This window comes from Thermococcus gammatolerans EJ3 (genome assembly GCF_000022365.1).
Taxonomy (GTDB): Archaea; Methanobacteriota_B; Thermococci; order Thermococcales; family Thermococcaceae; genus Thermococcus; species Thermococcus gammatolerans.
This window is the reverse complement of record NC_012804.1, coordinates 332227-388542: the sequence shown is the minus strand read 5'-3', so window position 1 is coordinate 388542 and position 56316 is coordinate 332227. Positions and strand designations below refer to the sequence as shown.

The following is a 56316-nucleotide window of genomic DNA, read 5'->3' as shown; positions in this document are numbered from 1 at the left end:
ACTGGAATGTGCGGTTCGTGCAGGGTCCTCTACGACAGTGAGGTGAAGTTCGCCTGCAGGGACGGGCCGGTCTTCGATGCCCACAAGATCGACTGGGAGGACGCGATAAGGAGGAACGCGGAGCGCTTTGCCGAGCAGGAGAGGCTCGCCAAGGAGCGGTACCTCGAGTACCTCCGCGCCAAGGGGGTGATCTGAATGCCGAAGCTCATCAAGGAGAGGGTCCCTACCCCAGAGAGGCCCGTTGAGGAGAGGGTTAAGGATTTTGGTGAGGTCAACCTCGGTTATACCTTCGAGCTTGCCGTTAAGGAGGCCGAGCGCTGTCTCCAGTGTCCCGAGAACTACGCGCCCTGTATAAAGGGCTGCCCCGTCCACATCAACATTCCGGCCTTTATAGCCAAGATCAAGGAGGGCGACATCAAAGGCGCCCTGAGAATAATCTGGAACGACAACACCCTACCTGCGATAACCGGCCGCGTCTGCCCGCAGGAGGACCAGTGTGAGGGTGCCTGTGTCGTTGGAAAAGTCGGGGATGCGGTAAACATCGGCAAGCTGGAGAGGTTTGTAGCCGACTACGCGAGGAAGCACGGCATCGAGGAGGAGCTCCTCTGTGAGTTCGAGGAGAAGTGTACAGGAGAGCGTGGAAAGGTTGCAGTCGTCGGTGCGGGGCCAGCTGGACTGACGTGTGCCGGCGAGCTGGCAAAGATGGGCTACAAGGTGACGATATTCGAGGCCCTCCACAAGCCCGGTGGAGTTCTCATCTACGGAATCCCAGAGTTCAGACTTCCGAAGGAGATACTCGACCACGAGCTGGCCAAGCTCAAACGTCTTGGGGTCGAGATAAAGACCGACCACGTTGTCGGCAGAACGGTGACCATTGAGGAACTGCTCAAAGAGTACGATGCGGTCTTCATAGGCACCGGGGCCGGAACGCCGAAGCTCCTCAACATACCCGGGATCCTGCTCGACAGGATATACTCGGCCAACGAGTTCCTCACGAGGATCAACCTGATGAAGGCCTACGAGTTCCCCGAATACGACACGCCGATAGCGGTTGGAAAGAAGGTGATCGTCATCGGGGCTGGGAATACTGCCATGGACGCGGCCCGTTCCGCCCTAAGGTTGGGCTGCGACGTGACGATAGCCTACAGGCGCGGCGAGGAAGACGTGACGGCAAGGATTGAGGAAGTCGAGCACGCGAAGGAGGAGGGCGTGAAGTTCCTCTATTTCGTCCAGCCGGTCGAGTTCATAGGAGACGAGAACGGCAAGGTCAAAGCAGTTAAGTTCGAGAAGATGGAACCGCTGGAGGAGCGCGACAGGCGCGGAAAGAGGAAGATAAGGCCCACTGGGGAGTACATCACAGTCGAAGCAGACACGGTGATAATAGCTATTGGACTGGAGCCCAACAGAATAATCAGCGAGGAGTCCGGGCTGAAAACCAACCCCAACGGAACGCTCGTCGTGGACGAGAACCTCATGACGAGCATCCCGGGTGTCTTCGCTGGAGGTGACGCGATAAGGGGCGAGGCTACGGTAATTTTAGCGATGGGCGACGGTAAGAGGGCGGCGAAGGCGATAGACGAATACGTCAGGGCAAAGAAAGCCAGCGCATGAGTTTCCTTCACCATTCCCTTTTTCTTGAGCCGAAGAACAGTCCGTGTTTGAGGAAGTCCATGAACTCACTGTTGATAAAGGTCTTGGTGAACTCCATAGTCTCCTCGGGTGAGAGCCATTCAACATCTTCGGGAACGCCCTCGACCCAGAGGTAAACGAGCTCATCCCCCTTCCTCGCTATGAGGAGGGTGAAGATTTTAACGCCGAGCTCCTGTGCGAGCTTGACTTCCCTGCCGACAAGAGAGGTGAACTTCCCGAGGGGGGCGACGGCAACGAAGTATTCAGCATCCCTAATCCTGTCGCTCGTGTCCCTTAGGCCGTATTTCGAGGGCACGAGGATGTTGTTGGAGTTAAGTTTTTCTTCGATAATCTTGAGGATTGCCTTCTCGGTTCTGGTGTGGTATAAAAAAGTGGGCTCGCTCAGATAAACGAAGGGCCCGTAGGTTTTCTTCCTCCTCAAAAATCCGAGCATAAGACCACCTCAGGTGGGGATAATGTCATCATCTCGACATCAGGAGGGATGACACTCCTCATCGGTTCGCAAGTCAAATCTTTTCGCTCAAGGATACTCAAAAAAGGGAGGTTAAAAGGTTTTACCCCAAAAGTGAAAGAAACGTCAGCTGAAGTTCTTCCTCTTCTCGTTGACCGGAGCGATTACCTCCTCGTAGAACCTCCTGAGCTTCCTCGTGTGCTCCTCCACCCATTCCCCGCTCACTTTCTTCCTCGCAACGCCGTCCTTTACGGCCTGTTCCGCAACGGCCCTCGCCTCCTTCGGATAGACGTCGGGATGGAAGGGCGTGGGGATTATGTAATCCTCGCTGAGCTCCTCATCGCTCACACAGCTGGCTATAGCTTTTGCCGCCGCGATGTTCATGTCGAGCGTTATGTCCCTCGCCCTCACGTCAAGCGCCCCCCTGAAAATCCCCGGAAAGCCGAGAACGTTGTTTATCTGGTTCGGGAAGTCGCTTCTTCCCGTTGCCACTATCCTCGCTCCGGCCTCCTTGGCCTCGTCGGGCATTATCTCCGGAACTGGATTCGCGAGGGCAAAGACTATGGCATCGTCCGCCATCTTCCGAACCATGTCCTTGCTCACTATTCCCCCGACGCTGACCCCGATGAAAACGTCGGCACCCTCCATGGCCTTCGCGAGGTCGCCCTGAACGTTGTGGATGTTGAACTTCGCGACCTCCTCCTTGTACGGGTTCATGTTCTCCTTCCTTCCCTCGTATATTATTCCGGCCCTGTCAACGACGAGTATCTCCCTAACGCCGACGTGGTGGAGCACCTTAGCTATCGCTATTCCAGCGGCCCCGGCCCCGCTTATGACGACCTTTATATCCTCAAACCTCTTTCCGACGATTTTCAGGGCGTTTATCAGTCCGGCCAATGTTACGACGGCTGTTCCGTGCTGGTCGTCGTGAAATACCGGAATGTCGAGTTCCCTCTTCAGGCGCTCCTCGATTTCAAAGCACCTCGGGGCGCTTATGTCCTCGAGGTTTATCCCGCCGAACCCTTTGGAGATTAGTCTAACAGTCCTCACTATCTCGTCAACGTCCTTGGTGTTGATGAGAACCGGAAACGCGTCAACGCCTGCGAGGGCCTTGAAGAGGACGCACTTGCCCTCCATGACGGGCATTCCAGCTAAGACGCCTATGTCGCCGAGGCCGAGAATCGCCGAGCCGTCCGTAACCACGGCGACCGTGTTTGGTATCACAGTGTAATCGTCGACGCTCTCCCCCCTGAGTATCGCCCTGCAGACTTCGGCAACTCCAGGGGTGTAGGCGAGGCTGAGGTCGTAGAAGTCTTTGAGCCTCACCTTGGGAATGACCTCAATCTTTCCGTTCCCGGGGAAGTTGTTCCTATGATAGAGAAGGGCGTCCTCCTTCATCCTCTTAACCTGCTCCTCCGTGAGCTTAGTCCCCATCGCCACCGCCTCCGAAAAGCCTGAGGAGCTCCATGTAGGCCTTCAAAACGCTTTCGATTTCCCCGACCGTCGTGTACTCGTCGATTGCATGGGCCTGGCCCCTTACGCCCGGCCCGTAGGCTATCCCCTCAACGCCAAAGCGCCTGTAGTAAACGAGGTCGTACCTGCCGGCGTTCAGCATGAGCGTTGGCTCTATCCCGAGGGCGTTTTTGACGGCCTTTTGGGCGAGCTTGACTATGGGCGAATCAAGGGGCGTCGCGGAGGCCTCTATGAGGCTCTTAACGTCGACCTCCACGCCAACCCCTGCTTTGGATGCCGATTCCCTCAGGAACCTTTCGAGCTCCTCCACAACTTCCGTAGCGTTCTCCTCGGGGATTATCCTCCTATCAAAGCTGAAGTAGAACTCTCCTGGGATTATGTTGTCCTTTTTCGTTGGGCTCTCTGCGTAGCCCCCGAGGGCTATTGAGGGATGCGCCGAGTTCTCGTCCTCAACAGGGAACTCAGTTTTCCTGCCCCTCAGAACCTCCCAGTACCTCGGCAGGAAGTCAACGACGAGCTCACAGGCCTTCTCAAAGGCGTTTACGGCCTTCCAGGGTCTGCTCGCGTGCCCCTGCTTCCCGATGACCTTAACGACGCCCCTCGCAAAGCCCTTGTGCCCTATCCCTATCAGCCTGTGGCTGGTCGGCTCGGGTATTACAACGTAGTCGGGCCTTATTCCGACTTCCTCCATCAGGTATCTCGTTCCCATTCCGCCGCTTTCCTCGTCCGGAACGAAGGCGACCTCCACCCTGTAGTTTATCATATCGTGCTCGACCGCATACTTGAGGGCGGCGAGGGCGGTTGCTATGCCCCCCTTCATGTCCGTCGTTCCCCTGCCGTAAATCCTGTCCCCTTCAACCGTTGGGGTGAAGGGGTCGTGCCTCCATCCGTCTCCCGGCGGAACAACGTCGTAGTGACCGTTGAAGTGAAGGGTTTTTCCCTTTCCGAGGCTCCCGTAGACTATGAACCTCGGCTTCCCCCTGTGCCTCGGTGAGTAGGGATAAGTCCTGTCGAGGTAATCCTCAGGGACTTCTATCAGCTCGACCTCAAAGCCCATCTCCTCAAGCTTATCCTTGAGGAGCTTCGCGGCCCTCTCGTAGTTCTCGCCCGGCGGGTTAACCGTTGGAATCCGCACGAGCTCAAAAAGCATCTCCAGGGCGTAGTTAAGGTACTCCTCCATTTTCATCACCCGCTAAAGCTGTTAAAAAGAGAGAAAAACTCAGAGGCCCAGGGCCGAGAGGGCCCCAGGAGCCCAGAGCTTTAGGAAGAGCAGACCCACGTAGTAGCCAACGTAGTTCGCTATCGCGTAACCTATCGAGGCCATTATGACGCCCAGAGGGACGAGCTCCTCGACGCCGTAGGCCGTTGCACAGAGCGGGGCTGTGACACCTCCCCCGATGTTGGCGACGCTCGCTATGGCCGTTGTTGCCCAGTCGACCTTTATGAGCTTCGCGCCCAGGAGGATGACGATGAAGTGTATTGCCAGCATTATGAAGAACACTGCCATTAGTATCAGCACCACGTGGGCGGCACCTGCGAGCTTCGCGAAGTCCGTCTTCTGGGCGATGTAGACGAATATCGTCAGGTAGAGGAAGTACATGCCTATTGGCCTCAGCAGGGGCAGGTTCCTGACCTTCGTGTAGGCCCCGACTATCAGCGCTATCGTCGTCGCCACTATAACCGTCGGGAGGAGCGAGCCCACCTTAAGCCCAAATACCCTGTAGGAACCGAACCAGGACTCGAAGGCAAACGCCAGCATCACTATAATCAGTGCCGACATGCCGATTATGAAGAGGTCCCTCTCCCTAAGCTTCGGCGGAAGCTTCTTTTCGCCGACTTCTGCACGGTACTGCTCTGCTATTACCTTGGCGTTGTAAGTGGGCTTAATAAAGCGATTTATCCTGTTTACAAACTCCTCGCTACCGCCGATGCTGAACATTATGGTTATGTAGAGGGCGTAGGGTATGACTCCGGCCAAGGTGTAGTAGGAGTAGAAGTCGCCGCTCATCTTCAGTGCCGAGACACCCACTGCCGCTGAGTTCTCGCTTCCTCCTATCCATGCCGCTATCTTGGCCGCTATGGCCTTTAATGCTTCAGCCTTGGTCGTTGGGTCGTGGAATATTACCGCGACGAGAATTGCCCCAATGAAACCCGCTATTACTGTTCCAAGGCTGCCTATGAAGAATATTGCGAATGGCCTTCCGCCTATGGACTTCTTGATTGCTTTCAGGTCAATCTCGAGCAGGAGAAAAGTTATCGACAGCGGAATGCCTATCTCAACGAGTATCTTCTGCAGTGAGAGTGCTTTCTTCGTTACTGCGACGTACTTTATTCCCGCCTTTGTAAGATTAGCTACGATTGGCTTTGCAAGTCCGGCGCTCGAAGCCTTCGTGACGAAGTCCAAGTATATCGTCCTTGGGATTATGTAGCAGTTCGTTGATAGTATTGCAAGGATCAGCGCCCAGGTGAAGGGGCCTGCCTTCTTCATCCACTTTACCCTCGGTGTGAGCCATAGTACTAGGGCAAGCTCGAGGTTTATTAGGGCGAAGTAACCAACTATCAGAAACACCTTCTGAGTTTTGCCAAGACTGCCCCTTAAGGAAGCTTTTCCGAGCCACTCCAGCAGTGTAACCCCTGTAACGCTGTGGACAACGAGTCCCGCAACGTGCAGGACCGCTAACACAAGAAAGGCGTACGTTATCAGCTTCTTCTCATCTGTTCTTTCATTGACCAAAGCCAACACCCCCAAGGGTACGTCATCTGTTGTTAAGATCTTGAAATATATAAGAATTTTCATTCGGAAATTTGGAACAAATTTTTCGTATATCTTTAAAGAATTAACAAGAGACTTCCATGAGAGAGTTCAAGCTCTCTAAGGGGTTTAATCGTGATAATATTGTCCACAAGCCTATAAGAAATGTTCAAAATTCGCAAGAAAGTTAACAAAATTAGCCGAATATTTTAAATAGTTTTAAATCGAGAAAGGATGGGGTGATATCATGGCCAGGAAACCCCTTGTACTGGCCCTCGTTTTTTTGGTAGTGATGTCCCTAGTGGCGATGCCCTCAGCAACATTCGCAAAGGTTGAGCAGAAAAAGATTGACCAGAATGTTGTCTCAGGGGTCTGGATGTGGCCGAGCACGTACAAGGCTTACTACCAAGAGGCCCTTGAGGAGCTCGGCTACAGCAACCCCTTCGATGAGAAGGTCTATCCCACCATACCAGAAGACGTGAAGGAGAAGGCCCTGAAAACGGCCGCCGAAAGGCTCGTAAGCGAACTCAAAGAGGCGGGGATAACAGACGTGTTCATTGAGGTGAAACTCACCTTAGGTTACGTAATCTATCCGAGCAAGGTATATCCTGAGAGAACATACCCGGCCTATCCGTACAACACAACCAACATCTTGAAGCCGCTCCTCGAGGAGGCACACAGAAACGGCATCAGGGTTCACGCCTGGATGATAGTCCACTATGACAAGTACTTCTTTGGAAAGACCGACCCGATCTGGCACGTTGGAAAGGCCTCAAAGAACTGGGAGGCATATCCTGTCCCGGGGAGGGTCAGGCTGAGTAATAAAGAGTACCTCAAGGTTCTGGAGAACATCGCCAAGGAGTTAATCTCAATGGGCTTCGACGGAATTCACCTCGACTACATAAGGTACCCCCACATGGTTTACAGCTTCTCTCCAAAGGACCTTGAGAGGGCCGAGGAGGCCGGGATAAACGTCACGAAGGTAACCCTGGCTGTGGAGCACACCTTCTACAACGACGTCCCGATTCCGGGAACCAACAAGACGATGGGGCCGAAGGATCCGTACTACATCTTCAAACTCTACGTAAAGGGTGACAAGGACATCGTTAAGTGGTTCGAGCTTAGGAGGAAGGACGTTGACTCGTACGTCGGCAACATCACCCAGGTTGTGCACTCCCTCAAGACCTGGAACGGAGAGAAGCCGATAGTGTCTGCCGCCCTGATGCCCGACTGGACGAGGGACAACATTCTCTACCCCGAGGAGTTCCAGATAATGCACTACGCTCAGGTCTGGAGCGACTTCGTCAAGCTAGGTGTTGACTGGCTCATTCCAATGGCCTACTTCAAGGACTACGGCGAACCGATCAGCTGGGTCGGCGTCGTGAAGGGTCACCTCGTCGGGATTACAGGAACCAAGAGCGTTCCGCTCGTCGGCGTTCAGAGCTATGGGATACCGATGGAAAAAGTCCTGGAGGAGAAGGACTTCGCACTCTCCGAGTTCCCGGAGAAGGCAATCTACCTCGTCGCCCTGCCGGCGGACAAACCCAGGAACGACCGGACGGCGAACAAGGTGATAGACCTCCTTGCGTTCATAAACAAGGAACTCTACGCCGGCGACTTCACAGGATATATGATTACAGAAGACCTAGAAGTCAAGGGAATAACCGCCCCGAAGGGCTCACTCATCCTCATAGGAGAGCGTTACGAACTGGAGAACCTCAAGAAAACTGCAGCGAGAGCAGGAATAAATGTTGTTCCTCTTGAGAGGCTTCCAAGTGTGAGGGCCATACCGTTGATGCCCCCGAAGATAGCACTATTGGATGTTGGCTACAATTACACGATAAACGATGTCCTCAAGGAGCTCGGCTTTAAGTACGACATCGTGAGCAACGGCAGCATAAAGCAGGGAATACTGAACAAGTACGACCTCCTGATACTCCCGCCGGGAAGCGGCACTTGGGAAGCCAAGCTCCTCGGTGAGGAGGGCGCCGAAAAGCTCGCCGAGTTCCTGGCTGGGGGTGGAGGTCTAATAGGCGTGTGCGCCGGGGGCTATGCAGTGATCAAGGGCTACAACGAACCAACGAGCAAAGTCCAGCTCGTGGATGCAGAGCTCAAGAACTGGCCCAAGTGGTGGCTTGGAGTTGGCATAGTTCACGTCAAAGTTACCAACGAGAACAACCCGGTCGTTTTTGGGTTCAGGGACGGTTTCGACGCAATCTACTGGAACGGGCCGGTGTTCAAGCCCTTTGACCTCAAGAACGACACACCGCTGGGAATAGACGTCGAGCCCTACGTCGAGCTCGTGAAGTACGTTTCACCGGCCGAGGAAGGAGCCTTCAGCTACGGCTGGGGCGACTTCAACAGGACGTTCGTTGAGAGCGTTATGAGGGATTCCTCTGCAGTGATATACTCAAAATACGGGCACGGAAATGTAGTCCTGTTCGGATTCCACCCAGAGCTTACGAGCGGTGACTTAGAATATGCGCCAAAGAGCATCCTCAGCTCAAAGTACAACTACAGGCTCTGGTTCAACGCGATATACTTCGTCTCGAGGAAGGGAAGGGAGATAAGCCTCGAACCCGCGAAGGGAGTCGTGTACTTCAGATGGTGGAATGTGAAGCTGAGGCTTGACAGCCCAGATGTTACATTGAGCATCAGCGGCGTCAGGAACCTCCATTTCTTCGGGAGGACCAAGGTCAGGCTAATACTCTTGAAGGTCAAAAACTACGGAAATACCGACGCAGTCGGAGTCACCGTTACTGTAAACGTGAGGGTAAAAGGGGTGAGAGGACGCAAGGGAACTTTAACGTTCCACCTGAGAACCCTCAAAAAGAAACAGAGCGTGCTTATTCCCGTCCTGGTACTCAGCACTGGAAAAACGGAAGTCACAATAGACGCCAAGGTTTCGGCTAAGAACGAGCCCAAGCTCAACTGGGCGAACAACGAACTTCACAAGACTTTCGAGTTTCTATCCTAGCCGGGCTCATAATTTTCCCTCTTTTATTTCTTGACGAGCTCAACGAGCGTCTCAAGGATTCTATCGTATTCATCGGGATGAACGAGTGAAACCGCCATCTCATACGTGCTATCCCCTGTTTCTCCGTAGGGGACGTACCCCCAGTAGCCGTTGGAGTAGCCGACGAGCATCGTGTAACGGTAAGTTGATGCCTCCTTAACGGCTATCTGATACTCCACGAAGAGCTCCGCCGGAACGAAGAGAGCAACTAGGTCCCTTCCGATGCTCATCTTCGCTATTCTGAAGTCTATGCTCTCAATGCTCTCGAGCAGGGAAAGCCTGCGCTTCAGGATTTTAACGCCGAGGTAGTTGCTCTCGAGCATCCTGCGCACGGGGAGCGGGGCGTTTACGGACTCTTTCCACCGCCTGAGTGCATCTCTCTCCAGCTTTTCAACAGTCTCAACGGGCGGGAACTCCCTGAGCTTCAGCTTCAGGTTCCTCCACTCGACGTTAATTGCACCACTAACTCTATGTGCCCTTCCGAACGAGGGCGCAACCTGCTCGTAGAAGAGTCTCGCAAGCCTGAGAACCTCGTCGGGCGTTTGAGCCCTCCGCGTGAACCTCGTGCTCACGTTTCCAGCCGCCCCGTTGAGGAACATTGCCGTTCTGAACTTTGACTCGAATAAGCGGGCTATCGCTCCTGCCAAATCGCCGGAGAACTTCCTGTTTTCAGCGGGAAGAACGGTCGGATGACAGGCGAAGTTCAGGGCTATGGCTTCCCTTTCCGAGAACAGAAAAACGCACTCCCTGTCAAGGGGGCCGTCCTCGCTTACCCTATTTGATGAGACTCCCCTAACCTCGGCACTTCCAGCGTAAAGTTCACCCGATTTCGGCTGGAGGCTCTCAACTAAGGCCCCTATCCTCTCCACGAGGAAGTTTCTATACTCCTCGACGAGTTTTACTTCATTCTCATCGAGCCCAACGCTGTTCCAGAACGAGGTAGAAACTTCCGGGCCGGAGTGGGTGTGTGTGGCCGAGACGAGGACGCTTTCCTTTGGCAGGTCGAGGATTTCGCTGACTTTCCTCGCTATCTCCCGATAAAGCTCGTTATCCACCCTGACAAGGTCGAGGGAAATTATAACAGCGGGTCTTTCCTCCTCGAGGTAGAGGGCCTTGGCATAGAGAGGGTCGAGTGTTCCCACGCTCCTTCCCTTTCTCAGGGCGTAACCGGCCATTGGCATCGGCTTTTCTGGCGTTATCTCGACCTTTCCCGAGGCTACGAGCATGGCGACCACCCGTTATAAAATTTCAGCTTGCTTTACAGTAATTTGCATATAAACCTTTATAAGATTTAAAATTTAAATCAACACTGTAAAAACATCACGGGTGAGAGCCATGGTAAACCCGCTTTTCAGACTCATTCCCTACGAGGAGGTCTCGCGAGCGGTAGAAACCTCGGGCTGGGAGTACGAAGTCGTCGGAAAGAGTGCCTCCGGAAGGAACCTCTACCACGTGAAGATGGGAAAGGGGAAGGTGAGGCTCCTCATAGTTGCGGGAATACATGGCACCGAACCAGCGCCGGTGAACGCCTCGGTTGTGCTCTTGAACCTCCTCAAGGAGAGGTACCCCCTCGGCTACAACTTTGAGAGGCTGAAAAACGTCGAGGTTCACCTAATCCCCCTGGCAAACCCCGACGGCTTTCAGCTCAACTACGAGCTCTTCAAGAAGAAGGACTTCGAACCCCACTGGAGCCACGTCTGGGAAGAGGCGAGGAGGAACGCCAACGGCGTTGACCTGAACAGGGACTGGATGAGGCTGAGCCAGCCGGAGACGAGGGCAATACACAGGGTAATCAACGAGGTTGACCCACACCTAGTCCTTGACCTCCACGAGTTCTACGCGAGAGGCGGCTGTCCCCCGAAGTGGGCCGACGAAACAGAGGGGTTCCTCTCAACGCTCACCGACACGCCCTACAACTGGGTCAACGAGGCAATAAGGCTCGTCTCGGAGAAGGTGGCCAAGGAGATAGCGAGGTCTCTCCCTTGGAAGCCGAAGATGAGGCACTTCATGGCCGAGGCGCACGAATTCCCGATAGTTCCGAACAACGTTCTCGGCTCCCACGTCCCCTTCGAGGGCTCGGCAAAAGTTCTCGTCGAGAGCTGGGGCACCGGACTTGGAAACTACCTCCTCCCGGATAGGGTGGGCATTCACCTCAACGCGATTCTCACTGCCATAGAGTTCATGGAGGAGAACCCGGAAAGGTTCATCGAGATGAAGAAGGAGTGGAGGAGGGAGGAAACCAAGGTTGGAAGGGAGTACAGGGAGTTCCGCGTTTCTGGAAGGGAGCTCGAGAGGGCGAAGGAAGTTCTGTCACTGCACGGTATAGAGTTCGAGGAGAGAGAGGATGAGCTCATAGTGAAGATGCCCCAGGGTAGGAGCAGGATTGCGATTCTCCTCCTCGACAGGGAGCACTGGTATAACCAAGAGCTGAGGAAGAGGTGGAAGGGGCCGCACACCCTCGACAAGTTCTTCGACGTCAATGTGGAAGCCGTAAGGTGAGAGCATGATAAGAACCGCCGGGGAAGAGGACATACCCGGGATAGTGAAGCTCATGAACGAGTGCTTCAGGACGTACAGGAGCTGGGGTCTTAACGAGGAGAAGTTCCGCGAGTGGCTGAGGAGCGACCCGGGAGTTAGTCTCGATGGCACATACCTCCACATCGAAGGCGATAAGATAGCGGCTATGGTTCAGGTCGTTGAGAGGGAAATCAAAGTCGAGCGAGAATTTTTCAGAACTGCCGGAATAGCGAACGTGTGCACGGGCCCTGAATTCAGGGGGAGGGGCCTCGCCAGGGAACTCTTAGAGCACGCCCTCGTGGATTCCCTTGAGAGGGGATACGAGCTCTCGGCGCTCTTAGCTGGATACGGGGAGATTGCCCACTCCCTCTACAGGAAGCTGGGGTTCAGGGATGTCTACTTCACCCGCTACGGTATAATGGTTCAAGACGAGCTGAAGAAACTGCCGGAGGCTGAAGGCGTTAGATACGCAACGGAAGAAGACGCCGAGGGGATGCTGAAGCTCTACGAGAGAAGAATCCGAGAGCTCGACGGCGTCGTCAAGAGGAACTTAGACTACTTCATCGAAAAGCTCATCAGGAGGACTTTCTGGCACACCTTCTTCTACTCAGAAGAGAAAGGAGCGCTCGTCTTTGATGACGGGAAAATCAGAGGCTACGCCCTCGTGATGAGGGGAACCCTACCAGGACAGGGAATCGTTAGAGAAATCCTCTTCGACGACTCGGAGACGGCCTACTCACTGCTCTCCGCCTCGGCGTCCGTTTTAAGGGCCAAGAGCCTAAAGATATTCGCACCGGAAGACGAGCTGGAACTTTTAGGCGTTGAAACCTTCAAGGAGCCCGAGGTTTACATGTTCAAACCCCTGAGGGGTGAGCTTCCCCCTATGGAGAAACCATACATCTTCTACTCCGACAGGTGGTGATGGAGATGATTGAGAAATACTACTCCGCAGTCCTCGAAATCCTGGAGAGGATAAAGAGGGAGGAGAAAGAGAACATCGAAAGGGCCGCCGGACTGCTCAAAGAAACCCTGAAGAGCGGGGGAATCGTCCACGTCGTTGGCGCGGGGCACTCGGCGATGCTTGGCGAGGAGCTCTTCTACAGGGCAGGCGGATTGGCTCCGGTAAATCCCATCCTCGACACGGACATCAACGTCTCCCACGGGGCAGAGAAGTCGACCGCGATGGAGGACGTCAAGGGTTACGCTGAGGTTCTCCTGAGAACCGCGGGGGTTAGAGAGGGCGATATTGTCATAGTCGTTTCAACCTCGGGCGTTAACCAGTTCCCGGTGGAGGCGGCGGTCTTCGCGAGGGAGCTCGGTGCCAAGACTGTGGGAATAACCTCCGTGAACTATTCCAGAACGCTCCAGCCGAGGAACACCTACGGGAAGAGGCTCTTCGAGGTCGTTGACGTCCCTATAGACAACAAAGTTCCAAGGGGAGACGCCGTTCTCGAAGTCGAGGGCTTTCCGATGAAAGTTGCTCCAGTTTCTACTATAGCGAACTGCTTCATAGCGAACTCGATGGTTGCTTTAGCAGTTCAGGAGCTCGTCAGGGAGGGGGTAACACCGCCGGTCTGGCTGAGCGCCCACCTTCCCGAGGCTAAGGAGCACAATTCAAAGCTTTTTGAGAAATACAGGGGCAGGATAAAGCTCCTGTGAGGTGGTGGCGATGAGAACGGTCTTAACCAACGCGAGGCTTTACACGCCCTTCGACATCGTTGAACCCGCAACGGTCGTCATCGAGAACGGCAGGGTGAAGAAGGTCTACGAGGGAAGGGAAGAGAATGGAATCGACCTCGAGGGGAAAATATTAGCCCCGGGTTTCGTTGACACCCACATCCACGGTTGCTGTGGCTACGACACCAACGACGGAACGGCGGAAAGCCTCCTCAGGATGAGCGAGAGTCTTGTTAGGTACGGCGTAACGTCCTTCATCCCGACGACTGTAACGGCCTCCCACGAGGAACTGCTGAGGGCCAGCAGGGCCGTTGCCGAGGCGATGAAAGCCCAGGAAAGGGAGCTCAGGGGGGCGAGGATACTCGGCCTACACCTGGAGGGGCCATACATAAACGTCGAGGCTAAAGGCGCCCAGAACCCGGCTTTCATACGGAAGTCCGACTTCGAAGAGTTCCTTGAATACTGGAGGGCCTCGGAGGGGAACATAAGGGAGATAACGGTTGCTCCGGAGGTCGAAGGCGCCCTGGAGTTCATAGAGCGGGTCACCGAGCTTGGAGTTATAGTTCAGATAGGACACACCAGGGCAACCTACGAGGAAACGAAGAGGGGAATACTGGCAGGTGCCAGAAAGGCGACCCACCTCTTCAACGCCATGAGGGGCTTCCACCACAGGGAGCCCGGAACGGTGGGTGCCTGCCTCGAGAGCGAGGGCGTTTACCTCGAGCTCATATGCGACCTCATACACGTCTCGCCAACCGCTATAAGGCTCGTTTACAGGCTCGCTGGGCCGGAGAGGGTGGTTCTAATAACCGATGCCATAAGCGCCACGGGCCTGCCCGATGGGCGGTACGAGCTCGGCGGCCTAAAGGTCGTCGTGAAGGACGGCGTCTGCCGCCTTGAGGACGGAACCCTTGCGGGCAGCACCCTAACGCTGGACAGGGCAATCAGGAACCTCGTGAAGATTGGAATACCCCTGAGGGACGCCCTGATCATGGCGACGGCAACACCGGCCAGGGCCCTGGGCAGGGAGGACATCGGCATCATAAGGCCCGGAAGCAGGGCTGACTTCGTCGTTCTAAACGAAAAACTTGAGGTTGAGGAAACCTACGTGGCTGGAAGGAGGGTTTTTGAAGGCTGATTTTTATTCTTCTCTGTTCTCATCGACGAGTTCTGAGAATATTTTGGGCGTGTAGATATTGGCGAGCACTGTGTAGCGTTCCACTATATCCCCGTTCTCGGTGAGGAACTCCTCTATCTTCTCCTTGAGGGTCTTGTAGTCCTTTTCAAAGAACCTGAGGAGGACGTCGTACTCTCCGATGTACTCGCTTATCTCGTATATCCTTGGCTCATCGAGGGCCCTCGCTATGAAATCTCTGACCGTCTCCTTGGAAAAACCCGGCCTGAACTTTACGAGCACGTCCGCCGATGAGAGCTTGAGCCTGTCAAAGACCAGAAAGCCCCTCACGCGGATTATGCCCTTCTCCTCAAGGGCCATCCTCCTCCTTCTTGCAGTAGGCACGGAGACGTTGGCTATCTTCGCAAGCTCGGTGTCAGAGATTCTGCCGTTGTCCCGGAGGGCCAGCCAGATGAGAAGGTCAACCTCGTCGAGGTAGTCCTTCAGGATATCCCTATAGAACTCAAGTTCCTTCTTGTACTTGGCGTCCTTAGAGTCTGGCAAATTTTTTCACCCCCTAGCTTTCCAGTGCCATTAGATGCCTCTGATTTTTACCGATTTGTTCATAAGGATATATAAAAAGATTTTGCAAGGGGAGTCTCACAGGGGAACCATCCTGTCGAGACGGGACGAGCGATAGAGGGCCTGAACTGCCCTGTGTACCTTCAGACCGTCCTCCTCATTGACAACGGGCTTTTCTCCGGTCTCTATGCAGTGGAGGAAGTGTTTGAGCTGTCTGAGGTACATGAGCTCGACCTCTTCGCTGAAGTTCCCCTCCTCGAGAACCCTCATCTCCCGCGTTGATATCTTGTAGTCCCCGCCGAGGTAGCCGTCAACGGTCACTGTGCCGTTCGTTGCCTGAAGTCCCCACTTCCTCCAGCGGTGCTGGGCCGTCCAAGTCTGCATGAGCGTCGAGACCGCGCCGTTCCTGTGGACGAAGGTGACCGCGGCGTTGTCCTCAATAGTGGCATCTTCCTCGAGGGTCCAGCACCTTCCGTAGACCTTCTTTATGTCGCCCGCGTACCAGAGGAAGTAATAGACAACGTGGACGGCGTTCTCGTTTATCATTCCCCCGCTCTTCCGGGAGTCCTTTATCCACTCGTTGACCGGCGTCCTGCCGAGAGCCACGTGCCACTGGAAGAGTATGTCCCCAAGGTCCCTCTCAAGGTAGTCCTTGACCTTCATGAAGAGCCCGTGGAAGCGGAGGCTGAACGCCACCATTAGCCTGTTCGTGCCCCTCGCGCGCCTGTATATGGCCCTCGCGTCCTGAAGGTTTGCGCCCATCGGCTTCTCGAGGAGAACGTAGTAGCCCTTCTTGAGGGCGTATATCGCCTGCTCCCTGTGGAGGTGTGGGGGTGTTGCGATTATAACCCCGTCCGGGCTCTCCTTTTCGAGCATCTCCTGGTAGTCCTTGTAAACAGGAACGCCGTATTCCTCCTTTACCTTTCTCAGAACCTCGTCCTTTACGTCACAGACCCCTGCTATCTCGACCCCCGCCATTTTCATGACCTTGAGGTGGAGACTCCCCATATTGCCCGCTCCGATGAGGGCTATCCTCATACCCATCACCCGAATATCTTTCTCAGGGACGTCAGAGAGTCTTCAGCCGCTTTGAGCGGGTCGCCGAGGTAGGGCGGAACCTCCGGCAGGACGTAGCCATCGTAGCCAATCCTTTCTAGGGCCTCCCTAACGGCCGTCCAGTTGACGCTACCGCTCAGCGGGATTCCAAACTTGAGCTCCACGAGGTTGAAGTCCTTAACGTGAACCTGGAAGATCTTGTCCCCTAAAACGTCTATCCAGTGCTCCGGGAGCGAGTGGGGCAGGGTGTTGCCGGCGTCAAAGTAGGCCCCAACGTTGTCCTCCTCTATCTCATCCAGAAGTCTCTTGAACTCCAGTGGCCCGGCGAAGACCCTGTTCCAGACGTTTTCGAGGCCGATTTTTATCCCATAGTCCTCGGCTATCTCAGAGGCCTTCCTTCCGAACTCTGCCGCCCTCTTGAAGTGCTCCTCGTAGGAAAGCTCCGGGACTCCACTCCCGGGCACGACGAGAATAAGCCTCGCGCCGAGCTCCGAAGCGGCTTCGCACTCGGCCTCGACGACCTTCAACGCCTTCTCCTGGTCCGTCAGCGGGTTGAACCTCCAGAAGAGGCCCGTTGCAACGCTCGGTATCTCCACCTTACAACTCTCGGCGACCTCCCTTATCTTTCTGAACTTCTCCTTGAACTCGGGCTTGCCAAAGGCTTCAAAATCCTCGATCGAGAGACCAACTTCATAGCCCTCGTAACCAATCCTGCCGGCGGCCTTTACGGCCTCCTCAACTGGCAGGGTCTTCGGAAAACTCCAGCAGTTGATACCGAACTTCATGTTCCCACCTCCCTGAAGAGTCTTTCAATCGTAAGAAGGTTCCCATCGGGCGTCCACCCGTAAGAATAGAAACCGACGCCATCGGCGGGAGAAGAGAGGACGAGCCTGAACTCCCTTTCGATGTCCTCCGGGGTCATGGGTGGCCAGGAGGCGAGCCCTATGACGAGGAGCTTTTTGCCGAGAAGCTTCCTCGCGAGCCTCGACTCGTAGGGAATCCTGCACACCGACTTCCCGAAGGGCTTCGTGTATATCATAACCTTAACCCCGTCCACGATTTTGGAGATCGTTTTGTAATCCTGTCCGAGGAGCCACGAGCCCGATGGAGGATACAGGTCGGCGGTTACCTTCGCCCCCGGATTGTTCCTCCTGACTATCTTGGAGAGGTCTTTCAGTAGGTCGGCTATCACCTCCGCCCTGAACTTAATCCACTTCTTCACGAGGTCACCCTCAAGGAGAAACCTAGCAAGCTCGCTGTGAACTGCCTGCAGGTAATCCTCATCGGTGCAGTAAGGCGTGTTCGAGAGGTAATCAACGTGCCACTCCACGAGCTCTTTGAGCTCCCGCTTAACCTCTTCGAGGTCAACCCCGTAATCCCTGGCCCTCTCCTGACAGTATTTGCAGAAGCACGGGGAAAGAGCCAGACTTAAAAGAGGCGTGCCGTGTGTTGAGGGCACCTCTGGGTATCTGATAAAGTCAAACTCAAACTCGTCGAAGTCGTACTTTTCGGAGAGTTCTTCAACCATCAGTTCGAGCGCTTCCCTCACGAGGGGGTTGGAGGGGCAGAGGAACATTCGCTTGTAGCCGGGGTGGGAGCCGTAGACGTCCTTCATGCCAACCCCTATGTCGTCCCTCACGGCCTTCTCCCATCTCAGCGTGGGAAACCAGAGGACGCTCTTTAGGGAGTTCTCCTCACAGGCATTGACGAACCTCTCCACGATGTCTCCCTTCGCTTCCCTCGATCTTTCGGGTCTCAGGTAAGGGGGCAGATGAGAATACCTATTCCCGTCAGCGTCCCAGTAAACGGCGTTTTCTTCGGCCGTGTAAGCCCTTCTCCCGGGGTTTTGAAAGATTATGTTTGGACCGGGCCAGTCCTGTCTCTCCTCAAAGTATCTAACAGCCATGCTGACGTGGTTAAAGCCGATTTTAGCAATCCTCTCGATGGTGTAACCGGTGAAGTCCCAGGGATGAAGCCAGGTGCCCCTGTACATGGTGTTCCCCCGATTATATTAGCGTTGGAATGTTTTAAAAGTTTTCGAAAAACTGTCTGTTTATTAAAAGTATTCAGAGTTATCCCTAAAATTTGCTCTTATACTCAATAAATTTAGAAACGCTTATAATCCGTGGTGACCTAAGCCGTAAGGGGGATGCCAATGGAGTTCAACATGATAAGGTCGATTAGGGAGACGCCACAGGCACTGGATTCCGCCCTTAAGATCCTCAAGGAATGGGATCCACCGGAGAAGGGATTCCGAAGGGTTATCTTCATCGGCTGCGGCAGTTCCTACTTCTCCTCCCTGGCAGGCAACCACGTTCTCCTGAAAAGTTCCATTGAGAGCCACGCATTTCCGGCCTCGGAGTTCATGCTTCATTACAGAGAGCTTGCAAAAGGCGCACTCGTGGTGGCGTCGTCAAGGTCAGGAAAAACTGGAGAAGTCATCGAGGCCGTAAAGGTTGCCAGGGAGAAAGGCGCAACGATCATCGGGGTAACGTGCAACGAAAACTCGAAGATAGAAGAGGTCTCCGATGAGACAATCGCTATACCGAACGGCGAAGAGCCCAACATACCCGCCACGAAGTCGTTCTCGGCAATAACCCTCGTCCTCCAGGGAATAGCGCTCAAACTGCTGGGAAGGGAGGAGGGCCTCAATGAGCTAATGGCCATACAACAAGCCGTTGAGAGAGTCCTCGCACGGGAGAACGAGTACCGCTCGATAGCAGAGAGTCTGGTCTCCAGGAAGGCCTTCGTCCACCTCGGCTCGGGCTCGGGTTATGTAGTGGCGCTGGAGGGTGCTCTCAAGTTCAGGGAAACCCTCGGCCTTCCCAACGAGGTTTTTCCGGCACTCGAGTTCAGGCACGGACCGGTGGCATTGTTGCGAGGACCAGAGAAGCCTCAGCCCATCGTCATCGCACCGGAAGGTAGTTCAACCGGCGCGCTCAAGAGGCTTATCGACGACCTCGCATCGAGGAACGCAGAGCCGCTTGTTTTCACGAACTCGGATGTTTTCGAGAACTGCGTAAGGGTTCCTTGGAACGGGAGCGAAGAACTCGCTGTGATCCCATTCATAGTTCCAATACAGATAGTTTCCTACTACCTAGCCGTTCTTAACAATCTGAACCCGGATTTCCCCGAAGGGCTAGTTAAGGTCGTAGAAAGATTTTAAACATAAATCAAAATCTTTTATCAGCATTTTCTTTTTTATTAACAAAAAACTTCGATGAAACAAAAAATCTTATATATGCGAAAGGCGCATTAATAAACGAGAATAGGCGGGAGGTGTCCCTATGAACAGAAAGGGGCTTTCGCTACTGCTGGCAGTTTTGTTTTTAAGTAGCATCGCTGCAGCGCCAAGAGTCAGTGCATCAGCGGGAACAGAACTCGTCCTCGCGGTTGGCAAATGGAAAACGCTGAACCCGCTGACATCAAGCACAGTGTACAGTAACGTTATCCTCGACAAGGTGTACGAGCCACTCATAAGGTGGGACAAGAGCGGTACTAAGGTCACGGGTGCGCTCGCGGAGAAGTGGGAGTTCAAGAAAGAGGGGGATAACAAAGTTCTGACGTTCCACCTAAGGAAGGGCGTTAAGTGGCACGACGGCAAGGAGGTAACCGCAGAGGACGTTAAATTCACCATCGAGCTCTTCAAGAGCAACCCCGCAAAGTTCGTGAACCCGGACACGCTCATCATCAACGGCCTTCAGGAAGTCAAGGTAGTTGACAAGTACACGGTTCAGCTTGTCTACAACCAGTCCGCAGCCGCCGACAAGTTCCTTGAGATGGCCTTTACAACGCTCTACATAGTCCCGAAGCACATATGGGAGGACAAGAACATAATCTCCGATCCGACAGCCTCTCTCGACAAGCCAGAGCAGCTGGTAGGTTGTGGCCCGTTCAAGGTCGCTGAGATCAAGCCCGGCGAGTACGTCAAGCTCCAGGCCTTTAAGGACTACTACCTCGGGAAGCCTGAGGTCGACACCGCCATCTTCAAGGTTCTGACCGACAAGAACCAGTTCGCCATGATGGTCGCCAACGGCGAGCTCGACGCGGGCTACTTCTACTTCTTTGGAAAGTACCTCAAAGAGTTCGAAAACATGGTTTCCGGTGATCCAAACGTTAAGATATACCGCGCGGCCTCAAAGTCAACCCACCTTCTGGCGTTTAACTTCAAGAAGTGGCCCTACAACGACCTCAAATTCAGAAAGGCAATAGCCTACGCACTCCCCGTTGACAAGATAGTCCAGAAGTACTACGGAACTGACGGAGCAAAAGCGGGAAGCATGGGCTTCCTCGGCCCGTTCTTCGGCGAGTACTGCAAGTACATGCCCAAGGAGAATCTGTACCCCTACGATCCGGACAAGGCCAAGGAGATACTCGATGAGCTTGGCTTCAAGGACGTTAACGGCGACGGCTACAGAGAAACACCCGACGGAAAGCCCTTCAAGATATACCTCCTCACGAGGGCCCCCGGAGACTCGTTCTTCAGGGACGCGATAGGCGATGAAATAGCGAACTACCTCAAGGACGTCGGCATCAAGGTTGACGTTGACAAGGCCGGCGACTACTGGGACAAGTGGGGAGCAGGCTCGTGGGACATGGCGATAGTTGGTTTCGTCCCGCACAAGCCGACAGACCTCATCTGGTTCACCAGCGACAACCCGGGCAACAGGGTGGGCTTCTCCAACAAGACCTATGACGAAACCTTCGAGGAGTTCCAGAGGACCGGCGATCCGGCCCTGGCCCACAAGCTCGAGGAGATACTCGCCAACAACGTCGTCTTCATAGCCCTCTACCACCCGATAGTCGCAACGCCCTACAGGGTTGACCGCTACAAGGACTGGGCGCCAAACCCGAGGTTCTTAACGCTTGGCTACTGGTCGCTCCTTGGAAACCCGGAGAAGCCAACGACCACAACTTCATCAGAAAAATCCTCCACAACGACGTCATCCTCAAAGACCCCCTCATCATCGACCTCAACCACCAAGAAAGGTGAGAAAGGCCTTTGTGGACCGGCGGCACTGGTGCTCTTTGCTGTGCTTCCGCTGTTGAAGAGGAGAAGGTGAGTCCTTCTTTAATTTCTTTTTTGACGAACTTCTGGTGGTGAGCCATCATGGCAAGGGGAATGGTCTCGTACACGCTCGCTAAAATTGCCCACAGGCTTCTCACCCTCATCTTCGTCATCCTTATCATATACACCCTCCTAAGACTTGCCCCGGGAACGCCCTTCGATCAGTACCTCTACCAGGGAAAAATAACGGAAGCCCAGTATGAGGCCCTCCTGAAGGAGTGGGGTTACAGGGACAGCTTCCTCGTGGGGGCAGCCAAGATGCTCTACGGCATGGCCACGTTTTCGCTCTTCAAGATGAAATCGCCAGTTTACAATAAGCCCATAATCGATTTGATATCGGTTCGTCTACCATACACCCTCAGCCTCGTTACCGCCGCGTACTTTTTCGGTGCCATGCTCGGAATGATTTTGGGCCTGTACTGCGCCCGAAACAGGGGCACGCTCAAGGAATCTGCCATCATCTGGATAACCCTTGGAATAAGATCCCTCCCCGTGTTCTGGCTTGGAATGGTTCTGCTTTACGTTTTCGCGTTCAAGCTCGGCCTCTTCCCGTTTCTAACCTCATCCGAGCTTCACCCCCGTAACGTGTTTCATCACATGATAGACTGGTTGTGGCACAGTCTCCTTCCCATCATAGCCCTCTCCAAGATCTACGCAGTCTCGTACCTCCTCACAATCAGGAACATGGTATCCGAGGAATACACCAACGACTACGTTGTCTCATTTCGTGCTATGGGCCTACGGGAAGACTACATCATCGAGAGATACGTTCTCAGGAGCATAATGCCCCCAATAATCACGATGATGGCAATAGACCTCGGCTTCCTCTTCGGTGGAGCCGTTGTCACCGAGACAGTCTTCAACTATCCGGGCATGGGGACACTGATATACACTGCCATCTGGAACAAGGATTACCCGGTGGTTTTGGCCTCGTTTTACATAATAGCGGTCGCCGTGATACTCGCCATCACGATAGCCGAGATAACCTACGCCTACCTCGACCCGAGGATCAGGAGGGGATAAAATGGCAATGACCCTGAGGGAGAAACTTGAGGAGAAATGGGAGTCCCTCAAGGAGGTCTCCGGCTACGTTTGGCACCACAAAATGGGTAAGGTTGGCGTAATAATACTCGCATTCCTCCTCATTATGGCCTTATTCCCGGGCCTTTTTACGAAATACACTCCAGATTGGACATCGGATGAAACATTCGTTCCAGCATCGTGGGATCATCCGTGCGGTATAGATCAGGAGGGAAAGGACATCTGGGCCCAAATAGTCTACGGAACGAGGATTTCACTGGCAGTGGGTTTCATCGCCGCCCTGCTAACCGTAACGATAGGGGCACTCGTCGGTACCGTTGCAGGCTATTACGGGGGCATCGTCGATGAAATCCTCGTCTTCGTATCGGACTCCATAATGATGCTTCCCAGTCTGCTGCTCTTGATAGTCATAGCGGCGCTCTTCTCCAATGTCTGGAACATATGGTACACGATAATCGTGATAGCCCTCATCGCGTGGCCCTCAACGGCAAGAATGGTGAGGGCACAGACACTCCAGCTAAAGAACAGAACCTACGTTGAGGCGGCGATAGCACTAGGGGCCAGCAAGGGGAGGATAATCTTCAGGCACATACTCCCCAGCACGATACCCCTGCTCTTCGCCAGAGCCACGATTCAGATAGCGGGCTTCATAGTTACCGTGGCGTCACTGACTTTCCTCGGCCTCGGCGACCCCCACAACCCCGACTGGGGCTACGTCATGTACACGGCCAACAAGAACATGATGATGATAGTGATGAAGGGCATGTGGCAGTGGATCATAGTCCCCGGTGTGATGATAGCGCTGGCTGTAATAGCGTTCGTGTGCCTTGGCGAGGCCCTTCAGGACTACCTCAACCCGAAGCTCAGGAGGAGGTGATCTGATGAGACTCTCACGGCTTGAGGTACTTTCACTCATACTGGCGTTGATGCTCTCATTGGTTTTCCTCGACATGTTCCCAGTGTATATCCAAAAAGACGTGACAATCGGAATTTTCATCCTTATCGAGGCCATAATAAGCCTGTTCCTGTTCCTCCTTATGAGATGGGGCTACTCTGCACTCGCAGGGGCCATAGCGGCGACTTCACTTGGCGTGCTGATCCTCCTCAGACCACCCGCCATATACATAGGGGCGGTTCCCGTAACCTGGTGGGCGATTGGCGCTCTCTATCTGGTGATTATCGTTGTAGGCATTGCCCTAGCCAGCCCGATGGACGAGAAGAGGCTAAACCTTATCTCCCTTCTCTTCGCCTCGATATTTCTGCTCATAGGCCTCATTGCAGCCTACGAAGGGCTTAAGCTCCCCCTTCCTCCCGACGTCCTCAGGGGACTCAGCGCCGCAACCAAGATGAAAACCTGGAGGAGCATGGGCATTCTGCTTGGCATTATGAACGCGGGGGCAACCATCTCAATGTTGAGGGGCAAGTACCTCCATTACCTCCTGCTGATAAGCTTCACACTGCCTCCGCTCTTCACGGTTACCCTGTCCTTCGATAAGATAACGTTCGGCGTGTTTTCCCAGGTTCTCCTGCTCGCCCAGGTGGGGGTCTCCGGACTCTTAGTCTCATGGTACATGGGGAGCAGAAGGTGAGTTAGATGATCCTAGGGCTCGACTGCGGTGGAACGAAAACGCACGCGGTGCTGGTTGATTGGAACGGGGAAGTACTCGGAGAAGGGTTTGGGGGGCCATCAAATCCGAACGCCTCGCCAATGGAGACTGTGAGGGCTTCAATAAGGAAAGCCGTCTCGGAGGCACTCGGCAATTTCCGGGGTTCGGTCAAAGTTGCCTGCGTTTCCGCCGCTGGAACACTGGGGGGAATGAAGGATATCTTAGAGGGAATCCTCGGGGAGCTCCTTCCCGGGGCAGAAATAATCGTGAAGAGGGACTACGAAATAGCCCACGTGGCATGCTTTCTCTTTAACCCAGGCGTCGTCTTAATCGCCGGAACGGGCTCGATTGCTTATGGAATCAACGAGGAAGGCAAAACCGTCAGGGTGGGTGGTTGGGGACACCTTGTGGGTGATGAAGGAAGCGGGTTCTGGGTTGGGAAAGAGGGAATCAGGGCCGCCCTAAGGGCCTACGACGGACGGGGAAGGGGCACAAGGTTGAGGGAGTACATGCTCGAGTACTTCAAGGCAAACACCCCTGACGGAATAATAGGCAGGATATACTCGTCGGAAAACCCAAAGACTCTCCTGGGAGGTTTCGCCCCCTACGTCGTGAAAGCGGCGAGGGAAAAGGACGAGGTTGCAATGGGGATAATAAAAGATGCCGTCGAGGAGATAGTCCTCACCTACAGAGCCGCGGTGAGAAGGCTCGGCTTCTCAAGCGTGAGGGATAAGCTGGCGATAACAGGTGGGTTCTACTTCGGTTCCAGGGATTTGCTTAGGCCTTTGCTGACGAGAAGGCTCGAAGAGGAGTTCGGGGAGAAAGTTGAGCTCAGAGAGCCCTTAATGCCCGAGGCAAAGGCGGCAGCCTTAGTCGCCCTGAAGTACATGGAGGGAAAGGAGCATGAAGGTTCTCGATGAGGCTGACCTCAGGGATATAATCCTCGGCGCAACCCTCTTCGGAACCGGGGGAGGAGGGGACCCCAAGGTCGGGTGGCATATCGTGAAAAAAACATTGAGGAGGGGAGGGGAATTCCGTCTGGCGGAACTCGGGGAGATAAAAAAGGGGGCAATCGTTGCCATGCCGTACTCAGTCGGTTCACTCTCCCCCAGGGAAGTTACCTCGGCGTACCCAAATGGCACGGTAACGCGATCGTTTGAGCTATTGGAGGAGTATCTTGGAGAGAGTTTCGCCGGTGTCATCGCAACGGAGCTCGGGGGTGCAAACACGGCGAGGGCTCTAGTGGTGGGTGCTCTCCTCGGGAAGGTTGTCATTGATGCCGACGCCGCTGGAAGGGCCGTTCCGGAGCTGCAGCACTCCACGTACCACCTGTTGGGCATGCCCATGACACCCTTTTCCCTCGTAACGCCTCACGGAGACGAGCTTATTTTCTCCAGAGTGAAGGACGACACTGAAGCTGAGAAGATAGTCAGGGCCATAGTCTCTGTGATTGGGGCGAACGTCGGTGTTACATCCCACCCCTTCAGGGTTTCCGAGATGGGTAATGCCGTTGTTCATGGTACTGTGTCCCGCTCGCTCCGGACTGGCAGGGAGCTCAGAATCGCCAGGGAGGACGGCAAAAATCCTGAGGAGGTACTGGAGGGACTCGGCTGGACGGTTCTCTTCAGGGGGATTGTTGTTGGGGTCGAGAGAAGAGAGAAGGGCGGGTTCACAGTTGGAGAGTTCGAGCTTGAAGGTGTTGAAGGGTTCAAAAACGAAAGCTACAGGATAGCCTTCAAAAATGAAAACCTTGCATCGTGGAGGAACGGGAGGATAGACGTGACGGTGCCGGATCTCATTTCAATGGTAACCCCCGAAGGAGTGCCCGTGATCAATTCTGAGGTCAAGGAAGGAAGTGAGTACATAGTCGTTGGTTATTCCGCTCCCAAAATCTGGAGGACATCCAAGGGACTCGAAATATTCGGGCCGAAATATCTAGGCCTCGACTCGGAATACGTTCCGATAGAGGCTAAAAGAGGCGTCAAGTTGCAGTACGCAAGTGCTAAGGTGTACACACGGGATAGCTTTTAAAGAGGAAACCCCCAACCAGAATCATGCGCGTAATCCCGCTCGCCTCGGAAAGCCTTGGCGTTAGGAGCCTGGCAACTTTCGTAGAGGCAGGGGGGATAAAAATCCTCATCGACCCGGGCGTTGCCCTCGGGCCGAAACGCTACGGCCTTCCGCCGGCGAAAATCGAGCTTGAAACTCTCCAGAAGATGAGGAGGAAGATACAGGGCTATGCCCGAAGGGCGGACGTGGTCACCATCTCCCACTACCATTACGATCACCATACTCCCTTCTTCGAGGGGCTCTATGAGAGCTCAAGCGAAGAATATGCGAGGGAAATTTACGCCGGAAAGCTTCTCCTCATTAAGCACCCCAGGGAGAACATCAACTTCAGCCAGAGGAAGAGGGCCTGGGCCTTCCTCAAGAACGCGGAGCCGATTGCAAGGAGGATAGAGTTCGCGGACGGGAGGGCCTTTGACCTCGGTGGCGTTACGCTGGAGTTCTCGCCGGCGGTTCCGCACGGGAGCGAGGGCTCAAGGCTGGGCTTCGTGGTGATGGTTCTCATTGACGACGGCTCCGAGAGGATAATCCACGCCAGTGACATCCAGCTCCTCAACAGAAAGGCCGTCGAGTGGATAATCGAAAAGAACCCGGATTTGCTCATAACCGGCGGACCGCCTACTTACCTCGGAAAGCGCGCCGAGGGAAGCTGGGAGACCGGGATCAAGAATCTGAACGAGATAATCCGCGAGACGAACGCCGAGATAATCCTCGACCACCACATAGTCCGGGACAAGCGCTATCCGGAGTTCTTCGACGAACTTGAGAAACGACCAAAGACCTTCGCAGGTTTTCTGAAGGTTGAGGATAAGCCCCTTGAGGCCTACAGGAGGGAGCTTCACAAAAGGGAACGCGGGGAAAGCGTCGAGCTCCCATTCAGAGTGGGCTAAACAAAGCTCGCCTTTCATCTTTTTCCTACACTCAACGAGTTCTGTGCAACCGGGATGCACATGGCAAGGTTTGCCGTTGGAAAGCCTTAAATCGGATTGCACGGACTCTCAATCAGGTGGTTGTGATGAGGGACTTCTACATCGCCCATGAGGACGATATAAAGGCCGGGAAAACGACGGACGTTTACTTCATTCGAACGAAGAAGATACTGACAGAAAAGGGAATCCACAGGAAGGTCTTCGCCGATGTGACGACAACCTCACTGCCACACGGCTGGAAGTGGGGAGTCTTAGCGGGAATCGAGGAGGTCGCGAAGCTCCTTGAGGGCCTTCCCGTGGACGTCTACGCGATGAAGGAGGGCACGATATTCCACCCCTACGAGCCCGTTCTCCAGATTGAAGGCTACTACGAGGAGTTTGGAGTCTATGAGACGGCTTTGCTGGGAATGCTCAGTCAGGCGAGCGGGATAGCGACGGCCGCCTTGAGAATCAAGATTGCCGCCAACTTCAAGCCCGTTTACTCCTTTGGAATAAGGCACATGCACCCCGCGATAGCGCCGATGATTGATAGAGCGGCCTTCATAGGCGGCTGCGACGGTGTGAGCGGTGTTCTAGGAGCGGAAATGATGGGGGAAAAGCCCGTTGGAACCATGCCCCACGCGCTAATCCTCACGGTCGGCGACCAAGTTAAGGCCTGGAAGTACTTCGACGAGGTCGTTGAGCAGGAAGTCCCGAGAACCGCTCTGGTTGACACCCTCTGCGACGAGAAGTTCGAGGCGCTGATGGCGGCCGAGGCCTTAGGCAAAAGGCTGAACGCGGTTCGCTTGGACACTCCTGGCTCGAGGAGGGGCAACTTCAGGAAGATAATCGAGGAAGTGCGCTGGGAGCTTGACCTTAGGGGCTACGACTGGGTGAAAATCTTCGTGAGCGGTGGCCTCGACGAGGAGAGCATAAAGGAAATTGTTGACGTGGCAGACGCCTTCGGCGTCGGCTCGGCCATAGCGAGCGCAAAGCCGATAGACTTCTCGCTTGACATCGTTGAGGTCGATGGAAAGCCGATAACGAAGCGCGGGAAGCTGAGCGGGAGGAAGCAGGTTTACCGCTGTGAGAACGGCCACTACCACCGCGTTCCCTCCGACAAAAAGCTCGAACGCTGTCCTGTCTGCGGTGCCAGGGTCGAGCCACTCCTACAGCCCCTTATCGAGAACGGCGAGATAGTTGCGGAACTGCCGAAGGCGAGGAAAATTAGGGAGTACGTACTTGAGCAGGTGAAGAAGTTTAAACTGGGCATTGAATGAGCTCTTATTTTCTCTGATTTCTTTTGCTCTCCTTAATGGGAAGTTTCCCCGTAGATATTTTTCTAACGAGCAAAAAACTATTCCTAGATGACTCCTACTTCAGACAGAACACTCCCTCCGAAGGCTCCTCCCCCACCAGCTCAGCAACCGCGAGGACAGCTTTTCCAGCACCTTCCTTTAGCATCCTCAGTAAACCTCCACAAACTTGAGCCTATCCACAATAGGGAGCACCTCAAACTTCGCTTGGGCAAGGGCTTCAAAATATTTGGAAAACTTCTCCAAATGTTGTGGAAAAAGGAAGAGGATTATAATGAGTTTGTTTCTTTGGGGTATTTACTTGCTCTTTATTTTTCTGGATACTAAGACAACTAATGGGAGCAACGCCAAGAGACATACTCCACATGTTTTAGATGAACTCTCAGTTTTCGATGACGTTTCACGCTGAACCACTGTTGTTTCTGCAGGACTGTTCTTTTCTATCTCGTCAATTTTTTTGCTGAGCTGGTTTATTCGTTGCTCGAGCTCTGTAACTTCTTGTGAAAGTTCAATGAGTTGTTTTTTATTATTTTCAACCTTTTTTTCTGTCTCATTCACTCTTCCGGAGACCGAAGGCAAACCCTCGATTTCTTGTTTAATTTTTTCAAGTTCCATCTTCACATCCTGAACGTGCTGTGAAAGTTCGCCGATTTGCTCTTCATTGTTTTCGACTCTTTTTTCTACCTCATCAATCCTCTTTGAAACTGAGGGTAAATTCTGGGCTTCTTGTTTTGTCTTTTCGAGTTCCCTCTTGATATCCTGAGCTTCAGAATAAAGGGTGTTCAGGGTTTGATTAATAGTTTGAACTTTTTGCATCATTTCATTGAGAGTTAGTGGGGCGGGAATCTCGCGGTTTGTGAGCCAGTGCATAATGTCGCTGAACAGAGGGCCAACGTCACCTCTACAATAACCGGAGACAAAAAGTTCCCATGAAACTACGGCATACTTTCCCTTCCCGTAAGTTCCGTAGACTGCCAGGGCTCCTGGTGGATCAGGATAACCAGATTTTGATGGTGATAAAACCAGGGGACTGCTCCCATAAATAAAATAGTTGACTCCCGAACACTCTATCTTCTTAACCTCTTGCGTGAGGTCACTAGGAATAACATTATATTCAACGAACTCTTTAGGTGTTGGGAAATGACTTATCGAGATTACAGTTCGAGATTACAGTATTTGCAGGGGACGAATAGTCTTCATAGGTAACAATTATTATTGACTTTCCAGCTTCTACCGCGTTCCAGAGCTTTCCTACCAGTGATGGATAATCCTCCCACCCAATACTCCAACCACTTAACTCTGCCGTGACTACAAATAAATCAAAATTCTCTTTTAAATACTCCTCACTGTATTTGGCTACATCCATTGCATCTAATACACTACTTTCCCCATATCCTGAGACTCCACTAAGAAATGAACTAGGGTAACTTCCATCAATTATTAGAATTCTTGTCTGCTTTTCTTCTTCTGCGCTGGCCGTTGGTACCAAGGACAAGGCAAATAATCCCTCCGCCAAGACAAGCATAAGTAAAATTCTCAAGGATTGCCTCATTAGCAATCACCGATTAGATTTTTGCTTTGGGATATTTTAACATTTTCTCTTTTTCAGCCTCTGACTGAGGGATATTTGAGATATAGAAAAATTTAAATCATCTTAGTTCAATGTTATGTCAAACTATCTATTGAGGAGGTGTGGGAGGCGGGATTTATGAAAAAAGGATTATTTACCGTTCTGTTGATATTCATGTTATTCCTCCCATTGTGCCCTCTTGGAGGAACAATTGTCAGAGCTGAAGACACAAGCTCGAATACATGGAGAGATGACTTTTCATATGATTCTCTCGAAGAAATGAAAGAAGCAGGATGGAATATTGGACGGGAAGACCACACATTCCTGAGAGAGGGGGAGGTTATTCTCGATAATGATGGAACCGTCGGTACTTATGTTTTGTATTCAAAAATCCCTTCCGGAATATACAACTGGATTGTCGAATCTAAAGGCAGGTGGATAGATCGTAGTTATGGGTCACTTCACGTGGTCGCCAAAACGGAAAAGCACACTTATGCCTGGTGGGGAGACGGGTACTATCACGAGTTTGTGTTCTCAAGAGACGGAAAGAAAATATACAGAATCCCAGGCTACAATCCAAAAATGAATGAATGGCACAGATTCACTCTAAAGAAAGAGGGGAATACACTGTACATGTACTTCGATGGCCAACTAATCACAACATATGAAGAGACAGATACTGCCCAGTCCCAATTGATTATCGTGGGAATGTATTCTTCATGGATAGGACGAACGGCTTATGATTACATTCTCCTAAAGAAACTACCGACTACCCAGGAAAACCAGAATGCCAGTGAGTCCAAATTCCTAGAGCAAACACTCTTCTTTGATGATTTTGAGAGCTATTCTGTGGGGCAGTTTCCTTCGAGTGGAGGTTGGGAAGTCCTTTATATTGGAGCTGGAAAAGAACAACAGTATGTATCAGACAAATACAGTAAAAGCGGGAGGAAATCATTTAGACTACTAGGGACCACTGGATGGTCAGCCGTAGTAATGAAAAAATTCAGCTCTTCAGCCACAATAATCGGATTTGAGTTTGATATTTTGTTCAAAAGTAAAGGAGAGGGATATGTGGATCACCCAGGTTTTGTTTGCTCCGATTGTAAGAGTTGGGGCCAATACTGGAGTGTTTTGTTTGATCACTCAAATGCCATAATATACATCAAAACCGATGGGGGAGACATTGTTCTCGGTAGCTGGGAACCTAAGAAGTGGTATCATATTAAAGCCATAATAAATAAGGACACAAAAACAATTAGTGTGTGGATAAACGGTGTCCTAAAAGCTGACAATGTAAAGCTACCCAAAGATGATTGGAATACCGAAGATATCCAGGGGATAGCTCTAACGAGTGCGTGGCCAGCTCAGGAGGTATTTTACGATAACGTGAGGGTCTTTGAAATGTCATCCACCCCCACAGAAACATCGCCCTCATTAACGAAGACACAAATCCGAATATTTATACATAATGCCTTTTCACAACCCTTAAGCCCGCGTGGGGGTGTATTTGAGGTAATAATATGGAATGATAAGCACTCGCGGATTATAGCTAATATATCCACAGAGTATACAAGAGGTAATTATAAGGAAATTGTCACCGAATTGCCTCTGGGAGATTATCAAATGGAAGTTTATAATATCCCCACCACGAAAAAGAGAGAATTCTGGGGTGCTTTGAACTTTACAGTGTCAAAAACGCTAGATAGGATTGACTTTTTCAGAAATGAGCCATTTATAACTGGAGTAACAAAATACCCCGATTATCCTAATGTCTCCACAAAGCCAATTCCAATGGTGAAAAATCCAGGGGATACAGTGAAAAGGATACGATTGAGGGTAATTGTAGATCATGACGAAACTCCTCCTTGGGATCACGTCGTGGAGACTACAGGGATTTTGATAAAACAAGTAGAAAAGCCATTCCTAATGCCTTCTATGTTTATTCCACCTAAAATCGGCTCTTACAAAGTGCGTGTTTTGCTTTATACCCTATATCGCGATAAATATGTTCTCACAGATCAGCTTGATTGGCAACCTTTTGCCGAGTTTAATTCAACTGATGTGAAAATAGTGTTCACACCTCCCTACTTATTTTTCCTCAATAGTTCAGCATGTTATAAGGGATGGATTGTAAAAGATTGCAATGCTTCAGTCAAAAGGAAAAATTACAATGGTGGTGGAAGTATAGTAGTCATGAGCAAGGCAGTATATGGGGGAAAGGCATTCGCCTCAGGATTGTGCATGATGGGAGATAAGTTTAAGGCTCCCAAAACTGATAATTATTCTTTTAAGGCTGTACTCGATATTAACACCATAGCGACAATACTTGGTTTTAAAGGAGGCGTGCTTGCAGGGGAAGGGGCGAGTGACGGTGAGTTGTACATTGTAACCAGTGTGAGGGATCTAAACACTAGAGAGATAATCTACGAGAACATTACACCTTTAATTAGCATTGCTTACCCAGAGGACATTTGGGAAGAAACATTGAAAGACGTAAGGAACGATGTTTTAAAGGATATCAAAAAAGAATTGCTCCAGAAAACGGTTGAAAAGAACTTTGCACAAATTTATGGGGAAGAAATGGCTAAAGAGATAGCTAGCTCAATAACATCTGCATTCAGGTGGATTACCTTTGCTTACAGTCTCGTAACTGGATTTTATTCTGTTAATCAGACGATTAATAGGACAATAGAAATCAATTATACAATACCATTGGAGGAGAGGCATGAGTATATATGGCTATTTTATGTATATTCCTCCAGTGGCACTGCTGTCTTGGGGGCAGGAGTTACGAGTGGGTCACTCATAAAAACTGACTTCTATCTCTGGAATGTGTCTATAATTGCACAACCTCAGATAATCAAAAATACCATCAAAACAACTAACACAAAAATAAAGGGATCTGTTACAACGAGGGAAAATACTAACAAGTTGGATGGCTCCACAAAGGATACCTCTGAAAACTCTATTTGTGGTCTAGGAATTTTTCTACTCTTAATGTTACTCTCCTCCTTGATTCCTAAGAAGAAATAATGACTCTATCTTGATTTTTAATACTTACTAATACCCTGCTTCATCAGGAAGGGCTTTAGTATTCTGAGCCCGCTACTGCTACTCTTCACTTGAACACTCCATCAGGGCTCGTCATTTAAAAATACTAGGAATCAAAAAGAAAAGGCCCTCAGACCTCTTCAAGGGTTATGGCGCCGACTGGACAGGCCTCAGCGGCCTCCTGGGCGCACTCGAGGTCGGTAACCTCAACGATTGGGTGAGCCTTTCCGTCGTCTCCCATCTCGAAGACGTCCGGGCAGAGGCTTGCACAGATGGCATCACCAATGCAGGTGTCGACATCAACACTAACCTTCCACGCCATGGGACATCACCGCCGATAAGTGCGTCTTGACGAATATAAACTTTTCGTTCCAAAAACCGACGGTTTGAAACAAATTAACTTTCAACGCCCGAAGAAGGACTAAAATGAACAGAAAAAGACGAAACTGGTCAATACAGCCCAAGTTTCTTCTTGTACTCCGGGCTTATCCTGTCGGGCGTCCAGGGAGGGTCAAAGGTGAGTTCAATCTCGGCATCTTTAACGCCCGGAATCTCGAGGATTTTGTCCTCAACGGCCCTGAGAATCCACATAGTGAGCGGACAGCCCGGAGTTGTCATCGTCATCTTGACATAAACGGTGTTGTCGGGGTTGACCTTCACCTCGTAGATGAGGCCGAGGTTGACGACGTCTATTCCAATCTCGGGATCGATGACCTCCTTGAGCTTCTCAAGTATCATCTCCTCGGTTATCTTGACGTTTCCAGCTTCCTTCACTTCCCTCTCACGGTTGATGGTTATCAGCCCGATTCCTTCGAGTTTTCCGAGCTCGGAGTGGAGCTTTATGAGGACGTTGTCTATGTCGGGCGTGTCCCGGGCGAGTGTGACCGTGACGTTCCCCTTTTCATCCACCTCTATTGAGCGGATGAACTTCTCGTCAACGACCGATTTGACGACCTTTTCAACCTCTTCCTTCGTGACCATAATCACCACCGCTCCAACTTAAGAACTACACATTTAAACCTTTTGGGCCAAAGTTGGGAACTAACGGAGGAGAACGTCCCTCATCAGCTCAACGGCCATTTCAGAGCTTAAGGCCCTCGCCCGCGTCTCCCTCAGAACCCTCTGGAGGGCCAAACGCTTGGTCGAAGGTGCCCGCTTAAAGAGCTCCCACAGGAGAGGACAGCCAAAGCTTAACTTATACTCCCCGCCGATTACCTCGATAATCTCGCCCTTGTCGAGGGCGAGGAATGCCGGAAAGTTGAGGATAACCAGGCCGTCCTTCTCGTAAATCGAAACCAGGCCCGAGCTAAGCATATCCCCCGTCGCGAGAATTCTCACGCCAAGCTCCCTCGCCTTTCTCTCAACGGCTTCCATGACCATTGAATGACAGCGACCGCAGATTGGTGCTCCCTTTTCGATGAGTTCCCTCATTGTCTCCTCGTAACGTGGTACTACTACGAAGATCGAGTTCTCGGAGCGGACCTTTTGGAGTGTTCTCTCGTCCATCTGGGGAAGCTTTGCAGTTATTGGAACGACCTCAAAGCCCGCCCAGCGGAGGATTTTCAGCGTTGCCGTGCTGTCCGAGCCGGCTGAAAAGGCTAGGGCCACTCTAACGCCCGTTGGGGTTTTTTCAAAGTCACTCCCTTCGAGGCGGAAGAGGAGGAGCCCCCTCAGCCTGGAATAGGCGCTCTCACCTATTGCTTCCCTCACCCTCTCCAGTGCATCGAGGTTGTAGCGGAGGCGGTAGCGCTTGACGGGATCTCCAGCGGGAACGATCATGGGGGAACGTTGGGAGGTTCCCTTTAAAAGCCCTCGGGAAAACCTTAAAAGAGGCCCTTACCAACCCCGTTCACGAACCAAAAATCCTTCTGGAGGGATTGGAAATGAAGGAGATAGTTGAGAGGGTTAAGAAGAAGACGAGCATCCCTGTCTACGAGAGGACGATAGAGAACGTTCTGTCGGCGATTCAGGCGAGCGGTGACGTCTGGAGGGTTGTTGATCTCAGCGAAGAACCACTTCCGCTTGTCGTTGCGGTCGTCACTACCCTTCACGAGCTCGGTTACGTGACGTTTAAGGACGGTGAAGTCATCCTCACCGAGAGCGGGAAGCGACTGGTGGAGAAGTACGGGATAGGGGCAAGGGCGGACTACACCTGCTCTCACTGCGCCGGCAGGACTGTTGAGCTGGACGCATTCGGGGACCTTTTAGCAGAGTTCAAGGAAATGGTCAAGGACAGGCCCGAGCCGGTTCACCAGTTTGATCAGGCCTACGTCACCCCCGAGACAACGGTGGCCAGGATAGCCCTGATGCACACGAGGGGTGACCTCGAGAACAAGGAGGTCTTCGTTTTGGGCGACGACGATCTGACCAGCGTGGCCCTTATGCTCAGCGGTCTGCCCAAGAGGATAGCGGTCCTCGACATCGACGAGAGGCTGATAAGGTTCATCGAGAAGGTTGCCGATGAAATCGGTTATGAGAGCATCGAGATATTTACCTTTGACCTCAGAAAGCCCCTGCCGGACTACGCGCTCCACAAGTTCGACACCTTCATAACCGACCCGCCCGAGACAGTAGAGGCCATAAGGGCTTTCGTCGGCAGGGGAATAGCCACGCTCAAAGGCCCGGGTTGCGCCGGCTACTTCGGTATAACGAGAAGGGAGAGCTCCCTCGACAAATGGCGCGAGATTCAGAGGCTGCTCCTCAACGAGTTCGGCGTCGTTATAACCGACATCATCAGGAACTTCAACGAGTACGTCAACTGGGGCTACGTGGAGGAAACGAGGGCGTGGAGGCTCCTGCCCGTGAAGGTTAAGCCCTCCTACAACTGGTACAAGAGCTACATGTTCAGGATTCAGACACTCGAAGGCTCGAAGGGCTTTGAGGACGAAATAACCGTTGGAGACGAACTTTATAACGACGAGGAAGCCTCGACAACATGAGAGTTAAACCCCTCGCGGAGTGCATTCGAAAGAGGATAGGCCGGGTCACCGGCCTCCATTCCCTCATTCTGTACGGCTCCTTAGTTAGGGGGGATTTCCTCCCCAGAACAAGCGACGTTGACTTCTTCGCAGTTCTCGAAGATGAGACCGATCCCGAATTAGTCCTGGAAAAAATAACACCAGTTCTCAAGGAGTGCTCCTCATACCTCAATCCAGTGGAAGTTGACATCGCTTGGGAATGGCTCTCGAACCTTAGAGACCCCCTTAACTCTGGCTATCCTTACAAGTTCCTGACGGTTTATCAAAGGGATTTCAGAGAACATCACATAGTCCTGCTCGGGGAGGACGTGATTGACCTGTTGCCTGAATACCCTCTGGAAGAAATCATCTCCCGAAGACTAGAGGATACTCTCAAGAACCTGAAGCGCTTTAAGGGGAACAGAAAGATGCTCCACATCCTTGCGGGGGAGGCTGCGAGGTTGGTGGCCTTTCTGAACGGCTCCACTCTTTTGAAAGGAGACGTACTGCACACGCTACAAGAACTTGGAGAGGGCGATGCCGTGAAAATATACCGGGCGTACATCGATGGGAGAAAATTAGAGTTTGAGGAAGCTTTTCTGGAGTCTTTTATAAAGCGCTGGATCAAAAAATTGAAGGGGAAATCATTGCCTTCCCTCTCTTCTCCCCCTCTCAAAGAGTACGATCCCATAAAATGAAAGACCCAAGGCAGCCACAATTGCTACCAGGATCAGGTACTGCCTCTTTTCACTCCGCCAAGGACTCTCCGCCTTGAAACCACTCACGGGAATGGCCCCTACAGCGAGGGGGTTCTTCGACGTGTAGATGTAAACGACCCCATCGAGCGAGTCCATCTCCACAGTGGAGCTCGCGTTTCCAGCGTATTCACCGTTTCTGATCTTAAGCAGGGTCGCGTTCTCTACACTCAAAGCCCCGTTACTCCTCTCAGGCACGGGGATCTTGACGTAGAGGGCCCGCTTGAGGAAGTTCCATCCCTTCCTATGAAGATAGGTGTTGAAGAGGCCTGCCTCCTCGAGCCCCCACAGAACTGTTGAGGTCGACTTTATTCCCGCGGGAGCTCCCGGGGCGTACCCCCAGCCACCTTCAGGGCTCTCACGTTCCGCGAGTATCTCAAGGGTTCTGTTGAGGGCATTCTCGCGTCCGAATTCCTTGAAGACAATGAGTGCGTAGGCGTAGTAGTAAGTGGGAGATGTGTTCGTAAGTTCCATTTCCAGAGAATCCAGTATTGGAGAGTAGTCGAGGGTAACGTTCAGATCGTGGAGCACCCAAACCACGTACTCGGTGTTGTAGAAGTCCCCCCATCCAGTGCCGTTTCTGTGGTTCAGTAGGTAATCGACTTCCCGGGTATACGGTTTCCCCAGGATTGCCTTTATCCTCGCTATCTCCGCTATCTGCCAGGGTTTTAGTGAGGAGTAAGCACTCTCATTGGGGAGCTCAACATCCATACCGCAGGAGAGAAAGTACTTGGCGTAGACAACCCTCTCCCACTCAAACCTCAGTTGGGGCCGAATCTGCTCCAGATAGGGGCAGGCGATCTCCCTCATCTCACTGAACCCGCTGACGTAAGAGGCCTCGAGGAGCTCAACCGGATTGTAGCGGAGGGTTCCCCAGAAGCCGAAGTGCTCCATACTCAGGAGTTCTTTCAGGTATCTCTCGTCCCCCGTTGCGTAGAGCAGCAGCGCGGTTTCAAGGGGGCCCTTCGGTGAATAGTTGGAGGGCACCTCGGGATGGGATCCAAGGTAGGAGAGTGCAAAGTACTTGAAGGCGGTCTCGTTCATCTCCTCGGCCAGATCGCGATTCCTGAGCGCAATCGCACCAAAGGCGAATTCGGCGTCGGTTTTCGGCCTGTGGAGGGACAGCCAAGCCCTACCCCTCTCAACGGCCTTTTTTGCCTGATCCCTCAACCGGGGCATGTTTGGATCGACGTATTTACTGTTGATGAACTCTTCGAGGGCGGCGACCGCTATGGCAGTACCGAGGTAATCCTCCCACGAGCCGTCGGGCTTCTGTTTGAACATGAGCCAGTAGGCCGCGCCGTTTATGGTTTCTGTATACCTCCCCCGGGCGATGCTTTCACCCCGTATCAGGGCCATTAAAGCCAAGCCCGTGAACTTCGCCTCGTGTTCCGCTCCGTAAACTCTACCCCACGAATCAAAGGGCGTCTTTATCGCCATCAACCATTCGCAACCCTCGAGCACTGGAGCATAATCGCCGGCCCGGTATAACGCGATGACCGCCAGCGAGGTTTCTGGAACCGTTGGAACGTAAACGTAGGGTTTTTCCACTGTGGATGCAGAAGTCAGGGGTAACGAAAGGAGGAACAGAAAGGTCAGAGTGACCGCTAAAACCTTGTATTTCATCACGATCACCTCAGGAAGAAGAGGAAAAGGGAATAAAAAGTTTGTCAGCCGTAGTAGACCTTCGCGTCAAGCTGGTAGCTGGCCGTCCAGTAGTAGGTGTAGTATGCGTAGACGACAAAGTACCAGGTTCCCGGAGCGGGGTTGCTGTACTCGACGTGCTCGCTTGAGCCGTAGTTCTCGGAGCGGTCCACGAGGTTCTGGTTGTTGTCGTAGAGGTAGAGGTCGAGGTCGTCGTAGCTGTGGCCAACGAGGTCGCCGGTTATCTTGGTGGCACCGCTGTTGACGGTCATCTGGTGGACGTTGTAGTCGTGGTAGCTGACGCTTCCGGTGAAGGTCTTCTCATCGACGGTCGGCTGGGGTTCTGGCTCGGGAGCGGGCTCGGTTCCACCGTTGTCACCTCCATTGTCGCCACCGCTACCCGGCTGGCCGAGGGAGCCGTCACTGACGACGTCAACCTGGTAGTTGGCCGAACCGCTGTAGCTGACGACCTTTATCGTCCAGGTTCCAGCGCTCGGGTTGTAGTAGCCGACCTTTTCGAAGCCGTAGTAGGCAGTGTAGGAGTAGTCCACCTGGTTGCCGTTCGGGTCGTAAAGGTAGAGGTCGATGTCGCTCTTGGCGTTGTCCCAGTAGAGGGTCGCGGTTACGAATGAGGCACCGCTGATTGTGAACTCGTGAGTCTCGGTTCCCTTGTCGGCAACGTAGCCGGTGAAGGTGAGCTTGGCGTAGCTATCGTAGTGGGCAGCCTTGTAGGCGTTGACCCTACCCGCACCGTAGGCGATGTCAGCAATCTCGTCGGGCTTGACTATGTCAGCCGTCTCAATGAGGGCCTTCTTAACCTGATCCGGGCTCCAGCTCGGGTGGGCCTGAAGGATGAGGGCAGAGATTCCAGCGACGTGCGGGGTGGCCATCGAAGTTCCTGGGGCGGCAACGTAGTAGTCGCCGATGGTGACGTCGGTGAGCTTGGTTCCGCTGGCGCGCGCGGCGATAATCCAGTTGCCAGGAGCGACGACCTCGGGCTTGAGCCTTCCGTCCGCGGTCGGGCCCCTGCTGGAGAAGTCGGTTATCGTGTCGTACTTGTCAACGGCACCGACGGTTATGACCTTGCTGGCCGCGGCAGGGGAGCCAACGGTGTACTTGTCGGGCCCGCTGTTTCCAGCGGCGACACAGACGACTATTCCAGCGTCCCAGGCGTTGTTAACGGCCTGGCTGAGGGAGTCGGTACCGTCGGAGCTCTGGCTTGAGCCGAGTGAAAGGTTGATGACCTTTATCCCGTACTTGTCCTTGTTCTGGACGGCCCAGTCAACACCCTCAATAATGTCGGAGATGCTTCCTGAACCGTCGGCACCGAGAACCTTGATGCCGACGAGCTTCGCTCCAGGGGCCATTCCTTTATACTTTCCGTTGCTTGCGGCACCGGTTCCGGCCGCTATACTGGCGACGTGGGTTCCGTGACCCTGGTCGTCATAGGGGCTCGTCTTTCCGTTGACGAAGTCCTTCCAGCCGATGACCTTGCCCTGAAGGTCGGGGTGGGAGGCGTCGATACCGGTGTCTATGATGGCGATGGTTATTCCCGAGCCATCGTAGCCGAGGTTCCACATGTTGGTGGCCATAACCTGGGCGGCGGACTCGTCGAGGCCCTCGGTTTCGACGGCGACCTTAACCTTGTAGTCCTCCTGGATGAATTGAATTCCCGAAACGTGAACGCTTCCAAAGAAGCCGCCCCTAGCGAGGCCGGAGATTAGGAGAAGATCCTTGGTCTTCATCTTAACGGCCAATGCCGGGATTATGTGGTAGTTGTACTTTATTTCAACGCCAAGGCTCTTCAGGGCCCTAACGGCCCTCTCCTTCTCGGCCTGACTGTCGAACATTATTATCGTCTCTATCTCCTGATTAATCCCCATATGCTGGATCTTCTTGAAGAGCGACGGAGTCAGGAGACCGTAGTCCTTGTCACCGTAATACCCAGTGTTAACTGCGGGAGCCGGTGCTGCTGCTGTGGTACCCATCATGAGGCCAACGAGCACCAAGGCAAACAACATAACAACCCTCTTCATTCTTCGATCACCTTTGTCTAATCTTAATGGTCCGGGGATCATATCCCATCATTCCAGTACCACAATGAACACTCAGAACATTATAAGTGTTTTCGTGCTGAGTTAGAATCTCCTCAAAATTGCGGGTAACCTCCCCAAATATGGGGATAATCTGGGCAAAAAAGATAACATAAAGTGCCGTTTGCCAATACTGTGAAAACGAAAAATCTTCAACTGAGTTACACACGGTATGGAACGTAATACAAAAAAGATAGGTTTGGTTTTAGTCATAAATAGCAGTAGTAAGTTTGAAAATCAAACCAAACTAACCAAAAAGATTTAAATCTAAACGTTGAGACCAGCATACCATGAGAAAGACTACCAGAATAACACAGGGCCTCCACGAGAAGAGGGCAAAGGTCACGGTAACAAAGGTCAAGCGCAGGAATATCATTGTACTGGCAGTTTCCATGTTCATCGCCAACGTCGCCTTCGGAATGGCCTTCCCCTACCTCGGCGTCTACATGCGCCTCCTCGGCGCGAGTATGTTCATGGTCGGACTTCTAAGCGTCGCCTTCAACCTGACCTCGACGGTCTTCCAGTACCCCTTCGGCTGGCTCTCCGACTCGACCGGCAACAGGAAGGGCTTCATAGCCTTCGGCGTGGCCTCTACAGGCCTATTCTACGTTGCAATGGCCTTCGTTGGCTCCGCAACGGGCGTCTTAATCCTCAGAACACTCCAGGGGATTTTTGGCTCGGCCATGATGCCGGCTCACTCCGCGCTGATTTCAGAGCTCTCGACGAGAGCGGGCTCGATATTCGGCCTCTTCAACTCAATCGAAAACGCAGGCTTCATGGTGGGCAACTTCCTCGGCTCCGCAATAGTTCGCTATTTTGGCATCAGGAAGCTCTTCCTGATTTCCGGCTTTCTCCTATTCGTCTCGGCTTGGATAGTTCTCCTAATACGCGAGCGCCCGACGGGGAGGCGTTCCATCCTCGGCATGATTCTCGTGCAGGAGGGTAGGGAGAGCTGGAGGGCAACCGTTAAGGGCTCGGCCTTCAGGAAGCTTATGCGCGGACACCTCGGGCTTTTCTACGTCACGGTCTTCCTCGTTATGATAGCGAGCGGGCAGTTCTACGGCGTTTCCTCCGTTTACTTCAAGGAGACCTTCGGCGAGTGGAGCGTTGGCGTAATCTTCGGCATCGAGAGCCTCGCCGCTGCTTTGACTGGCTACTTCCTGGGAAAGCTGATAGACAGGTATGGAGCCAAGAAGTTCTACTTGATTGCAATAGCGGGCTACGGCTTAGCTTTCCTGCTCTACGCCGTCGTTAGAAACGTCTGGCTGGTCTTTGGAATAGCATTCCTCTCGGGCGTTAAGTGGGTCCTGACAATAAACTCGACCTCGGCCTACGTGGCGCAGAACGTTAGCGTGAGAGAGAGGGCACAGGGAATGGGTTTGTTAAACGCCATGATGAGCCTCGGCTGGGTCGTCGGGCCCTTGATTGGGGGCTACCTATCAGGAATAAGCTTCCAGCTGAACTTCATGAGCACGCTGGTTCCCCTCGGGCTGGCATTCGTTTTGGCCCTCAGACTGCCAGGGTGATGCACTCGGGCGGGACCTTCTCAACTATCCTCACGTTCTTTCCGGCTTTGTAGATTTTTAGTCCCTTCCTCCTCAGGCAGTCTGCATCTATAATGAGCAGAACAACATCCTTTCCGTGCCTTCTACCCGTTTCTATCGCCTCCTCTCTGCTCGTGCTGAGGTGGACGAACTGCCTCCTCATCGGCTTCAACCCCTCGCGCATAATTCTCGTTAGGTTCCTCCTCGGCGTTCCGTGGTAGAGAACCCTCGACTCGGTGTCCTCCTCGTGGTCGAGTTTAACTTTGAAGCTGTGGCCGTAGCGGGCGCGGATTTTTCCGTCTCTAATCTCGTAGCGCCCCTTCGCGTCCCTCTCGACTATCTCCCTAACGAGCTCCTCTGTAACGTCGGGATAGACGGTTTGAAGTGCCCTAACGAGCTCGTCCAGCGGGACGAAGCCCTCCCTGTCCGGTTTCAACCCGAACTCCCCCGGCGAATGTCTGAGAATGTATGCCATGAGCTTGCTTACCTTGACCCTCTGCGGCATGGAGAAAGGTGGGAGGGAAAGATAAAAACCTCACGGAAGTTCGATGACCGCCCACACCGGCCTGTGGTCGGACACGAGGACGTCGCAGAGGCAGCCGTCGTCCTTCACTTCAGCCGGCCAGTCGTTCTTGAGCAGTATGTAGTCGATGTTCTCCTTATCGACCACGCCGTTGCGCTCCCAGAGGAAGGTGTAGGGCGGCCTCTCGGGAAAGGCGTCGCGGTAGTCGCGGGTGAGTATCTCTATCGCCCTCTCGTTCGGCTCGGCGTTGGTATCGCCCGCTATCACCTGGGCCACCGGCGAGGCCTCGGCGAACTTAAGCAATTCCTCCGCCTGCATGGCGCGCTCTTCCTCGCTGAGTCCCATGTGAACGTTCACCACAGTTATCCCCAGCTCCTCGATGGAGACCTTCTGGGCGGGCCTCGCCTCTCCCACGCTCGGAAGGTTGAGTTCGCTTTCCGTCTTCATGTGCCAGTGGGAGAAGACCGCTATTCCATAGGTGCCTTCAACGGCTGGCTTGTACTCGTAGGCGTAGCCGAGATGGGCTGATACGAAGAGCGGGACGTCCTGGTAGCCGTTTCCTATCATTCCCCCGACGACCTCCTGGGCGAACCAGATATCCGGTTTCTGCTCGGCCAGGAGGTTCACCAGCTCGTAGCCGTTGAAGGTTCCATCGTACGGCCCGAATCCCTGATGGACGTTGTAAGTCCACACGAGAACGTCCTTCTTTGCCCCCATATAGGTCGGCCCCGCGTGGAAAAGCGCCATGACCACAATCGAGGCCATCACCACGCCTAGGAGCGGGCCGGCAATCTCCTTTACGCTTGGGAGGCTTATCTCGGCGCTCTTCCCGTAAGCGCTTAGGGCGTAGATGACGGAGACAACCAGAATGAGGACCTCAAGCCTGTCCTCCATGAAGGGCAGGCCTATGTCCCTGCCGACGTAGGCCCCGAGGGCGAGCGTGGCGACGAGGAACAGGTAAACGGCTCCGATAATACCTCCCCTGCTACCCTTGGAGTTCTCAACGAGGGCAATGGTCGATGCAAGGGCGAGGGGAAGACCCACCAGCGAGAGTGGCTTGAGGAAGAGCGTCGCTGAGCCGATTATCAGGAGCGCCATCGCGACCGTCGGCTTTCTCGCGAGGTACGGGCCGAGCAGTATCGCCAGGGCTATGAGCAGAGAGAAGCCGACGAACTCCGGGAGGTAATAGACCGTCATTCCCGAGTAGCGCATCACTGCGTTGGGGTATATCAGCCCAAGCTCAAGGAGCGCCGCAAAGGCATAGAGACCAAAGCCCGGCCTCTTGAGCGTTCCCGGTTCCTTCCAGAGGGCGAAGGCGCCGAGGAGGATGAACAGCACGAGGAGAACCCTCGTGTATGGGAAGTCCGCTGGCTCGGCACCGACGGCAAGCACGCGGAGTGAAAGGTCCGCAACGAGTCCCATCGCGAGGTACTTGACGTCCAGCTCCTTGACGAGGGCCAAGGAAACGGGAAGGGCAAAGGCTGCTATGAGATGGACGTACTCGGTGGCGTCAGTCGCCAGAAGGGCAAGGGCGTAGGCGGCCATTATTACAGCCCCAGACTTCCTGCTAAGCCTGCCGACGAGCAGCGCCGCGAAGAGGAACAGCAAAATCCCAAGGCCCGAGGGAAACTTCATCCCGTAGAAGAACGTCTTCTCAAGGCTCGCATAGGCACCTGCCACAAAGACCCTGAGGGACGAGGCAAGTAGCACCCCAGTTCCAAGACCGAGCAGTAGTTTATCCCTTTCCCTTACTTTCATACCCATCACCTAAAACCCAAGTTGTTGCGGGGGCACTTAACTCTTGTTGATATTCCAGCCGGAAGATAAAGAAGAGAAAAGCCTCACCTGAGCTTCCTCAGCGCCATCTCCCCGGCAACGGTAATCGGGTCTATCGTCGGGCTTATCGGCGGGGCATAGGCAGTCTCAAGGTAAACTACGTCCTCAACGGTCGCTCCTTTCTGAGCCAGGGCAGAGAGTGTCATTATCCTGCCCCAAACCCTCTCACCACCGACTATCTGCGCGCCGACGAGCTTCCTGTCCGACTTCCTGAAAATCAGCTTCACCGTTATCGGCTTCCCGCCGGGGTAGTACTCGGGCTTCGTTGAGCCCTTGAACTTGCCGACCGCTACTTCGATTCCCTCTTTCTTCGCCCTCTCCTCTGTGATGCCAAAGGTCCCTATCTCAAGGCCGAAGAGCTCGGTTATGGCCGTGTTGAAGACGGGCCTGAAGGAGACGTCCTTCCCTGCTATGTGCTCCGCTGCCACCTTCGCCATTCTAACTGCCGAAGTTCCGAGCTGGCTAAGCGTTCTCTCGCCGGTTACCGCGTCGATTACCTCGGCGCAGTCGCCTATCGCGTAGATGTCCGGGTCGCTCGTCTGGAGGTGCTCGTTGACCACTATTCCCCTGTTCACCTCCAGCCCGGCTTCTTTGGCGAGGTCTGTGTTGGCCCTAACGCCTGTAGCGACGAGAACCAGCTCGGCCGGAACTTCCTCGTCGCCTATCCTAACCGCCTCAACGGGACTGCCGATTATCTCGCTAACCCCAACGCCGAAGCGGAAGGAGACGCCGTTCGCTTCCATCTCCTTCTGGACGAGCTTCGCGGTATCTTTATCGAGCATCGTCGGCATTAGCCTGTCCATAAGCTCGACGACGAGAACTTCTATGCCGAGCTTCGCGAAGGCCTCAGCCCCCTCGAGGCCGATTAGACCCGCGCCGATGACTACCGCTTTCTTCGGCTTCCTATCGGCGATGTAAGCTTTAATCCTTCTCACGTCGTCGAGGCTCTTGAGGGTGAACACTCCCTCGTTCTCAACGCCCTTTATCGGCGGGATAAACGCTTTAGAGCCAACTGCCAGAACGAGCTTGTCGTAGGGAACCTCGCCCTTGTCAGTGATTACAACCTTCCTCTCGCGGTCTATTGCCTTTGCTTCGGTGTTGAGCATGAGCTCTATCTTTTGCCTCTCGTAGAACTCGTTCGGGAAGACGATGACGTCCTCGGGCTTCTCTATCGTCCCGCTGATGACGTGGGGCAGGGCGCAGGGGGAGTACTGCATCGTGCCTTCCTTCCCGATGACAACTATCTCCGCCTTCCTGTCGAGCTTCCTCATGAAGAGGGCGAAGTTGCTTCCCGCAGTCCCAGAACCGATAACGACGATTTTCATCAGCACCACCAGCTTGAGAAGGGCGCGGAGGTATAAAAAGTTGGCTTTGGAAAGGAAGTTGCCTTTTCAAAAAGAATGCGCCAGGGAGGAGACAAACGTCAAGGTTTTCCGTCAGAACATCCATTTACGGGTTGTCATGCCTTCCAACGACCTCAAGGAACTCTGCCGGCGTTAGAATCAGAAACTCATGACCTTTCAGGGCGAATCTCCCGTTCTCGTCCCTCAGCTTCAGCACGTGCTTTTTATCGAGGCTTATCAAGAAGTCGGCCTTGGCGGAATAAACCACGTCAAAGAACTTGTTGTCCTCGGAGTCGGGGGAGACCTCAAACCGCACCCTCGGATTCACAACGATGGACGAGGCTCGAAAAACTCTATAAATCCAGAGGGCATAAACCCTGCTCTCAAGGTATTTTAGAACCTTCTCACTCGTCAGCTTAAAGCGTAGCTCCTCAAGTATTGCCTCGGAAGTGTAGGAGACGACCTTCTTCCCAACAATCAAATCCATAACCTTTCCTGAACTTCCGAAGGGGTTTATCGCGGCCGTTATGACGACGTTGGTGTCTAAGACGACCTTGCGCGCTTCCATTCCTCGTCCACTTCCTCTAGGAGCTTTTCAATTTCTTCCTCCTGCGGAATCCTCCGCTCCCTTGCGAGGAGCTTGTATGTCTCCCACAGCTCTTCGGGGGATTCGTAGTGGAGCAGAAAGAACCTCACGGCTTCCTTGATGAGCTCGCTCCGGCTTGAGAACTCGCCCTTTTCGACGAGCTCGTCAATCTGCCTCATCAGGCCTGAAGGAAAGCGGACCGACACCTTGTCCGTTGAGGACATGCAATCACCGTAGGACAATAGTCGGACAAAATATATAAGGGTTGCGGAATTAAGGCTCCACCACAGTTCCGCTGTGCTTTCCTCTCACGACATCGAAGAGGTGATAGGCGTCCTTCTTGCCGACGATGTACGTCCTTATCCGTCCGCGCTGGATGAACTTCGCCGCCAATGCATCGACGACACCGCTTCCACCGGCTTTACTCTCGGCCTCCATCGCAATCTCGACGAGCTGTTCAGGGGTTATCCTGTCGAGCTTCCTCGCGTTTGGATTCTTCCTCGGGTCGGAGTCGTAGACTCCATCAACGTTGGTTACGACGACGAGAAGGTCGGCCTGAAGGTACTCGGCGAGGAGAGCCGAGACCGCGTCTGTCGTGTGGCCGGGATGGGTTCCGCCCATTATCGGTATCTTCTTGAGCTGGATGACCTCCCAGGCCTTGCGGAAGTCCTGGATTACGAAGGGATACGCCTTCTCGCCGAGCGCCGCTATCAGGAGCATTGCGTTCGCCCTCGTGATGTGGATTCCTATGTAGTCCTTGAAGGTCTCGTTGGGCGTGAAGGTCTTCGCGGCCTTGATGTATTTGCGCGCTACCTTTCCACCGCCGACTACCACCGCCACCTCGTGGTCCTCGCTTATCTTGATGAGTTCGTATGCTATCGCCTTGATGAACTCGACGTCCGGGTCTTCGGGAACGAGAACAGAGCCACCTATATCGAAGACGATTCTCATGACGACCCTCACGGTGCTAATCGGCTCGATTTATAACCTTTTTCTTGACGGAGGGATGTTAAAGAACAAGCAAAAAAAGTAAGGAACAGCTTACCCAATCTGGAACGCCGAGCTTCTCAGCTCTCCGCGCTCGAAGCGGTACGGGTCGTACCACTCCCAGTCAAGCGGCACCCTGGAACGGCCCTTCGAGATTAGCTCGGCCATGGCCTGGGCAACGGCCGGCGCCATCATGAAGCCGTGTCCAGAGAAGCCCGCCGCGATGTAGAAGTTGTCCAAGAGCTTCCCGATTGCAGGGTTGCTGTCGGGAGTTTTGGCGTAGAAGCCTGCCCACTGGCGGACGATGTGGGCGTAGCGGAGCGGAGGGGCTATCTTTACTGCATACTTCAGAACACCGCGCAGGAAGTCGTAGGTCGGCTCAACGTCGTCCAGGCTCTTCGCCTCGTGCTCTATCCCCGCACCGCAGATGATTCCGCCGTCCTCACCGTCCTGGATTATGTAGGCGTCGTTCCAGCTCGGCGGGCACACCAGGGGTTCCGCCTGTCCCCTCTCAAGCGGTTCGGTCTTGACGAGCTGGTGCTTGTAGGCCTTAATCGGGACAAGGTCACGCTTTAAGCCCGCCATCTCGTTGATTAGAGGCGCCCAGGCATTGCAGGCATTTAGAACCACGTCAACCTTGACACTCTCAACCTTCCCTTTGCTCCTGAACTTGACCACTGTTATGGTGTCCCCCTCGCGCTCAAGTCCAACGACCTCTGTGTGCTCGCGCGCGTCAACGCCAAGCTCCCTCGCCCTCCGCAGATAGGCGAAGAGCGTCTTGAAGGGGTTCGCCTTGGCGTCCTTTGGGTTCCACGCTCCCGCCAAGAACGGCTCGGTGTTGAGGATTGGCACTATCTCCTTCGCCTCGTCCATATCGATGAGCCTAGTCGGGACGCCGAACTTGTTCTGGAGCTTTATGTTAGCCTTGAACGCCTCGACCTCATCCTCACTCGTCGCTAAAAACAGGTAACCCGTCTGGTTGAAGCCTATATCCGCCCCAAGCTCTTCCTCAAGCCTCTCCCACCGCTCGACGGAGTACTTCATTAACCTGATGTTCGCCTCGTCCGTGAACTGGGCGCGTATTCCCGTGGCACAGCGGAAGGTCGAGCCCGAGCCGAAGTAGTTCTTCTCGAAGAGGACCACCTCCTCGCCCGAGCTTCGCCAGCTCGTAGGCCGTTGCGACCCCTATTATTCCGCCGCCGATGATGGCTATTTTACTCATCGGCACCACCCACGATGACCTCAACGCGGACGGGCCGAACCGGAACCCTCGCCTTCGGGGGCGCGATTTCCTCCGGCTTCTTCCCTGTCTTCCTCGCGAGGATTGAGATTACGATTGGAATGCACGTCCTCCCCTGGCACGGCCCCATGCCGACGCGGAGGAGCCTTTTGATTTCCTCGATGTCCGTAACGCCGGAATCGATGAGCGCTTCGATTTCCTCTACGGTAACGTCGTTGCACCGGCATACAATCGTCTTTCCCGCCATATCATCCCCTCCGTTCAACCCTAACCGCCCGAACCTCCCACGCCAGCTCTATAGGCACCTCGACCGTGATAATTGGCGTGTCACCCTTTGTTTTCTCCCTCGGGACAACTGTGATTACTTTCCCCTTGCCAACGGGCTCGCCGACCCTGTTGAGCAGAACTACCTCTTCTCCGCGCTCCGGAATCGGAAGGAGCTCGTGGGGCATCGTAATCCTCGCCTTATCGCCGACGTAGTGCACCATAAAGAAGGCCAGACCCGGGCAAATCTGGACACAGAGGGAGCAGCCGATGCACTTGTCGTAGTCGACTATTGGCAGGTCGTTCGGGGTGGGCATGCTTATAGCGCCCGTCGGGCATATCTCCCTGCACGGGGCGCACGGTATCTCCTGCGGGCACTCCGGAACGGCGACGGGCCCCTTTCTAAGCCTCTCCTCGCTCGGCTTTGGAATTATTGAGAAGAGCTCCTCTGGAGTTATGTACCCGTTTTTCAGATAAGCGGGAATTTCACTCACTGGCGACACCTCCGAGAAGGGCCTTTCTAATCCCCTCGGCCACGCGCCTTCCGAAGGGGCCCGAGCGGAATTCATCGAGGTCGCGCTGGGCCCTCTCTATCTCCTCAACCCAGCTCTCGTCCGCTATTCCGAGCCTGAGAGCGGCGGCTATGCCCGCTATCTTTCCTTCGAGCATTGCCGTCGTGGCTTCCTCTATTCCAGCGGAGTCCCCCGCAACGAAGATTCCCCTGACTGTTGTCTCCATCCACCCGTCGCGAACCGCCACGTGGCCACCGAGCTCGCGGACGAACTTTATCTGACAGCCGGCCTGGTGGAGCAGTTCGATGCTGGGCCTCAGGCCAACGGCGAGAGCTATGACGTCAACATCAAATGTTTTCTCGGTTCCCGGGATCGGTCTCCAGTTCTCGTCGAGCTGGGCAATAACTGCCCTCTCGACCCTCTCATTTCCCTCGGCGCGAAGGATGGTGTGCCTTGTGAGTATCGGAACTCCAAGCCTTCTGACCTTCGCCGCGTGGACGAAGTAACCGCCTATCCTGGGCATGGCCTCGACTATCGCCTTCACTTCAACACCGGCTTGGATGAGCTGATACCCTAAAATCAGCCCAACGTTTCCAGCCCCAACGATGAGGACCCTATCGCCGGGCTTGACGCCGTAGGTGTTCATGAGCGTTTGAATTGCCCCTGCGCCGTAAACCCCGGGCAAATCGTTGTTCTCGAAGGGAATCATCCTCTCCATTGCGCCGGTGGCGACGATAACTGCCCTTCCTCGGAACTCTATCAGCTCGCGCTCCTTTCTGACCGCTAAGACGAGCTTTTCTTCGCCCTCCTGGAAGATGCCGACTGCTGAGGTTTCGAGGAAGGCTTCAACGCTCCCGCTCTTCCTCAACTCCTTCTCAAGGATTTTCGCTATCTCAACCCCTCTGACTCCCGCGAACTGTTCCCTCTTTCCGAAGAACTTGTGGGTCTGCTTGACGAGCTGGCCGCCGAGCCGGGGGTTCTCATCTATGAGAACGACCTTAGCCCCGGCCCTTGATGCGTGAATCGCCGCCATCAACCCCGCAGGACCGCCGCCTATGACGATGATATCAGCCTTAACTACCTTCGCATCCTTGAATTCAGGCGGCTTAACCTTCGTCGGGAGCTTGGCCCTCCCGTGCTGGCGCTCTATCCTCATGCCGTCCTCGACTAGAGTTATGCAGGAGCGAACGTTTGGGATTCCATTGACAACCATCAGGCAGGAGGAGCATTTGCCAATGGCACAGAAGAGCCCCCTCGGACGCTTTTTGTTTGGAGAATAGTTGAGGACCCTAATCCCCGCGGCGTGTAAAGCTGTGGCTATCGTCTCGCCTTCGTATGCCTTTATCGGTTGTCCCTCGAAGTATATCGTGACCTCCCTGCCGCGTTTAAACCTGAGAACAGGATGTTCGTTGAGGCGCATTAACGGTCACCTATGGATTGATGCTCAGCTCTGTTTATGAAAATTTTTCAATCCGATGGTGGGCAACCTTTGGTTTCTTAGCATACCAAACCTTTATATACCTGGGATGGAGAACTAATCCCGGCGGCGGGCTAGGCCGGGGGGTTCGGCGTCCCCTGTAACCGGAAACCGCCGATATGCCGGGGCCGAAGCCCGGGGGGCGGTTCCCAAAACCGCGCCCCAAAGCCGGGGTATAACGATGAGCCCTCGTCCCGGGGGGCCGGCGGTGGGCGAGGTCCGGCTGGAGGGCCGGGCTAACGCCCTTTGCCCGCCGAACCCCGCCAGGCCCGGAAGGGAGCAGCGGTAGGCGGGACGTTCGGCGCTCCCGGGGTAGCGGGGGTGAGGGAGCCCCGGCGGAGGGGCGCGGCGGAGGGTTCCCACCCCCGGGCGCGCCCGCCGCCGCTAAAATTCTGACAAAAACCTTAATAGCAAACCGCTCCTTTTGCCTTTGAGGTGTCAAGATGGCGAGCCTTGAGGTCAAGCTTTTCGGAATACGCTTCGAGAACCCGCTCATTCTCGCATCGGGAATCAACGACAAGGTCCCGGAGCAGTGGATTCGAGCGCACGAGGAAGGTGCCGGTGGAGTCGTTACGAAATCAATCGGAATCGAGCCGAGGAAGGGCTACGACAACCCCACCATAGTTGAACTTCCCTGTGGTTTGATAAACGCGATGGGTCTGCCGAACCCGGGCTGGAAGGGCTTCCTCGAGATGGTTGAGGGCTACACCTTTGACTTTCCGCTGATAGTCTCAATCTTCGGCGGAACGCCCGAGGAGTTTGCCTTCTTAGCTGAAAAGCTGAGCGACGTGGCAGATGCCTTCGAGCTGAACCTCAGCTGCCCCCACGCTAAAGGCTATGGCATGGAAATCGGCCAGAACCCGGAGAACGTCTATGAGGTTGTGAAAGCCGTTAAGGACGCGACGGACAGACCGGTTATCGCGAAGCTGACGCCGAACATAGACGATATTACAAAGCTCGGTCTGGCGGCGGAGAAAGCCGGTGCAGATGCAGTCTCGGCGATAAACACGCTGAAGGCGATAGCCATTGACATCTACGCGAGGAGGCCAATCCTCAGCAACCGCGTCGGTGGATACTCCGGGCCAGGCGTTAAGCCCGTCGCACTCAGAGCGGTTTACGACCTCGCGAAGGTTCTTGACATTCCAGTGATAGGCATCGGCGGGATAACAACGTGGCAGGACGCCGTTGAGTTTCTTCTGGCTGGTGCATCGGCGCTCCAGATTGGGACGGCGGTCTCGCTCAGGGGCTGGAAGGTTTTCAGGGAAATCAACGAGGGCATCAAAGCCTACCTCGAAAGTGAGGGCTTTTCCAGCGTGAGTGAGATAGTTGGCCTCGCCCTTGAGTGAAGTTTTATTTCTGCATTCTGTTTTGTCCCATACTCCTTCTGGCCAGAAGAGCTTTATGGGAGAAAAATCTACTATACTATGGTGAACTACTATGCCGGTAACGAAGGTGACCCGAAACTACCAGATAACGATTCCGGCCGAGATCAGGAAGGCCCTTGGCATAAAGCAGGGTGAATACCTCACCGTCGAGCTGAGGGGGGATGAGATAGTTATCAAAAGGGCAAAGAGAAAATGGAAGACTTACCGCCTGGGCAGAAAGTACAGCCTTGAAGAGATGGAAAGAATGATTGAGGAGTCCATTGAGGAGGCGTTGAGATGGGAGGAGTAGCAGTTATCGACACGAACTTTTTCGTTTATGCTCTGTTTGAGGATTATGAGAGACACGAAGAGGCCCTTGACATCTTAATGAACCTTGATAAGTGGGTCGTGCCTACAATAACCCTCTACGAGCTCATTTGGCAACTGGCAAAAATGGGTGTTCCCCCGAATAACGCTGAAGACATGGTCAGACAGATAATTGAAGAACCAAGGGCAGAAATCATCGATGATAGGCTGTATCTACTATCAGCCTTCGAGCTCTACGGAAACCTCGGTCTCAAGCACTACAACGATTCTGTAATCCTCGCTATGGCCAAGGAAGTCGGAACCCTCGCGAGCTACGACAAAAAGCTTAGAAACCGTGCAAGGGAAGTTGGAATTAAACTGCTTCCGGAGGAGTTGGAATGAAGCGCGCGGTGGTGCTGTTTTCGGGAGGGCTTGACAGCACGGCCTGCCTATACTGGGCAAAAAAGCACTACGACGAGGTTATGATGCTCGTCATCAACTACGGGAGCAACGAGGAGCGCGTTACGAACAGAGTTGCGGAGTTCTTCTCGAAGGAACTGAACGTCCCGCTGAAGATAGTTCGCCTCGACTTCCTCGAGGAGTTCTCAAAGCTTCGCGGAACGACGCTCGTTGGAGGAGAGACTCCAAGGGTGAGTGTGAAGGAGCTTGAGGACGAGAACGTTGCCCAGGAAACCGCAAAGAGCGTGTGGGTTCCAGCGAGGAACCTCGTTCTCATAAGCGTTGCCGCTTCTCTCCTCGATGCCCTCGGTGGCGGGGACATAGTAGTCGGCTTCAACGCTGAGGAAGGAGTCACCTTCCCGGATAACACCCCCGAGTTCGTCGAGAAGATGAACGAGGCTCTAAAATACGGGACTATGGCCGAGGTGAAGGTTGTTGCCCCACTCATAGACCTCGACAAGAGGGGCATAGCGCGGCTTTTGAAGGAGCTGAACGCTAAGTACGAGTACTCAAACTCCTGCTACATGCCGAAGGGCTTCACGGAGGACGGGAAACCGATACACTGCGGCCAGTGCGAGAGCTGTGTCAGGAGGCACCGCGGTCTCATTGAGGGCATAGGAGAGGACAGAACCGTTTACGCCGTCGAGCCGAGGATTTGAACAGCATTTGTTCTTTCCAAACGTTTTTATGGAGTGAAGTGTATTCTCAGGAGGTGAAAAAAATGAACATTGTGAAGGCACGGGCCATTCTTTCAACGCTTCTGCTTGTGGTGTTCCTTGGCGTTCTATTCATCATGATGGGGGTGCTCTACACCAGCAAAACTGGTCATTCGTTCCTTGGTATGAACAAGAATCAGCTCTTCAGGATCAGAAACGTCCTAGGGCCGCTGATGAACGCGCTGATAATAGTCCACTTCGGGCTGAACTGGGGCATGTATAAAAGGGAGCTGAAAGTTCTTTTCAAAAAATAGGCCCCAAACTCTAAGTCCTCTAACGAAGGGTAGCATCACCTCACCACCGCAAGATTTATAAATCCCCTCCAAGCTCTTATCTTTGGGCGTGGGGCGGTAGCTCAGCCTGGGAGAGCGCCGGACTGAAGATCCGGGTGTCGGGGGTTCAAATCCCCCTCGCCCCACCACTTTCTGCGCGGTGGTAGTCTAGCCTGGTCTAGGACACCGGCCTTCCAAGCCGGTGACCCGGGTTCAAATCCCGGCCACCGCACCATCACAGCCCTTTCTGATGGAAGCTCCGGCGGAAGAATAAAATGTCCCTCTAAAAATTGCAAATTTTGGCATGAACTCTCAATTAGCTGCCCCATTGAGAGAGCGTTTCAAATAGCTTTGTTGAGAGGTCAACGCTCATCTCTGCCCGAGAAGGATTCCCACCACTATCAAAACCAAACCGAGAACCGTTGTAGTTTCTATCATCTCACCCAAGACTATGGAAATAAAAAGCAGACTCAGGAACGGAACCAAGTATACAAGGTTCGAGGCAAAGGCAACGTCGCTCTCAACAGCCCTGTACCAGAGGAGGTAAGTAACGCCCATTTCAAAGAGGCCAACGTAAACCGCACCGGCGAGACCCTTCGGGGAAGGCAGAGAAAAGCCCGCAAAGAGCATCAGCGGGACAGAGTAAAGGAGGGCAAAGGTGAAGTTCCAGAACATCTTCTCCTCAAGCTTCCTCTCGTCCCTGACGTTCAGAAGCCAGTATATGGCCCAGATTAAAGCGCTTCCAAGACCGAGGATGTCTCCAACTGGATTTGAGAAGCCGAGGGAAAGAGGTCTGCCCCTGGTAGCGACGATAAGGGCGCCTAGAAATCCAAGGAAAAGGCCCAATAAGGTGTCCGGGGCAAGTTTTCTTTCCAACAGGGGCACAGACAAAAGAACGAGTGCCAGAGGCCACGTGTAGTTGAGCGCCTGCGCCTCCTGAGCCGGCAGAAGGTCGTAAGCCGAGAAGAGAACGGTGTAGTAGAGGAGAAGAGCAAAACCGAGGTAAGCCGAGCGGAGGTTTTCTCTGGAGAACCTAAAGCTCCGGAGATGGAGGACTCCATAGAGGAGGAACGACGTCAGGAAAGCCCAGAAGAGAAGCTGTATGGGACTCATGTACCGTAGTGAAAGCTTGAAGGCCGAAGCAACGGTTGACCAGAGGAGAACGGCTCCAATCTCGTGTTTCCTGGACATAGGAAAGAATAGGGAGAGATGGAATAAAAACTTCACTCCTCCCTGAAGGCACCATACTTCTTGGGGTCGTAGAACGGCGGGGAAACTGTTACGGCCCTCTTGGGCTTGCCCCTGATTTCCACCTCGATTTCGAGGCCTGGCTTGGCGTATTCCTCCTTGACGAAAGCTATTCCGATACCGATTCCGAGGAGAGGCGAGAGTGTTCCGCTCGTGACCTCACCGATCACCTCTCCGTTGGCAAGAACCTTGTAGCCCTCCCTTGGGATTCCCCTATCAACCATCTTGAAGTGTACCATCTTCCTGCCCAAGCCCCTTTCCTTCTGCTTGAGGAGTGCCTCCTTACCGATGAACTCCTTGTCCCAGAAGATGGCGAAGTCGAGGTTGGCCTGGAGCGGGGTAACCTCGTCGATGTCGGTGCTGAGGAGCTGTAACTCTTTCGTCTCGTTGCCGTAGAGGGTGTAGCCAGCCTCAAGCCTGAGAGTATCGCGAGCACCTAGTCCGGCAGGCTTTATGCCGTACTTCTCACCCTCTTCAAGGATTCTCTCCCAGACGTGCAGGGCTTTCTCTGGTCTACCCCTCTTCTCAGGATTGGGGTGGTAGGGGTTCTTATCTTCGAAGTAGACCTCCCAACCGTTCTCGCCGGTGTAGCCGCTCCTCGAAAGGAGCATCTTGATCCCGTCGAGCTCGACTTCTTTGGCCTGGAACCACCAGAGGTCGTTGATATCGATTCCGAAGAGATCCTTCGCGAGATCCCTTGCCTTCGGGCCCTGGACTGAGAACATAGCCATGTCGTAGGTCTTATTCTCAATCTCAAGGTCTATGCTTCCGAACTTTTCGATTCCGCGCTTTATGGCGTTGAACCAGGCCTCGAGTTTCTCGAAGGCATCGCTATCGCAGACCATCATGTAGGTATCGTTCCCGAGGTTGAAGACAAGGGTTTCGTCCTTAACCGCTCCCCTTTCGTTGAGAACGAGCGTGTAGGTTCCGCTTATCGCGGGGGGTTTGCTTATGTCATTGGTAGTGACGTACTGGAGAAACTCCAGAGCATCTTTACCGCGAAAGATGAACTCCCCCATGTGAGAGACGTCGAAGATGCCAACGCCGTTTCTAACCGCCAGATGCTCCTCCTTTATGCTTGAATACCAGATGGGCATCTCCCAGCCCGCAAATTCTTCAACTTTCTTGGCGTGCTCCTTATGCCAGTCGAAAATGTGAACCCTCTTAACCATAGCGACCACCGCTTAAACTTGAACCTGAACGTTATAACGCTTTCCTGTCATCGGGCAACACTAATAAGCATCAAGGTACAACATAATACCGGGGTGAGGTTA

53 protein-coding genes, 2 tRNA genes, 1 other RNA gene and 1 pseudogene (2 of these 57 cut by a window edge) are annotated in these 56316 nt (G+C 53.6%); 29 read left to right on the top strand and 28 right to left on the bottom strand.

Going from position 1 to position 56316, the window contains the following annotated elements; all coding sequences use genetic code 11:
* Together TGAM_RS02045 and gltA are read left to right on the top strand one after the other, a co-directional pair.
* Positions 1–195 carry the 3' end of a sulfide/dihydroorotate dehydrogenase-like FAD/NAD-binding protein gene (locus TGAM_RS02045; RefSeq protein ID WP_015858022.1) on the top strand. 657 nt of this gene lie to the left of the window's left edge, so only the last 195 of its 852 coding nucleotides appear in the window; the start codon falls outside the window, past its left edge; its stop codon occupies positions 193–195.
* A complete protein-coding gene (gene gltA, locus TGAM_RS02040) occupies positions 196–1611 on the top strand; it encodes an NADPH-dependent glutamate synthase (protein ID WP_015858021.1) in 1416 nt (471 codons plus the stop codon).
* A 7-nt stretch (positions 1612–1618) separates the two neighbouring features.
* On the opposite strand, the gene TGAM_RS02035 is transcribed toward gltA, so the two are convergent.
* The 4 genes from TGAM_RS02035 to TGAM_RS02020 form a co-directional block, all read right to left on the bottom strand.
* Positions 1619–2083: a hypothetical protein gene (locus tag TGAM_RS02035; RefSeq protein WP_015858020.1), complete on the bottom strand. Its 465-nt coding sequence runs from the start codon at positions 2081–2083 to the stop codon at positions 1619–1621.
* Positions 2084–2227: 144 nt separating this feature from the next.
* On the bottom strand, positions 2228–3535 hold the full coding sequence (locus TGAM_RS02030; protein ID WP_015858019.1) for an NAD(P)-dependent malic enzyme: 1308 nt from the start codon (positions 3533–3535) through the stop codon (positions 2228–2230).
* On the bottom strand, positions 3525–4760 hold the full coding sequence (locus TGAM_RS02025) for a M20 family metallopeptidase (RefSeq protein WP_094745779.1): 1236 nt from the start codon (positions 4758–4760) through the stop codon (positions 3525–3527). The genes TGAM_RS02030 and TGAM_RS02025 overlap by 11 nt, the downstream gene beginning before the upstream one ends.
* Before the next feature lie 33 nt (positions 4761–4793).
* Positions 4794–6308: a DUF819 family protein gene (locus TGAM_RS02020; RefSeq protein ID WP_048811020.1), complete on the bottom strand. Its 1515-nt coding sequence runs from the start codon at positions 6306–6308 to the stop codon at positions 4794–4796.
* Positions 6309–6573: 265 nt separating this feature from the next.
* Here TGAM_RS02020 and TGAM_RS02015 point away from each other — a divergent pair, with 265 nt between their 5' ends.
* Entirely contained in the window at positions 6574–9303 is a 2730-nt protein-coding gene (locus tag TGAM_RS02015; protein ID WP_015858016.1) for a putative glycoside hydrolase, read from the top strand.
* A gap of 23 nt (positions 9304–9326) precedes the next feature.
* Here the strand turns inward: TGAM_RS02015 and TGAM_RS02010 are convergent, their stop codons facing one another.
* Positions 9327–10568: a neutral/alkaline non-lysosomal ceramidase N-terminal domain-containing protein gene (locus TGAM_RS02010; RefSeq protein WP_048811019.1), complete on the bottom strand. Its 1242-nt coding sequence runs from the start codon at positions 10566–10568 to the stop codon at positions 9327–9329.
* A gap of 109 nt (positions 10569–10677) precedes the next feature.
* On the opposite strand from TGAM_RS02010, the gene TGAM_RS02005 reads away from it, so the two are divergent.
* From TGAM_RS02005 to nagA, 4 genes are read left to right on the top strand one after another with little or no spacing between them, the layout of a single operon-like run.
* The gene (locus tag TGAM_RS02005; protein WP_048811018.1) at positions 10678–11841 is read left to right on the top strand and encodes a M14 family zinc carboxypeptidase; all 1164 of its coding nucleotides are present in this window, start codon (positions 10678–10680) and stop codon (positions 11839–11841) included.
* 4 nt (positions 11842–11845) lie between these two features.
* Positions 11846–12781, top strand: a complete 936-nt coding sequence (locus tag TGAM_RS02000) for a GNAT family N-acetyltransferase (protein ID WP_015858013.1) — start codon at positions 11846–11848, stop codon at positions 12779–12781.
* Positions 12781–13518 (top strand): SIS domain-containing protein, encoded by a 738-nt coding sequence (locus tag TGAM_RS01995; RefSeq protein ID WP_094745777.1) that lies wholly within the window; start codon positions 12781–12783, stop codon positions 13516–13518. The genes TGAM_RS02000 and TGAM_RS01995 overlap by 1 nt, the downstream gene beginning before the upstream one ends.
* A gap of 10 nt (positions 13519–13528) precedes the next feature.
* Positions 13529–14674: an N-acetylglucosamine-6-phosphate deacetylase gene (gene nagA / locus TGAM_RS01990; protein ID WP_015858011.1), complete on the top strand. Its 1146-nt coding sequence runs from the start codon at positions 13529–13531 to the stop codon at positions 14672–14674.
* A 3-nt stretch (positions 14675–14677) separates the two neighbouring features.
* On the opposite strand, the gene TGAM_RS01985 is transcribed toward nagA, so the two are convergent.
* From TGAM_RS01985 to TGAM_RS01970, 4 genes are all read right to left on the bottom strand, one after another.
* On the bottom strand, positions 14678–15214 hold the full coding sequence (locus tag TGAM_RS01985) for an Lrp/AsnC family transcriptional regulator (RefSeq protein WP_015858010.1): 537 nt from the start codon (positions 15212–15214) through the stop codon (positions 14678–14680).
* Between the two features lie 96 nt (positions 15215–15310).
* Positions 15311–16276, bottom strand: a complete 966-nt coding sequence (locus tag TGAM_RS01980; RefSeq protein WP_094745776.1) for a Gfo/Idh/MocA family protein — start codon at positions 16274–16276, stop codon at positions 15311–15313.
* Positions 16276–17073: a sugar phosphate isomerase/epimerase family protein gene (locus TGAM_RS01975; RefSeq protein ID WP_015858008.1), complete on the bottom strand. Its 798-nt coding sequence runs from the start codon at positions 17071–17073 to the stop codon at positions 16276–16278. The genes TGAM_RS01980 and TGAM_RS01975 overlap by 1 nt, the downstream gene beginning before the upstream one ends.
* Entirely contained in the window at positions 17070–18281 is a 1212-nt protein-coding gene (locus tag TGAM_RS01970) for a glycoside hydrolase family 10 protein (protein WP_015858007.1), read from the bottom strand. The genes TGAM_RS01975 and TGAM_RS01970 overlap by 4 nt, the downstream gene beginning before the upstream one ends.
* Positions 18282–18437: 156 nt before the next feature.
* On the opposite strand from TGAM_RS01970, the gene TGAM_RS01965 reads away from it, so the two are divergent.
* The 9 genes from TGAM_RS01965 (at position 18438) to TGAM_RS01925 (ending at position 28259) form a co-directional block, all read left to right on the top strand.
* Positions 18438–19454 carry an SIS domain-containing protein gene (locus TGAM_RS01965; protein WP_015858006.1) on the top strand — a complete coding sequence of 339 codons (1017 nt, stop codon included), beginning with the start codon at positions 18438–18440 and terminating at the stop codon, positions 19452–19454.
* A 121-nt stretch (positions 19455–19575) separates the two neighbouring features.
* Positions 19576–21351: an ABC transporter substrate-binding protein gene (locus TGAM_RS01960; RefSeq protein WP_015858005.1), complete on the top strand. Its 1776-nt coding sequence runs from the start codon at positions 19576–19578 to the stop codon at positions 21349–21351.
* 47 nt (positions 21352–21398) lie between these two features.
* Positions 21399–22379 (top strand): ABC transporter permease, encoded by a 981-nt coding sequence (locus TGAM_RS01955; RefSeq protein ID WP_015858004.1) that lies wholly within the window; start codon positions 21399–21401, stop codon positions 22377–22379.
* 1 nt (position 22380) lies between these two features.
* Positions 22381–23274: an ABC transporter permease gene (locus TGAM_RS01950; protein ID WP_015858003.1), complete on the top strand. Its 894-nt coding sequence runs from the start codon at positions 22381–22383 to the stop codon at positions 23272–23274.
* 4 nt (positions 23275–23278) lie between these two features.
* On the top strand, positions 23279–23986 hold the full coding sequence (locus TGAM_RS01945; RefSeq protein WP_048811015.1) for a hypothetical protein: 708 nt from the start codon (positions 23279–23281) through the stop codon (positions 23984–23986).
* A 5-nt stretch (positions 23987–23991) separates the two neighbouring features.
* Positions 23992–24924, top strand: a complete 933-nt coding sequence (locus TGAM_RS01940; protein ID WP_015858001.1) for a BadF/BadG/BcrA/BcrD ATPase family protein — start codon at positions 23992–23994, stop codon at positions 24922–24924.
* A complete protein-coding gene (locus tag TGAM_RS01935; RefSeq protein ID WP_015858000.1) occupies positions 24908–26035 on the top strand; it encodes a DUF917 domain-containing protein in 1128 nt (375 codons plus the stop codon). The genes TGAM_RS01940 and TGAM_RS01935 overlap by 17 nt, the downstream gene beginning before the upstream one ends.
* 23 nt (positions 26036–26058) lie before the next feature.
* On the top strand, positions 26059–26961 hold the full coding sequence (locus TGAM_RS01930) for an MBL fold metallo-hydrolase (RefSeq protein ID WP_015857999.1): 903 nt from the start codon (positions 26059–26061) through the stop codon (positions 26959–26961).
* Between the two features lie 125 nt (positions 26962–27086).
* Positions 27087–28259: a nicotinate phosphoribosyltransferase gene (locus TGAM_RS01925; protein WP_015857998.1), complete on the top strand. Its 1173-nt coding sequence runs from the start codon at positions 27087–27089 to the stop codon at positions 28257–28259.
* Between the two features lie 333 nt (positions 28260–28592).
* Here the strand turns inward: TGAM_RS01925 and TGAM_RS01920 are convergent, their stop codons facing one another.
* Complete coding sequence (locus TGAM_RS01920; RefSeq protein WP_015857997.1) at positions 28593–29165, bottom strand: hypothetical protein; 573 nt, start codon at positions 29163–29165, stop codon at positions 28593–28595.
* 256 nt (positions 29166–29421) lie between these two features.
* The gene (locus tag TGAM_RS01915) at positions 29422–29847 is read right to left on the bottom strand and encodes a hypothetical protein (RefSeq protein WP_048811014.1); all 426 of its coding nucleotides are present in this window, start codon (positions 29845–29847) and stop codon (positions 29422–29424) included.
* Positions 29848–29985: 138 nt separating this feature from the next.
* On the opposite strand from TGAM_RS01915, the gene TGAM_RS01910 reads away from it, so the two are divergent.
* Positions 29986–32898, top strand: a complete 2913-nt coding sequence (locus TGAM_RS01910; RefSeq protein ID WP_015857995.1) for a hypothetical protein — start codon at positions 29986–29988, stop codon at positions 32896–32898.
* A 148-nt stretch (positions 32899–33046) separates the two neighbouring features.
* Here TGAM_RS01910 and TGAM_RS01905 read toward each other — a convergent pair whose 3' ends face one another.
* From TGAM_RS01905 to TGAM_RS01895, 3 genes are all read right to left on the bottom strand, one after another.
* The gene (locus TGAM_RS01905; RefSeq protein WP_015857994.1) at positions 33047–33238 is read right to left on the bottom strand and encodes a ferredoxin; all 192 of its coding nucleotides are present in this window, start codon (positions 33236–33238) and stop codon (positions 33047–33049) included.
* 128 nt (positions 33239–33366) lie between these two features.
* Entirely contained in the window at positions 33367–33897 is a 531-nt protein-coding gene (locus tag TGAM_RS01900) for a metal-sulfur cluster assembly factor (RefSeq protein ID WP_015857993.1), read from the bottom strand.
* Positions 33898–33957: 60 nt separating this feature from the next.
* Complete coding sequence (locus TGAM_RS01895; RefSeq protein ID WP_015857992.1) at positions 33958–34695, bottom strand: PP-loop ATPase MJ1638-related; 738 nt, start codon at positions 34693–34695, stop codon at positions 33958–33960.
* A gap of 104 nt (positions 34696–34799) precedes the next feature.
* On the opposite strand from TGAM_RS01895, the gene bpsA reads away from it, so the two are divergent.
* Positions 34800–35855 (top strand): N(4)-bis(aminopropyl)spermidine synthase, encoded by a 1056-nt coding sequence (gene bpsA / locus TGAM_RS01890; protein WP_015857991.1) that lies wholly within the window; start codon positions 34800–34802, stop codon positions 35853–35855.
* A complete protein-coding gene (locus tag TGAM_RS01885; protein ID WP_015857990.1) occupies positions 35852–36571 on the top strand; it encodes a nucleotidyltransferase domain-containing protein in 720 nt (239 codons plus the stop codon). The genes bpsA and TGAM_RS01885 overlap by 4 nt, the downstream gene beginning before the upstream one ends.
* On the opposite strand, the gene TGAM_RS01880 is transcribed toward TGAM_RS01885, so the two are convergent.
* Entirely contained in the window at positions 36518–38254 is a 1737-nt protein-coding gene (locus TGAM_RS01880) for a prenyltransferase/squalene oxidase repeat-containing protein (RefSeq protein WP_048811012.1), read from the bottom strand. The genes TGAM_RS01885 and TGAM_RS01880 overlap by 54 nt on opposite strands.
* A 44-nt stretch (positions 38255–38298) precedes the next feature.
* Positions 38299–40308, bottom strand: coding sequence for a S8 family serine peptidase (locus TGAM_RS01875; protein ID WP_015857988.1), 2010 nt, complete (start codon positions 40306–40308; stop codon positions 38299–38301).
* Between the two features lie 347 nt (positions 40309–40655).
* Between TGAM_RS01875 and TGAM_RS01870 the strand changes: the two genes are divergently transcribed.
* Positions 40656–41891, top strand: coding sequence for an MFS transporter (locus TGAM_RS01870; RefSeq protein ID WP_015857987.1), 1236 nt, complete (start codon positions 40656–40658; stop codon positions 41889–41891).
* Here the strand turns inward: TGAM_RS01870 and TGAM_RS01865 are convergent.
* From TGAM_RS01865 to TGAM_RS01820, 10 genes and pseudogenes are all read right to left on the bottom strand, one after another.
* Positions 41875–42414, bottom strand: a complete 540-nt coding sequence (locus TGAM_RS01865) for an RNA 2'-phosphotransferase (RefSeq protein ID WP_015857986.1) — start codon at positions 42412–42414, stop codon at positions 41875–41877. The two genes, TGAM_RS01870 and TGAM_RS01865, sit on opposite strands and share 17 nt — an antisense overlap.
* 30 nt (positions 42415–42444) lie before the next feature.
* Entirely contained in the window at positions 42445–44190 is a 1746-nt protein-coding gene (locus tag TGAM_RS01860) for an endonuclease/exonuclease/phosphatase family protein (RefSeq protein WP_048811011.1), read from the bottom strand.
* Positions 44191–44273: 83 nt separating this feature from the next.
* Complete coding sequence (locus tag TGAM_RS01855; protein ID WP_015857984.1) at positions 44274–45593, bottom strand: NAD(P)/FAD-dependent oxidoreductase; 1320 nt, start codon at positions 45591–45593, stop codon at positions 44274–44276.
* 124 nt (positions 45594–45717) lie between these two features.
* A complete protein-coding gene (locus tag TGAM_RS01850) occupies positions 45718–46179 on the bottom strand; it encodes a putative toxin-antitoxin system toxin component, PIN family (protein ID WP_015857983.1) in 462 nt (153 codons plus the stop codon).
* A complete protein-coding gene (locus tag TGAM_RS01845) occupies positions 46155–46439 on the bottom strand; it encodes a ribbon-helix-helix domain-containing protein (protein WP_015857982.1) in 285 nt (94 codons plus the stop codon). Before TGAM_RS01845 ends, TGAM_RS01850 begins: the two co-directional genes overlap by 25 nt.
* 31 nt (positions 46440–46470) lie before the next feature.
* Positions 46471–47148, bottom strand: a complete 678-nt coding sequence (pyrH, locus tag TGAM_RS01840) for a UMP kinase (RefSeq protein ID WP_015857981.1) — start codon at positions 47146–47148, stop codon at positions 46471–46473.
* Positions 47149–47238: 90 nt separating this feature from the next.
* Positions 47239–48406, bottom strand: a pseudogene (locus tag TGAM_RS01835) (NAD(P)/FAD-dependent oxidoreductase).
* Complete coding sequence (locus TGAM_RS01830; RefSeq protein ID WP_015857979.1) at positions 48399–48671, bottom strand: (2Fe-2S)-binding protein; 273 nt, start codon at positions 48669–48671, stop codon at positions 48399–48401. The pseudogene TGAM_RS01835 and the gene TGAM_RS01830 overlap by 8 nt, the downstream one beginning before the upstream one ends.
* 1 nt (position 48672) lies before the next feature.
* Entirely contained in the window at positions 48673–49182 is a 510-nt protein-coding gene (locus TGAM_RS01825; protein WP_015857978.1) for a 4Fe-4S dicluster domain-containing protein, read from the bottom strand.
* Positions 49175–50620 (bottom strand): FAD-dependent oxidoreductase, encoded by a 1446-nt coding sequence (locus tag TGAM_RS01820; RefSeq protein WP_015857977.1) that lies wholly within the window; start codon positions 50618–50620, stop codon positions 49175–49177. The genes TGAM_RS01825 and TGAM_RS01820 overlap by 8 nt, the downstream gene beginning before the upstream one ends.
* A gap of 124 nt (positions 50621–50744) precedes the next feature.
* Between TGAM_RS01820 and ffs the strand changes: the two genes are divergently transcribed.
* From ffs to TGAM_RS01785, 8 genes are all read left to right on the top strand, one after another.
* An RNA gene (gene ffs / locus TGAM_RS11005) (signal recognition particle sRNA) lies at positions 50745–51058 on the top strand.
* 62 nt (positions 51059–51120) lie between these two features.
* Complete coding sequence (locus tag TGAM_RS01815) at positions 51121–52023, top strand: dihydroorotate dehydrogenase (RefSeq protein WP_015857976.1); 903 nt, start codon at positions 51121–51123, stop codon at positions 52021–52023.
* Positions 52024–52114: 91 nt separating this feature from the next.
* Positions 52115–52351, top strand: coding sequence for an AbrB/MazE/SpoVT family DNA-binding domain-containing protein (locus TGAM_RS01810; RefSeq protein WP_015857975.1), 237 nt, complete (start codon positions 52115–52117; stop codon positions 52349–52351).
* On the top strand, positions 52339–52749 hold the full coding sequence (locus TGAM_RS01805; protein ID WP_015857974.1) for a PIN domain-containing protein: 411 nt from the start codon (positions 52339–52341) through the stop codon (positions 52747–52749). The genes TGAM_RS01810 and TGAM_RS01805 overlap by 13 nt, the downstream gene beginning before the upstream one ends.
* Positions 52746–53465, top strand: a complete 720-nt coding sequence (gene queC, locus TGAM_RS01800; RefSeq protein WP_015857973.1) for a 7-cyano-7-deazaguanine synthase QueC — start codon at positions 52746–52748, stop codon at positions 53463–53465. Before TGAM_RS01805 ends, queC begins: the two co-directional genes overlap by 4 nt.
* 62 nt (positions 53466–53527) lie before the next feature.
* Entirely contained in the window at positions 53528–53776 is a 249-nt protein-coding gene (locus tag TGAM_RS01795; RefSeq protein WP_148206245.1) for a hypothetical protein, read from the top strand.
* A 90-nt stretch (positions 53777–53866) separates the two neighbouring features.
* Positions 53867–53943: transfer RNA gene (locus tag TGAM_RS01790), tRNA-Phe, on the top strand.
* Positions 53944–53951: 8 nt separating this feature from the next.
* Positions 53952–54029: transfer RNA gene (locus TGAM_RS01785), tRNA-Gly, on the top strand.
* A gap of 134 nt (positions 54030–54163) precedes the next feature.
* Here TGAM_RS01785 and TGAM_RS01780 read toward each other — a convergent pair.
* The gene (locus tag TGAM_RS01780) at positions 54164–54985 is read right to left on the bottom strand and encodes a DMT family transporter (protein ID WP_015857971.1); all 822 of its coding nucleotides are present in this window, start codon (positions 54983–54985) and stop codon (positions 54164–54166) included.
* Positions 54986–55017: 32 nt separating this feature from the next.
* The gene (gcvT, locus tag TGAM_RS01775; RefSeq protein WP_015857970.1) at positions 55018–56214 is read right to left on the bottom strand and encodes a glycine cleavage system aminomethyltransferase GcvT; all 1197 of its coding nucleotides are present in this window, start codon (positions 56212–56214) and stop codon (positions 55018–55020) included.
* Positions 56215–56315: 101 nt separating this feature from the next.
* Here gcvT and TGAM_RS01770 point away from each other — a divergent pair, with 101 nt between their 5' ends.
* Position 56316 carries a 1-nt sliver of a universal stress protein gene (locus TGAM_RS01770; protein WP_015857969.1) on the top strand. It continues 845 nt past the right edge of the window, so a 1-nt sliver of its 846-nt coding sequence is all that appears in the window; only part of the start codon is in view: it crosses the right edge, with 1 base visible at position 56316; the stop codon falls past the right edge of the window.

Excerpts from the sequence above, each read along its gene's own strand:
- gltA (WP_015858021.1), top strand. The coding sequence starts at position 196 with ATGCCGAAGCTCATCAAGGAGAGGGTCCCTACCCCAGAGAGGCCCGTT.
- TGAM_RS02035 (WP_015858020.1), bottom strand. The coding sequence starts at position 2,083 with ATGCTCGGATTTTTGAGGAGGAAGAAAACCTACGGGCCCTTCGTTTAT.
- TGAM_RS02030 (WP_015858019.1), bottom strand. The coding sequence starts at position 3,535 with ATGGGGACTAAGCTCACGGAGGAGCAGGTTAAGAGGATGAAGGAGGAC.
- TGAM_RS02025 (WP_094745779.1), bottom strand. The coding sequence starts at position 4,760 with ATGAAAATGGAGGAGTACCTTAACTACGCCCTGGAGATGCTTTTTGAG.
- TGAM_RS02015 (WP_015858016.1), top strand. The coding sequence starts at position 6,574 with ATGGCCAGGAAACCCCTTGTACTGGCCCTCGTTTTTTTGGTAGTGATG.
- TGAM_RS02010 (WP_048811019.1), bottom strand. The coding sequence starts at position 10,568 with ATGCTCGTAGCCTCGGGAAAGGTCGAGATAACGCCAGAAAAGCCGATG.
- TGAM_RS02005 (WP_048811018.1), top strand. The coding sequence starts at position 10,678 with ATGGTAAACCCGCTTTTCAGACTCATTCCCTACGAGGAGGTCTCGCGA.
- TGAM_RS02000 (WP_015858013.1), top strand. The coding sequence starts at position 11,846 with ATGATAAGAACCGCCGGGGAAGAGGACATACCCGGGATAGTGAAGCTC.
- TGAM_RS01995 (WP_094745777.1), top strand. The coding sequence starts at position 12,781 with ATGGAGATGATTGAGAAATACTACTCCGCAGTCCTCGAAATCCTGGAG.
- nagA (WP_015858011.1), top strand. The coding sequence starts at position 13,529 with ATGAGAACGGTCTTAACCAACGCGAGGCTTTACACGCCCTTCGACATC.
- TGAM_RS01980 (WP_094745776.1), bottom strand. The coding sequence starts at position 16,276 with ATGGGTATGAGGATAGCCCTCATCGGAGCGGGCAATATGGGGAGTCTC.
- TGAM_RS01975 (WP_015858008.1), bottom strand. The coding sequence starts at position 17,073 with ATGAAGTTCGGTATCAACTGCTGGAGTTTTCCGAAGACCCTGCCAGTT.
- TGAM_RS01970 (WP_015858007.1), bottom strand. The coding sequence starts at position 18,281 with ATGTACAGGGGCACCTGGCTTCATCCCTGGGACTTCACCGGTTACACC.
- TGAM_RS01965 (WP_015858006.1), top strand. The coding sequence starts at position 18,438 with ATGCCAATGGAGTTCAACATGATAAGGTCGATTAGGGAGACGCCACAG.
- TGAM_RS01960 (WP_015858005.1), top strand. The coding sequence starts at position 19,576 with ATGAACAGAAAGGGGCTTTCGCTACTGCTGGCAGTTTTGTTTTTAAGT.
- TGAM_RS01955 (WP_015858004.1), top strand. The coding sequence starts at position 21,399 with ATGGCAAGGGGAATGGTCTCGTACACGCTCGCTAAAATTGCCCACAGG.
- TGAM_RS01950 (WP_015858003.1), top strand. The coding sequence starts at position 22,381 with ATGGCAATGACCCTGAGGGAGAAACTTGAGGAGAAATGGGAGTCCCTC.
- TGAM_RS01945 (WP_048811015.1), top strand. The coding sequence starts at position 23,279 with ATGAGACTCTCACGGCTTGAGGTACTTTCACTCATACTGGCGTTGATG.
- TGAM_RS01940 (WP_015858001.1), top strand. The coding sequence starts at position 23,992 with ATGATCCTAGGGCTCGACTGCGGTGGAACGAAAACGCACGCGGTGCTG.
- TGAM_RS01935 (WP_015858000.1), top strand. The coding sequence starts at position 24,908 with ATGAAGGTTCTCGATGAGGCTGACCTCAGGGATATAATCCTCGGCGCA.
- TGAM_RS01930 (WP_015857999.1), top strand. The coding sequence starts at position 26,059 with ATGCGCGTAATCCCGCTCGCCTCGGAAAGCCTTGGCGTTAGGAGCCTG.
- TGAM_RS01925 (WP_015857998.1), top strand. The coding sequence starts at position 27,087 with ATGAGGGACTTCTACATCGCCCATGAGGACGATATAAAGGCCGGGAAA.
- TGAM_RS01920 (WP_015857997.1), bottom strand. The coding sequence starts at position 29,165 with ATGCACTGGCTCACAAACCGCGAGATTCCCGCCCCACTAACTCTCAAT.
- TGAM_RS01915 (WP_048811014.1), bottom strand. The coding sequence starts at position 29,847 with ATGAGGCAATCCTTGAGAATTTTACTTATGCTTGTCTTGGCGGAGGGA.
- TGAM_RS01905 (WP_015857994.1), bottom strand. The coding sequence starts at position 33,238 with ATGGCGTGGAAGGTTAGTGTTGATGTCGACACCTGCATTGGTGATGCC.
- TGAM_RS01900 (WP_015857993.1), bottom strand. The coding sequence starts at position 33,897 with ATGGTCACGAAGGAAGAGGTTGAAAAGGTCGTCAAATCGGTCGTTGAC.
- TGAM_RS01895 (WP_015857992.1), bottom strand. The coding sequence starts at position 34,695 with ATGATCGTTCCCGCTGGAGATCCCGTCAAGCGCTACCGCCTCCGCTAC.
- bpsA (WP_015857991.1), top strand. The coding sequence starts at position 34,800 with ATGAAGGAGATAGTTGAGAGGGTTAAGAAGAAGACGAGCATCCCTGTC.
- TGAM_RS01885 (WP_015857990.1), top strand. The coding sequence starts at position 35,852 with ATGAGAGTTAAACCCCTCGCGGAGTGCATTCGAAAGAGGATAGGCCGG.
- TGAM_RS01880 (WP_048811012.1), bottom strand. The coding sequence starts at position 38,254 with ATGAAATACAAGGTTTTAGCGGTCACTCTGACCTTTCTGTTCCTCCTT.
- TGAM_RS01875 (WP_015857988.1), bottom strand. The coding sequence starts at position 40,308 with ATGAAGAGGGTTGTTATGTTGTTTGCCTTGGTGCTCGTTGGCCTCATG.
- TGAM_RS01870 (WP_015857987.1), top strand. The coding sequence starts at position 40,656 with ATGAGAAAGACTACCAGAATAACACAGGGCCTCCACGAGAAGAGGGCA.
- TGAM_RS01865 (WP_015857986.1), bottom strand. The coding sequence starts at position 42,414 with ATGCCGCAGAGGGTCAAGGTAAGCAAGCTCATGGCATACATTCTCAGA.
- TGAM_RS01860 (WP_048811011.1), bottom strand. The coding sequence starts at position 44,190 with ATGAAAGTAAGGGAAAGGGATAAACTACTGCTCGGTCTTGGAACTGGG.
- TGAM_RS01855 (WP_015857984.1), bottom strand. The coding sequence starts at position 45,593 with ATGAAAATCGTCGTTATCGGTTCTGGGACTGCGGGAAGCAACTTCGCC.
- TGAM_RS01850 (WP_015857983.1), bottom strand. The coding sequence starts at position 46,179 with ATGGAAGCGCGCAAGGTCGTCTTAGACACCAACGTCGTCATAACGGCC.
- pyrH (WP_015857981.1), bottom strand. The coding sequence starts at position 47,148 with ATGAGAATCGTCTTCGATATAGGTGGCTCTGTTCTCGTTCCCGAAGAC.
- TGAM_RS01830 (WP_015857979.1), bottom strand. The coding sequence starts at position 48,671 with ATGGCGGGAAAGACGATTGTATGCCGGTGCAACGACGTTACCGTAGAG.
- TGAM_RS01820 (WP_015857977.1), bottom strand. The coding sequence starts at position 50,620 with ATGCGCCTCAACGAACATCCTGTTCTCAGGTTTAAACGCGGCAGGGAG.
- TGAM_RS01815 (WP_015857976.1), top strand. The coding sequence starts at position 51,121 with ATGGCGAGCCTTGAGGTCAAGCTTTTCGGAATACGCTTCGAGAACCCG.
- TGAM_RS01810 (WP_015857975.1), top strand. The coding sequence starts at position 52,115 with ATGCCGGTAACGAAGGTGACCCGAAACTACCAGATAACGATTCCGGCC.
- TGAM_RS01805 (WP_015857974.1), top strand. The coding sequence starts at position 52,339 with ATGGGAGGAGTAGCAGTTATCGACACGAACTTTTTCGTTTATGCTCTG.
- queC (WP_015857973.1), top strand. The coding sequence starts at position 52,746 with ATGAAGCGCGCGGTGGTGCTGTTTTCGGGAGGGCTTGACAGCACGGCC.
- TGAM_RS01795 (WP_148206245.1), top strand. The coding sequence starts at position 53,528 with ATGAACATTGTGAAGGCACGGGCCATTCTTTCAACGCTTCTGCTTGTG.
- TGAM_RS01780 (WP_015857971.1), bottom strand. The coding sequence starts at position 54,985 with ATGTCCAGGAAACACGAGATTGGAGCCGTTCTCCTCTGGTCAACCGTT.
- gcvT (WP_015857970.1), bottom strand. The coding sequence starts at position 56,214 with ATGGTTAAGAGGGTTCACATTTTCGACTGGCATAAGGAGCACGCCAAG.